Below are 55,177 nucleotides of genomic sequence, written 5' to 3'. Positions count from 1 at the left end.
CCAGCTGAACTGGGTCACCCGGTCCGGGCGGTTCTTCCCGCTGGAGTACACCAAGCTCACGTTGGAAATGACTTCACCCGAATACGTGGATTACTTCCACGGGCTGCCGCAGGACCAGCGCGACGGCCTCATCAAGAGCCAGAAGAACCTCTACAAGGGCATCAACTCCGAGCTCATCGACGCCATCTACGACCTCCTCTACACCAAGAGTCTCTCTGGCCTGGTGGACACCCAGCTCCTCACGCATTCGTCGCTGACGGGCGCCGCATGGGATGGCGCGGCCGGATCCCGCGACGCAGGTACCCACACCGCCGGGTCGTATACCCTGCAGCTTCGGCACGAGGAACAGGGCGCCGACTACACGCTCGACACCGAGGCAGTGGTCCTGGCGACCGGCTACACCTACCAGGAACCTGGCTTCCTGGCTGGGATTCAAGACCGGATCGCCCGCGACTCCGCGGGCCGGTTCGCCGTGTCCCGCAACTACAGCGCCGGCGTCGAACCCGGCGAGGTCTTCGTGCAGAACGCCGAGCTGCACACGCACGGCTTCGTCACCCCGGACCTGGGCATGGCCGCCTACCGCAACTCGTGCATCCTGCGCGAAATCACCGGCCGCGAGGTCTACCCGGTGGAGCGCAGCATCGCGTTCCAGCAGTTCGGCCCGCCCGAAAGTGTGCCACGCTCGGCCCCGGCCCCGGCTGAGCCTTCCTCCATGCGGAAAGCCGGGGTGCCGGCATGAGCTTCACCTTCCGCTGTGTTGACGCCGTGGCCGATGCACCCCTCCTCCACAGCTGGGTGACCCAGCCCTATGCCGCCTTCTGGTGCATGCAGTCCGCCACCGTTGAGGCGGTTGTGGAGGAGTACTCAAAAATCCAGGCAACCGGGCATCACCATGCTGTCTTCGGGCTCGACGGCGGCGTCCCCGCCTTCCTCATGGAGGAGTACCTGCCGTCCGCCTCACCGCTGGCCGCGGCTTACGCGGTGCAGCCCGGTGATATCGGCATGCACCTGCTGGTGGCGCCGCCGTCGGGAGCTCCCACGCCGGGATACACCACCGCGGTGATGGACGCGGTCCTGGAACGCCTGTTCCTGGACCCGGGTATTGACCGTGTGGTGGTGGAGCCGGACGCCAGGAATACCAGGATCCACGTGCTCAATGAGCGGCTGGGCTTCCAGCCGGCAGGGATCATCACCCTGCCGGACAAGGAAGCGCTGCTCAGCTTCTGCACCCGCTCCGACTATCACGCCGCCCGTGAGGCGCTGCACCAACCCGAACCCCAACCCCGGGCCCTGTCCCGCCCCGCCCACCAGGGAGCCACACTGTGACCACCATCGAGACTTTCACCAGCGCTGAGCTGGGCTCGGGCGCCGGCGCCGCCGCCGCTGCACTGCGAGCCAACTCCGCCGGCACTGCCTACACCGCAAGCACCGGGAACGCCGTCCCACACCTCTCGCCGGAGCGCTGGGCTGTGGCCAACCGCCACCTGGTCCGCAAGGCGCTCGCCGAATTCCTGCACGAGCGGATCCTCAAGCCGCAGCGGCTGGGCTCCGGGTCCGGCCCTGACGCGGACCACCCGGCCGATCCTGCGGCCTACGTGGTCCGCAGCGACGACGGCTCAACCGCGTACTCGTTCGCCGCCCGCGTCCTGGAGCTGGAGCACTGGTCGGTGGACGCTTCCTCCATCCGCTGTACGCGGAGCGGCGAGGATGCTGCGCCCGACGCCTTGCTCTTCATCACTGAATTCCGCGACACCCTGGGAATCCGCGAGGAGATGCTCCCGGTGTACCTGGAGGAGATCAGCAGCACCCTGGCCGGTCACTCGTACAAGCAGTGGCTGGGGCAGCCGACCGCCCAGGAACTCGCAGCAGGGGTGACCGGCGGCGCGGATGTTGCCGCCGACTTCCAGGCCATCGAGCGCAGCATGACGGAGGGCCATCCGTGCTTTGTGGCCAACAACGGCCGTTTGGGCTTCGGTATCAGTGATTACCGGGCCTTTGCCCCGGAGACCGGGGCTCCGGTCCGCCTCGAATGGATCGGAGTGCACCGCAGCAAGGCTGTTTTCACCGCCAGCGCCCGGCTCAACTACCGTGCCCACATGGAAGCTGAGCTCGGTGCCGAGGCCATGCTGTCCTTTGATGCCGAATTCAGGGCCCAGGGCGTGGACCCCGCCGAGTACTTCCTGATGCCGGTCCACCCGTGGCAGTGGGAGAACAAGCTGACCGTAACTTTCGCGGCCGAGATCGCGCAGCAGCACATTATCCACCTGGGGACGGGAAAGGACAGCTACCAGGCCCAGCAGTCCATCCGCACGTTCTTCAATACGAGCCACCCGGCCAGGAGCTACGTCAAAACCGCCATGTCCGTCCTGAATATGGGCTTCATGCGGGGGCTTTCGCCGCAGTACATGAAGGCCACGCCCGCCATCAATGACTGGCTGCAGCAACTGATCCTGACGGACAAAGCACTGCAGAAGCGCGGCCTGGCCATGATTAGTGAGACCGCGGCCATCGGCTACCACAACGGCTACTACGAGGCCGCGTCGGCAAAGGGTTCGCCGTACCGGAAGATGCTGTCCGCGCTGTGGCGGGAGAGTCCGCTCACCTTGCTGGGGGACCGCCAGCAGTTGGCCACCATGGCTTCGCTGCTGCACACCGATTCTGCCGGCAAACCGATGGTGTCCGCTCTCATGGAGCGTTCCGGGCTGGAACCTGTGGAGTGGCTGCAACGCTACTTCGAGGCCTACCTCGTCCCGCTGGTGCACTGCCTGTACCAGTACGAACTCGCGTTTATGCCGCACGGCGAGAACGTGATCCTGGTGCTGGAGAACGGCGTGCCAGTCCAGGCCATCATGAAGGACATCGCCGAGGAAATCGTGGTGATGGGGGACAGGCTTGACCTTCCCGGGGACGTTGCACGGATCAAAGCCGACATCCCGGACGGAGAGAAAGTGCTGGCCATCTTCACGGACGTCTTCGACTGCATCTTCCGCTTCCTTGGGGCACTGCTGGTGGAGGACGGGAAGCTCAGCGAGGACGAGTTCTGGGGCACCGCGGCCCGGGCCATCAAGGACTATCAGGCGGAACACCCCGAACTGGCCGACCAGTTCGCCCGCCATGACCTGTTCGCGCCGGACTTCGAACTGTCGTGCCTGAACCGGCTCCAGCTGCGGAACAACCAGCAGATGCTGGACCTCACGGATCCCTCCGGCGGGCTGCAGATGGCCGGCCGGCTCGTCAACCCGCTGGCAAGGTTCGCCTAGCGCGTCGGATTCTGCGCCATCATTCGCCGGCTTCGGCTGGCCGCGCCCGTGGTTCCGGGCCCGGGCCGGGGGATTGCCGGAATGACGGCGCAGAATCCGGCGGCGGGCTCAGTCCTCAGCTGAGCCCGTCCACCTTCCGCTCCAGCGCAGCCCGTTCAACGGCGTTCCCGCACAGCCCCACGGCCTCCAAGAGTGCAGACCGCGCGTCTTCACGCCGGCCCAGCCGGGCGAGCAATTCGCCGCGGACGGAGGGGAGAAGGTGCGAGCCTGCCAGCTCACCGCGTGCCGCGATCGCGTCCACGACCTTCAGGCCCTGCGCCGGACCGGACGCCATCGCCACCGCAACGGCACGGTTGAGCTCCACGATCGGGGAAGGGGCCAGCCGGCCGAGGGCTTCGTAGAGGATGACGATCCGCGACCAGTCCGTCCCGGCCACGGAAGGCGCCACCGCGTGGCACTCGGCGATGGACGCCTGGAGTCCGTAAGCCCCCAGTCCGCGCCCGGACCCCGCCGCGCGGGCGAGGGCCCCACGTCCGCGCCTGATCGCGGACCGATCCCACCGCCGTCGGTCCTGGTCCTCCAGCAGCACCGGCTGGCCGGAAGCATCGAGCCGGGCCGGGAACCTCGCGGCGGTGAGCTCCAGCAGCGCCACCAGCCCGAATACCTCGGGTTCGGGCGAGATCCGGACCAGCACCCGGGCCAGGCGGCGGGCTTCGCCGGCCAGGTCCGTGCGGATCCAGTCATCACCTCCGGACGCGAAAGAGCCCTCCGTGAAGATCAGGTAGATGACCTGAAGCACTGAGCCGAGCCGTGCGGCCAACTCGTCCGGTTCGGGTACGGCGAACGGCACCTTCGCGGCGGCCAGTGTCTTCTTGGCGCGCGTGATGCGTGCCTGGATGGTGGCCACCGGCACCAGGAAAGCCTTGGCGATTTCGTTGCTGGCCAGGCCTGCGACCACCCGCAGCGTCAATGCGATCCTGGCCTCCTTGGACAACACCGGGTGGCAGGAGATGAACATCAGGGACAGGACGTCGTCGTTGATGGCGGCGGGGTCGAACAGTGCGTCCGCTCCGGGTTCCTCTACCGAGAGGTCGCGCGCCAGGAGGGCGTACTTTTCATCCCTGGCGGCACGCCGCCGGAACGCGTCAATCGCGCGCCGGCGGCCCGTGGTGAGCAGCCACCCGGCCGGTTCGGCAGGCACCCCGTTGACGGACCAGGAGACAAGTGCCTCCGCGAGTGCCTCCTGCGCGAGATCCTCGGCCAGCGGGAAGTCGCCCGTGTAGCGCGCCAGGGCGCCGACGATGCGGGCAGACTCCATCCGCCACACAGCCTCGACGGCGCCCCTTGCCGCGTTGGCACCCACAGCCGGTCCGCCGCTGTCGCGTCGTTGCTGCCCGGTCAGAGCTGTCCGGTCTGCTCGCGCCAGGCGCGTTCCTTTTGGATCCATTCGTTGTCCTGCGGGAACTCATCGATGGTGGGCACCCGGCGGATTTCGGTCTTGGTGCCTGCCGTCATGGGTGCCCGCTTGGCCCATTCGACGGCCTCCTCCTTCGAAGCCACGTCCAGCAGGTAGAAGCCGTTGAAGAGCTCCTTCGTTTCCCCATACGGGCCGTCGGTGACCACCGGCGTTTCGCCGGTGAAATCCACCACAACGCCCTCCTGGGCGTCGTCGAGGCCTTCGGCTGCCAGCAGCACGCCTGCGTGGATCAGTTCGTCGTTGAACTTGCCCATGGCGTTCATGGCTTCGGCGAAATCGACGTCTTTGAACTTCGCGAGGGACTCGTCAGTTGCCCGCATGATCAGCATGTACTTGGCCATCACAATCATCTCCTTGGTGGTGGAAGGTCGCCCTTCGACCTTCTCACCCACAGGTCGAACGGCGCGAGGCCTGATCGACAGAAACCGAAAAATTCCTGGCGCAGAATCCGACAGCACCCGCAGGTGGCAAGCCCGGCTAGTCTGGGCGCATGAACACTCCCACCACCGCCCTCATCACCGGTGCCAGCGCGGGGCTGGGCGCCGAGTTCGCCCGCCAACTGGCTGTCCAGGGCCACCACCTGGTGCTGGTCGCCCGGGACCGGGCGCGCCTGGAACAGACGGCCGCGGACCTGGAACAGCGGTACGGAACCACCGCTGAGGTGCTGCCCGCAGACCTGACGGACGACGCCGGAGTGGCCGCCGTCGTCGGACGCCTCACGGACGCCGCGCGGCCGGTGGGCATTCTGGTGAACAATGCCGGCAGGGGCCTGCTGCGCGACTTCGAGCGGAATAACATCGCGGACGAGAAGCAGCACCTCAAACTGCATTGTGAGGCGGCGCTGGAACTCACCCACGCCGTGCTGCCGGGCATGCTCGAGCGGGGGAGCGGGCGGATCATCAACGTGTCGAGTATTGCGGCGTTCCTGCCGCGCGGGACGTACGCGGCGGCGAAGGCGTGGCTGCTCGTTTTCAGCCGCTGGGCCAACCTGGCGTACGCAGCGCGGGGCGTAACTGTCACAGCGGTATGCCCGGGCCTGACACACACCGAGTTCCATGAGCGGATGGGCATGGACAAGGCGGTGGCACCGTCCGGGGCGTGGCTGACTGCGGAGCGTGTGGTGCGTGAAGGCCTGGCGGACAACCTCCGCGGAAAGGCTGTGTCCATCCCGTCGAAGCGTTACAAGGCTGTGGCGGTTGCTGCGCGGCTGCTGCCGGACCGGCTACTCACCGGGCCGGCGCGCAGGCCGAAGTAGCGGAGACCGAACCGCCCGTTGCTCCACCGTTCGCTGCCGGACGGCCACCGCCACCAGGATCCCCACCACCGCACCAACGAAGGTTTCCACGCCGCGTTCCAGGATCAGCACGGTCGGATCGCTCGGCGCCGCGAGCTGAGTCATCAGCAGGATGACCGGCGTGAACGACACCATGGCAAGCCCATAATGGCGGGTCATGAACAGCTCCGTGGTGAACTGGAAAATGATGACCAGGACGCCCAGGACTACCACCTGATGGGCGGCGAACAAGGGTGCCAGGGCCCACGGTTCGGGCACAAGAACGACGGCGGTGACCGCCAACCCGAGGAAGGTCCCCACTATGCGGTGGATCCCCCGCCGCACCCGGCTGGGGAAGTCCGCTCCCGCCAAGGGCACGGCAGCGGCTGCCATGGCCCAGTGCGGGTGGCCGCTGCCGCTGAGCACCCCGATGGAGCCGGCCAGGCCAACGGCTAACGTGTAGCGGGCCGCGTGAACCGCGGCAGCCCGGCCGGTTGCGCCGCGCAGGATCACCACATCGCGGGCGGCCCCGCGCTGCCACGAACGGCCCCGGACCCAGCCGCCGAAGCCCACCGCCATGGAGAAGGCCGCGGCCCCTGCAGCGATGGCAAGGGCAACATACCAGGGGACGGCCAGGGGGACGGATGCGCAGGCGCCCAGGGCAAGGATGCCGAAGAACGGGCCGTTGGGTTTGAGTTTCACCCTGTCCGAATAAACCGAGCCGACGCCTGCGAGTACCGCCTCGATGGCCACCAGCCACCAGGAATGGAGGTGGTTGACGGAGAGGAAGACGCCCACTGCCACCCCGCCGACGAGCACCAGGGCTGCCTGGGACTGGTGGCGGAGCCTCAACTGGTGCGGCTCGGACCGGCCATACATCCCGGTCAGTGCGCCGAACACCGCGTAGATGATCAGGTCGGCCCGGCCCAGGAGCAGGAGGATGAGTGAGGGGATGGCCACGCTGGTGGCCACGCGAAGCGCTGCCAGGTGGTCGTTATTCGCAGGTTCAAGCCGGTGCAGGGCGTGTACCTGCCGCATGACGGACTTCACGCGGGCACACCACCTGTCATTGGCCTCTGCTCCGAGCCGGAGCCTTCCAGACGATTATCTCCCGCTGTCGCCAACTCCCGGGCACGGCTAAGGCCCGCCCTGTGTGCTTCCCCCAAGGAAAGCACACAGCACGGGCCTTTGAGCGCGGGCTACAAGACGGCCGAAACGGGCCGGTCTGTTGTTGCTTAGACTCCGGCCGGCACCTTGGCGGCGGAATCTTTGCCGGCCGAGGCGTCGGTGATGTCCTGGGTCTGGAACGGCATATCGTCCAGGTCGATCAGCGGGTTCTCGTCCTGCGTGGCAACCAGCTCCCGTGCCTCCGCCTGAGTGTCCACGCTGGGCATGGAACCCGGGAGTGGACGCTGGGCGGATTCCTTCAGGAAGTAGATGGCCACGGCCCCGACAGCCGACGTGGCCATCAGGTAGTAGGCAGGCATCATGTCGTCGCCGGTCGCCGTGATGAGCGCCGCAACGATGAAAGGAGTGGTGCCGCCGAAGATGGCAACCGCGAAGTTGTAGGCGATACCCATGGCGCCGTACCTGTTGGCTGTCGGGAACTGCGCGGGCAACGCCGAGGCGAGGTTCGCAACATAGAACGTCACGGGGAAGGCGATCAGGGCAAGGCCCGCCAGCGTGGACCAGACTTCACCGATGCCGATCAGCAGGAAGGCCGGCGTTGCCAGCACCACGGTGCTGATGGCGCCGATCCACAGCACGGGACGGCGGCCGATCCGGTCAGACAGCTTCCCGGTAAGGGGAATGCAGAGGCTCATGATGACCAGCACGGGGATGGTCAGCAGTGTTCCGTGGACAGGATCATAGCCCTTGGACTCAGTAAGATACGTCGGCATGTACGACGTCAGGGCGTAGCCGGCAGTGTTGGCAGCGGCGACAAGGATCATGGCGACGATCAGCGAGCGCCAATAGGCCTTCACGATTCCCACCGGGCTCTTGGCGCTGTCCACGTCAGCTGCGGCATTGGCCTGCCCAATGGTTTCCTGGGCATCGAGAGTGGCTTGGAACTGAGGGGATTCCTCGATCTTGTTCCGGAAGTAGATGGCGATGAGGCCCAGCGGACCTGCAACCAGGAAAGGAATGCGCCAGCCCCACTCCTCCATAGCTGTCTGGCCAAGAGTCAACTGCAGGACAGAAACCAGCGCCGCACCCAACGCAAAGCCAAGGTAGCTGCCCATGTCCAGGAAGCTCGCAAAGAATCCACGGCGCTTGTCCGGCGCGTATTCGCTGACGAAGGTTGTGGCGCCTGCGTATTCGCCACCGGTGGAGAAGCCCTGAACGAGCTTGAGGAGTACCAGCAGCGCCGCGGCCCAGATGCCGATCTGCGCGTATCCGGGCAGCAGTCCGACGGCGAACGTGCTCGCCGCCATAATCATCAGCGTTGCGGCGAGTACTTTCTGCCGCCCGATCTTGTCGCCGAGCCAGCCGAACACGACGCCGCCGAGTGGGCGGGCGATGAAGGTGGCGGCGAACGTTCCCAGCAGGAACAGCGTCTGGACGGATTTGTCGGCCTCAGGGAGGAAAACCGGTCCCATGGTGGTGATCAGGTAGCCGAACACGCCGACGTCGAACCACTCCATGGTGTTACCCACGATGGTTCCGCCGAGTGCTTTTTTCAGCATGGGCTGGTTGACGACATTCACGTCGGACTCCTTGAGCCGGCGGCGTGCAAGGATCTTCGGTTTGCGTGGCCCTGAAGGACCCGCAGGTTGTGCGTTTGTGAGTACTGCATTGTTGGTTCCGCCGGCGCTGTTAAGGCCTGCTGAAGAGTCGGTCGTGCTTCGGTCTGTGGGCATTTGGGCGACTCCTGTGGAGGTCATTTGCTTGCGACTTGTAGCTGCCCCGCTCCGGGCAGGCCTTCAATTTTACGCGAATCTTGAGGCAATTGAGAGTTTCATGCCGTAGGATCGCTTGTTTCGGGGCGTTTTGAGCCGGTGTCAGCAGATTTCTTTTCACCGGTTTCACCGCGGCAGCACTGGGATCCCGGCGTAACCGGGGGATCGTTACCTAATCTTTTTCTTCCGGGCCGCTTTCCCATGGCTAATGGCGCCTGGTTTGGCGCTGAATGTGGCGGCCGCCACGGGTATGCCGGTGGCTGCACGCGGACATCGGGGGAGCTAAGCGGGGGTTCACAACCATGGCGCGAACTGCCTATTGTTGACCCATGGGAACACTGATTTTTGAGTAGGCGGACCCCTGCGGCCTGTTAACATTTGCCCCAACATTTGCCCCAACATTCGCCCTAACATTTGCGTTGACACTGGCCCCGTCCTCGCTGATCTCCTCAGACAAGCAGATCCTCCTCAGAAAGGTTCCAACCAATGACTGAAAAAAATTCCTCCGACCAAACCCAAACCCGCGAGCAAGCTTCGTCTGACAACTCCGAAGCCCAGGGAATCCGGGCCGGGCTGACAGAGGCGCAACGGGCAATGCTCGCCAGCAAGTCCCGGGGCGGCGATTCCGGACTGCAGAGCGTCGGCAAGAACCACAAGCCCACGCACGCCAGCGGCAAACAGGGCCCGGTCGAGAAGAAGGTCCGCTGGTAACACTTCATATCACTGGCACTTCGTTTCACTGTGGAGAGGAAGAAAAATGGCTAAGCAAAATACTGGACCAAGGATTGAACCTGAGGTGGCGGATCACCTCGCGGCAGCCATGGATGAGCAGTCCACGCTTGGACCGGCCACCATCGCCGTAACCACGGCGATGGCGGGCGAACAGCACTGGCCCGATGGGAACGGTAAACGCAGGCATCCCAAGGAACGCGGTTCAGGCCACGGCCAGGTGGGGAACGAGGCCGCCGTCACCGCCGTGCACCGGACCGGCCGCCCGCAGATGCCGCACTCATCCTGACGCGCGTCTGACCTGGCGGCACGCAGATCACGAGCCGACACGCAGACGGCCTGGGGACACCCGAAGACGGGAGTCCCCAGGCCGTTGCCGTGTCCTCAAAGAATTTGCCCATCGCCGGACCACGTGAAGCCGGACAGCCACCCGTGACTACGCCTCGGGCACCACTTCCTCGGCATTCTTGTCCAGCCGCCAGCCCCGCCACACCGGATGCCTGAGCTTCCCACTGCCCGTCCACTCGCCGAACGTCACTTCGCCGACCAGGCGCGGCGTGACCCAGCGGGCGTCCGAGGCATCCTCGCGGGGGACGTCGTCGAACGGTGACGTCTTGCGGGCGAGGTTGTCCACTTTCTGCCGGAGTTCCTCCAGTTCGCGCGCGCTGAACCCGCTGCCCACCCGGCCCACGTACCGCAGCTTGCCGCCGTCGGGGATGCCCACCAGCAGTGAACCCACCGAACTCTGCCGCCCGCCTTTGCCCGGCCGCCAGCCGCCCACCACCACCTCCTGGGTCTGCTCCAGCTTGATCTTGATCCAGGTCCGGGTCCGCTGCCCGCTGACGTACCGGCTGTCGGTCCGCTTCGCCATGACACCCTCAAGCCCCAGTTCCTGCGCGCTTTCCAAAAGGTGCTCGATCCTTTCGTCCAGGACCGGAGACAGCTCCACGGGGCTGTCCGAAGGCCGGTGGAACTGCTCAAGGCGCTGGCGCCGCTTCTCGAACGGAAGACTACGAAGGTCCTCGTCGCCGTGGGCCAGCAGGTCAAAGAGCATCAGCCGGACCGGGATGGCGGCTCGTGCCTTGGCGACGTCGCCGGGGCGGGTCAGTTTCATGCGCCCCTGAAGGACGCCGAAATCGGGCTTTCCGGAAGGCCCGACGGCGAAGATCTCACCATCCGCAACGAACGGCCCGTCCGGCCAGCAGGTCCGGTCCGTCAGTTCGGGATAGGTTGCGGTGACATCGTTCCCGTTCCGGCTGATGATCCGGACCTTCGCGTTATCAGCCACCACCAGGGCGCGGACCCCGTCCCATTTGAGCTCGAACTGCCAGTCGCTGCCCTGCAGATCGGCCGCGGTCCCGGCTGTGGCCATCATCGGGCTGAAATCTGCCGCGCGGAGGGGCGCGGACGATTTCGATTTCGTGCCTGCCGCCTCTTGCTGCTCCTTCTCTACTGGACCGTCATCGGCGGCGTCGTCCGCAGCCTCACCCGTGTCAGAGGAATCCTCGTCGGGAGCCTTCCGGGGATGAAACGTGTGGTGGTCCTTGTCCATCAGGTGGATGAGCCATTGCCCTTCGGCGTCCCTGCCCTGGCCCCGGCCCGTGTGGATCAGGGCGAACTTCTTCGTCCCGCCCAGGCCACCTCCCTCGGAACCCGTCAGCGTCGCGATGACCTCACGCCCGTTGATCCACTTTTCCAGCTCGTAGGTGCCGTGGTCCCAGATGGTTACTTCGCCGGCACCGTACTGGCCTTTGGGAATGGTGCCCTCAAAGGTGGCGTAGTCCAGGGGATGGTCCTCGGTCTGGACCGCCAGGTGGTTCTTACCGCCCGACTCCGGGACGCCCTTCGGCAGGGCCCACGAGACCAGCACCCCCTCGTGCTCCAGCCGAAAGTCAAAGTGGAGCCTGCTGGCGTGGTGCTCCTGAATCACAAAGGTGTCGCCATTCCCTGAAGCACCGGAGAACGGTTCGGGCGTTGCATCAGGGTCCCGCATCGACCGGTACCGCTCCAAGCGTTGGTGCGCGCCGCCGTCGTGCGTTACTTGTTCGGCGCCCCCAAGGTGCCCCGGACCGTGCTCGACGGCGGCGAACGGGTCCCTGCCTTCCTTCACCCGGCGCATCACGGCCTTGTAGTCGAGGTGCTGGAGCTTGGGGGAGCTGACCTCCTGCCAGGTCCGCGGCGCCGCCACCATGGGACTGGGCCGCCCACGCAGGGAGTACGGAACAATGGTTGTTTTGGCCGAGCTGTTCTGGCTCCAGTCCACCAGGACCTTGCCCTTGCGCAGCGACTTCTTCATGTCGCTCACGGCCAGGTCCGGGTGGTCCGCTTCCAGGGCGCGGGCCAGTTCGTGGGCAAACTCGGAAATCTGGTCCGAAGTCTGCGTGCCGTCCAGGCCGGCGTAGAGGTGGATGCCCTTGCTGCCGCTGGTCACCGGGACAGGGTCCAGGCCCACGTCCTGGAGGATGGTGCGGGCCAGGAGGGCCACTTCCACGCACTCTGCCAGGCCTGCGCCGTCGCCCGGATCCAGGTCCAGCACCAGCCGGTCCGGGTTCAGCTGGTTGCCGTGGGAATCCACCTGCCACTGCGGCACATGGATTTCCAGCGAGTTGATCTGGCCGAACCATGTCAGGGTGGCGGGGTCGTTGACCAAGGGATAGAAAATGGTCCGGTCCTTGTGGGTGATGGCGGCGCGGGGGAGCCAGCCCGGCGCCGAGTCCTCGAGGTTCTTCTGGAAGAACACCTCACCGGGCTTGGCCGCGGTGCCCACGCCGTTAACCCAGCGCTTGCGGGTCGCGGGCCGGTTGGCTGCCGCGGGGATCAGGACATGGGCCACCGCGGCGTAGTAGGCCAGGACGTCAGCCTTGGTGGTGCCCGTCTCCGGGTAGATGATTTTGTCCAGGTTGGTGAGGGTCATTTCCCGCCCCGCAACCCGGACACGTTCCTTAGCGCCGGCCATGGGTCTTCACCTCCGGCCTGCGGTGATGTTCACTTGAGGGATGAGAGCCATCTGGAAAGGTGCCATCGCGTTCGGCCTGGTCAACGTGCCCGTGAAGGTCTACAGCGCCACCGAGGACCACGACATCAGTCTCCACCAGGTCCACAACGCCGACGGCGGCCGGATCCGTTACCAGCGCCGGTGCGAGGTCTGCAGCAAGGTCATCGACTACTCGGACATTGAGAAGGCCTATGAGGACGGCGGCCGGACCGTGGTGCTGTCCAAGGAGGAGCTCAAGTCCATCCCGGCGGAGAGCAGCCACGAGATCGAGGTGGTCCAGTTTGTCCCCTCGGAACAGCTTGAACCCATGATGTTCGAAAAGAGCTATTACCTGGAGCCGGATTCCAAGTCGCCCAAGGCCTACGTCCTGCTGCGCCGGGCGCTGGAGGACACGGACCGGGTGGCCATCGTTCAGTTCGCCCTGCGCGAGAAGACGCGTCTGGGGGCACTGCGGATCAAGGACGATGTGCTGGTGCTCCAGTCCCTGCTCTGGCCCGACGAGGTCCGCGAGGCCAGCTTCCCGGCCTTGGACGAGTCCGTCCGGATCTCCGCCCAGGAACGCGAAATGTCCGCGGCCCTGGTGGAGTCCATGGCCGCTGACTTCGAACCGGAGCACTTCACCGATGACTACCAGGTGCAGCTCCGGAAGCTCATCGAAGCCAAGCTGGAGAAGGGCGATTCGCTCGATACCGACGAAACGTTCGGCGCGGAAGCCGGCGAAGGCGGCAAGGGTGAGGTCATCGACCTGATGGAGGCGCTGAAACGAAGCCTGGACCGGAAGCGCGGCGGTGGTTCCGCGGCCGCGTCCGCTGACGAGTCCGAAAGCGACGAGGCGGACGACGGCGGCACTGAAGAGAGTGCCGGCAGCCCGCGGGGGAAGGCTCCCGCCAAACCTGCTGCCCAGACCGCCGGGACCAAGACCGCGGCTAAGACCACTGCATCGAGATCGACGGCCGCGAAGTCCACAGCCAGCAAGACCGCCACTGACAAGTCCACGGCTGCCACCAAGTCCACGGCCGCCTCGAAGTCCACGGCTGCCAAACCCGCGGCCAAAACCTCCACCACGAGGGCGCGCAAGGGGGCGTGAGGTCCTTGGCCGTGCCGCAGGTCCGGTGATGGCCGCCACCTAGGAGTTCCGCAGTGCGGAGATGAGTTCGCTCTTCTTTTTTGCTGAGTACCCGGTGAGGCCAATCTCCTTGGCCTTGGCCTTGAGTTGCGGAACGGTCCAGTCCTCGTAGTCGCCCGCCTTACCGCCCTTGCGGCCAACTGCGGAGCGGCCCTGCTGCGCAGCCGCATTGGCGATGCGTGCCGCCTTCTGCTTGGACGCGCCGTCCTCGCGCAGTTCCTCGTAGAGCTCAGGATCTTTCAGGCTGGGGTTCTTCTTGGCTGGCATGTCATCCTCCTTCAAGGGGTCCGGAATTGCGGCAGGCACAGCCACCGGGCACCGACACGGGTCGCTGGGCCTGCAGGCCTTTGGAGCACTGTCTTTGCTGGTCAGGCTTCCACGCTAATTCCGGGGCTGTCGAAAAACAAGGAAACGCTAAGTCTCCTTGCTTTCATGATTTGCTGCCGCCACAATGGGCGCATCACAGCCCTGTGCTAACAGCGTGCTGTCACTCGAACCTGTCAACGAAGAGAGGGACGCCGAAATGAATGACAAAACGGACGCGGACGAGGCGGACCGGGCGCTGAAGCAAAAGCACCGGGCCATGTGGGCATCGGGGGACTACCCCGCGCTGGCCAGCGAGCTGGTCCAGGACCTCGGGGCCATCCTGGTGGACGTCTGCAAGATCAAGCCCAAACAACGTGTCCTGGACGTGGCCGCAGGGGCGGGGAACGCAGCCATCCCTGCGGCCATGATGGGCGCCGAGGTGATCGCCAGCGATCTCACCCCGGAGATGTTCGACGCCGGCCGGCACCAGGCAGCCGATCGTGGCGTTGAGCTGGAATGGGTGGAAGCAGACGCCGAAGCCTTGCCGTTTGAGGACGACGCATTTGATGTGGTGACGTCCTGCCTCGGCGTGATGTTTGCCCCGCACCATCAAGCCGGGGCAGACCAAATCGTGCGCGTGTGCAAACCCGGCGGAACCATCGGCCTGCTCAGCTGGACGCCCGAGGGATTCATCGGAAAGATGTTCGCCGCCATGAAGCCGTTCGCGCCGCCGCCTCCGGCCGGGGCGCAGCCGCCGCCGCTGTGGGGCAGCGAAGACCACGTTCGCGAGCTCTTCGGCGATCGGATCACGGACATCCGCGCGGAAAAGCGCATGCTGGCTATCCACAGCTTCCACCAGCCGGCGGACTTCCTGCGCTATTTCAAGTCGCACTATGGCCCCACCATCTCGGTCTACAAATTCCTTGGCGAGGACCAGGAGAAAGCCAAAGCCCTGGACACAGCCCTCACTGAGCTTGCCGACTCATTCGGTGACGCTCACGGCGATGCGGCGTGGCAGATGGAATGGGAATATCTGATCTTCACCGCCACGAAGGCCCGGGCATGACAGGCAACCATGTGGCAACGTCCGCCACCACCATTGACGCGCCGGCCAGCCGGGTCTGGGACGTCATCACCGACCCGGCCGCCGTGAAGGAGTTCATGTTCGGGGCCGACCTGGTGACCGACTGGACCGTTGGCGGGCCCATCCTCTGGCGTGGCGAGTGGGAGGGCAAACCGTACGAGGACAAGGGGACCATTCTCGACGTGGAACCGGGCAAAAAGCTGGTTCACACGCACTTCAGCCCCCTGGGTGGCGAAGAGGACAAGCCCGGGAACTACCACACCCTGACCTGGACCCTCGAAGACCGGGCTGGCGCAACCAGGCTCACGCTCTCGCAGGACAACAACCCCAGCGAAGACGCGGCCGAGCACTCCAAGGGCATGTGGGACATGCTCGTGGCGGACGTCAAAAGGATCGCCGAGCGCGCCTGACCCAACTAAGTAGCAGCAGATGTCGTTATGAGCCTCCATAACGACATCTGCTGCTACTTACTTGGGACGGGACGCGTTAAAGCAAGCGGCCGCCGTCGTGCCTTCCCCGCCTTGGGAGAAGTACGACGGCGGCCGCGCTGCTTTGCTGCCTCAGCAGCGGAAGCTGCTACTCGGCGTCGTGATCCGTTTCCAGGATCTGGACCAGCCGCTCCAGGGCATCGTCTGCGCCGGTACCTTCGGCGCGCAGCACCACAACATCGCCATGGGATGCGCCCAGGCTCATGAGGGACAGGATGCTGGCGGCATCCATCGCCTCGTCAACGGGCTCGCCTTCACGGGCAATGGTGATGTCCAGGTCGAACTCGCCGGCGGCTTCGGCAAAGATGGCGGCGGGGCGGGCGTGCAGGCCTACGCGGCTGGCGACGGTTGCGGTGCGTTCTGACATTGTTGCTCCTTTATTTTTCGGCGCTTGGTGCTTGAAACGCCGTGCATGGTTTGGTTTGGGTAGGCTGGTCAGACCGTTGCGGGAACGGACTCCACGGTAGCAGCGGGCTCCGGCTGACGGACCGCCCAGCGCTTGAGGGCGATGACGGCCAAGGCGCTGACCACGGTTCCGGCCAGGATGGCGATAACGAACATCGCCAGGTTGCCGATGGCGAAGAACACGAAGATGCCGCCGTGGGGGGCCTGCGAGGTAACGCCGGTTGCCATGCACAAGGCTCCCGTGAGGGCGCCGCCCACCATGCTGGCGGGGATGACGCGCAGGGGGTCGGCTGCGGCGAACGGGATGGCGCCTTCGGAGATGAAGGACGCTCCCAGCAGCCAGGCCGCCTTGCCGTTTTCGCGCTCAGCCAGGCTGAAGAGCTTCTTGTCCAGGACGGTGGCCAGGGCCATGGCCAACGGCGGAACCATGCCGGCAGCCATGACTGTCGCCATGATCTGCCACGGGGCCTGGTTTGTGGCACTGCCGGCGCTGAGACCGGCAACCGCGAATGCATAGGCGACCTTATTGACAGGACCGCCGAGGTCGAAGCACATCATGAGGCCCAGGATGATGCCAAGGACGACGGCGGAGGCTCCGGTCATGCCCGACAGCCAGTTGTTGAGGAGGGTGGTGAGCCCGGCGATGGGACCGCCGAGGAGCAGGAACATCAGGCCGGACGCAAAGATGGAAGCGAGCAGCGGGATGATCACCACGGGCATCAGGCCGCGGAGCCAGCGTGGAACCTGCCAGGTCCCGATCAGGTGCGCCATGTAGCCCGCGAGCAGGCCGCCGACGATGCCGCCGAGGAACCCTGCACCCATAAAGCCGGAGACGGCACCGGCGACGAAGCCCGGCGCGATGCCCGGCCGGTCGGCGATCGCGTAGGCGATATAACCTGCCAGTGCCGGGACCAGGAAGCCCATGGACAGGGCACCGATCTTGAACAGGACGGCGCCGAGGTAGATCGCCAGTCCGCCTTCGGGGAGGTTGCCGAAGTTGTTCGCCAGCACCACCTTGTCCGCGACGCTGGTGATGTTGTAGCCGCCCAAGAGGAAGCCCAAAGCAATCAGGAGCCCGCCGCCGGCCACAAACGGGATCATGTAGCTGACGCCGGTGAGGAGTGCCCGCTTCAGCTTCTGGCCGATGTGCTCGCCCTTTTCAGCTGCAGCCTGCTCGGCTTGTTCCTCCGCACCGAAGTGGGGTACGCGCCGGGCGTGCGGATCAGTGGCTGCGGCGAGTGCTTCCTGGACCATCTTGGCAGGCTCGTCGATGCCGCGCTTGACGGGGGCGTTGATGACAGGCTTGCCGGCAAACCGTTCCTTGCCGCGGACATCCACGTCCACCGCGAAGATCACGGCGTCGGCGGCCGCGATGACGGCAGGGTCAAGCGGCTTGGCGCCGGAGGAACCCTGGGTCTCCACCTGCAGGTCCACGCCCATTTCCTGGGCCGCGGCCACCAGTGAGTCGGCGGCCATGTAGGTGTGGGCGATGCCGGTGGGGCACGCCGTGACGGCCACCAGGCGCTTCGGACCGGCCGCGGGACCGGTGGCGGAGTCCTTCGAGAGTGTAACGGCGGCCGGGCCTGCGGCAGCAGCACCCGCAGCCGCAGGTACAGCATCGGCAGGTACCGCGGCAGCGTGGGCGGCCGGCTTGTCGGCCAGTGCGCCGTCCACGAGATCCACGATGTCCTCACGGGTGGACGCTGCACGCAGCGCTGCCGTGAAGTCCTTTTTGATCAGCGACCGGGCCAGCTTGGACAGGAGTTTGAGGTGTTCCTGGTCCGCACCGTCCGGGGCGGCGATGAAGAAGATCAGGTCGGCGGGGCCGTCCTTGGCGCCGAAGTCCACCTTGGGGTTGAGGCGGGCCATTGCCAGCGTCGGTTCAACCACGGCGGCTGAGCGGCAGTGGGGAATGGCTATGCCGCCGGGGATGCCGGTGGCGGTCTTCTGCTCACGGGCGAAGGCATCGGCAAAGAGGCCTTCAACTTCTGACGCGCGGCCGGTGGCAGCAACCTTGCTGGCCAGGTGCCGGATCACATCCTCGGGCGAGGTGCCCAGGTTCTGGTCGAGCTCGACCAGTTCGGTGGTGATGAGCTGAGTCACTGTCAATCCTTTCGAAGGGCCGTGATGGTTACGGCATCCGGGGTGGTTTGGTGAACTGCCGGGACAGTGGAACCCGGCAGGGAGGCGGCGGCGGCACCGTGGGCCACCGCCTGACGGAGGCAATCGGCCGGGGCGGCGCCCAGGCCGTGGGCGAGCAGATAGCCAGCCAGCGATGAATCGCCCGCGCCGACCGTGCTGACCGCGGCGACCGGCGGATGCGTGGCGAGCCACGCGCCGTCGGCCGTTACCAGGACAGCTCCCTTGGATCCGAGAGTTGCCAGTACAGCACCCACACCGGAACGCACGACGGCGGCGGCGGCCGCTGCGGCGGCCTCCGGATCCGCTTCAAGTTCCTCTGCGGTTAACGCCGTGGCGTAGCCGGCTGCTGCAGCCAGTTCCGCCAGTTCCTCGGCGTTGGGTTTCAATAGGTCCGGTTTCCCGGACACCGTGCCTGCCGACGCATCAGCGACGGCAGCGGCGAGCGGAGCGCCGGAGGAGTCGACGGCGATCAGCGGTGCACCTGCGGGCGAGCCGCCGTCGGCAGCTGAACGCAATCGGTGAGTCACCGTGGCGTAGAAATCGGCCGGGAACCCAGGCGGCAAGGAGCCTGCCAGGATAACCCAGCTGGCACCGCGGGCCTGTTCCAGGAGCAGGCTGATCAGTGCTTCCTGCTCTTCCGCAGTCAGCACCGGGCCAGGCTCGTTGATCTTCGTGGTCACGCCGCCGGGTTCGGTGAGCGCAACGTTGGTGCGCAGCGGCTCGTCGATGGCGAGGGCAGCGAACGGCACCTTGTCGTGGCGAAGCCCTGCAAGGACGGGATCGCTGTCCGCCCCCGGAAGCACGGCCACTGTCTCAACGCCCGAGGCGCACAGTGCCCGGGACACGTTAACGCCTTTGCCGCCGGATTCCTGGCTGACCGAAACGGCGCGCTGGACCTCGCCACGTTCCAACGGGCCGGGGAGGGCCACCGTGCGGTCAAGGCTGGGGTTGGCCGTGAAGGTGACAATCATGCGACCACCACGTCAACGCCGGCATCGGTCAGGGCGGCTGTGAGTTCCGGGCCGGGCTCGCTGTCTGTAATCAAAGTGTCCAGATCTTTCAGGGAGGCGAACTGGACCAGGGTTTCCGCGTCCAGCTTGGAGGAGTCGGCCAGCACCACAATGCGGCGCGCCGAGTGTACGAAGGCTGCCTTGACGGCGGCTTCTTCAGGATCGGGGGTGCTGAGGCCAAAGCTTGCGTGGATGCCGTTGGTGCCGATGAACGCGATGTCCGGGCGCAGCCGCTGGGCGGAGTCCACGGTGGCCTGTCCCACGGCTGCCTGGGTGAGGCCGCGCACCCGGCCGCCCAGCAGTTGCAGCGCGATCCCGGGTGCGCTGGCCAGCCTGGCGGCGATGGGGACCGCATGGGTGATGACCACGAGTTCGGGCGCGGCCGCTGCGTAAGGCTCGACGGCGGCTCGGCGGGAAAGCAGGTCAGCCAGCGCTTCAGTGGTGGAACCGGCGTCGAGCAGGATGCTCCCGGACTTTGCCTGGGGGATGAGGGCCAGGGCCGCCTGCGCGATGCGCATCTTCTGGTCCGGGCGCTGGATGGTCCGTTCGTTGATGCTTTCCTCGGTGGTGCTGAAGCGGTCGGCGGCCACTGCGCCGCCGTGGACGCGGCGGACGGTGCCGGCGGTTTCGAGGGTGGCCAGGTCGCGGCGGACGGTTTCGGTGGTGATGCGGAAGCGCTCAGCCAGCAGGGTCACGCTGACCCGGCCGTTGCCGGCAACAAGCTCGGCAATCTTCTGCTGGCGCTCTTCGGCGAACACGTACCCTCCATTGCGTAAAGTCTTGGGCTTCATCCGTGACTGGCATCACATGATGTGGCATTACTTGACTTTATCTTTGCTTATGTTGGTTTGTCAATGGAAATCCACACGAAACAAAGACGGCTGGCTGTCCCGGCGTGGGAAGTGGCCCCGGGGAACGAAAAAGCCGGACCGGACCGCGGTGGTCCGGCCCGGCCTGGCGGGTTTCATGACGGCGTTTCCGGTCCGAAAGGCTAGAGTCCGCCGTCGCGGCTTTCGTTGCGGGTTATGCGCTCGCCGGTGTTCGGATCAACCACTGAGCGGGTTTCGCTGACACGGCGGCTACGTCCCGGCGAGGCCAGGATGAGCGAGGCGATCAGTCCGATGACGCCCACGGCCATCAGGATGTACCCAATGAGAACCTGGTCTATGAAGGGGATCAGCCCCGGAGCAACGGCCCAGGCCAGGATGGCGCCGAGGGCAATGAGGAAGATAGCGGAACCGATTCTCATGACTTGCTCCTTGATGTTCGAGTACGTATGGTGCCGAACTGATAAGCATGCTGTGCTCTTACGCTACAGCCCGGCCCTACTCGATTCAATGACCGACAGACTGTGCTCCGGCGGTGCGGTGGTGGTGTCATGGCTGTTCAGCGGCCTGCGGCGTTTCGGCGGGACGGATGGCTAGGCTGGTCCGATGGAGACAGTTGTTTGGTCCAGGCCGGAAGCTGAGCGGGGCGGCACGCCGCTGCTGGTCCTGATGCACGGCTACGGTACGGATGAGTCCCGGATGGTGCGGCTGTTCGACTACCTGCCGTCCGAATTCACGTGTGCGGCACTCCGGGCTCCCATGGAGATCGGTGACCACTATGGCTGGTTCCTTCTGGACTATTTCCTGGCCAACGATTTCGCCGACGTCATCAGCGCCACCAACGCCGTCCACAGCTGGATCAGCTCGGTCAAGGGCCGCCACAGCAGCGTGAGCCTCATGGGCTACTCGCAGGGAATGGCCATGGCCAGTACCCTCCTGCGCCTGCACCCCGACAGCTACAAGGCGACGGTGGGGCTTTCCGGGTTTGTGCTGGACAACGAGCTGCTCGCGCTCACGGACTCCTTTGAGACCCCGCCGCCGTTCTTCTGGGGGCGGGACAAGGCGGACCTGGTGATCAATGAGGAGGCCACGGAGTACACGGCTCAATGGCTGGACAAGAATACCCAGCTGACCGCCCGGACGTATCCCGGCATGGGTCATGCGATGAGTAAGGCCGAAATGGTGGACGTGAGTGCCTTCCTGCGCCACTACGTGCTCGGCTGAGCTGATAATCCAGTTGCAGGCGAAATTTGTAAGCGCTTACACTCAAGGTTGGCCCGAGCTATCCGGCCCCTGAATCAGCTGGAAAAGGACGCCGGACCGATGCACACGTGCAAGGCCCCTCCCCGAGTTGTGCTGTCCCTTCCGTTCTCTCAGGTTGTCAGGCCGCGCCATGGCGCTCATCATGGAAGAAGACGATTCACCAGCAGCCCACCGGCCCGCCGAGGTTCCAGCCTTCGCCATTAGCCGCCCCTGCTGATCCAGCGGCCGCCGTTGCCCGCGTTTCCCCAGTTCTACCTTCGCACTCTGCTGCCCGCGTCTTGGGTCCCGAGGTTGAGGTCCTGCCCGAGAAATTCCCGCCCGCTGAGTTACGCCCCTTTTGAGTTACGCCCCAAGGCTCCCCGCCGTCTGGAAGGACACTGCGCATGACTGACGTTCTGACTACCCAAAAATCCGGTTGGACCACCGCTTCCGCCATCCTGTTCGACCTGGACGGAGTGCTGACCCCCACGGCCACCGTCCACGAACAGGCCTGGAAGGAACTCTTCGAGGGCTACCTCGCGTCCCGGCCAGACGTGCCCGGTTACCGGGAGGAAGACTACTTCGACCACATCGACGGCAAGCCCCGGTTCGACGGCGTCCGCGACTTCCTGGCGTCCCGCGGCATCGTGCTCCCGGAAGGTGAAGAATCTGCCGCCGGTTCAGGCGGCAACGGTGCGGAACCGGTCGGAGGGAACCCAGCCAGCGCTGATCCCGCACAGGCCACCGTGCAGGGACTGGGCAACCGCAAGAACCAGGTATTCAATGACATCGTCAGCGCCGGCGTCGAGCCCTTCGAGGGGTCGGTGCGTTTTCTGGAAGCCGCGGTGGCCCGCGGACTGAAGGTCGCCGTCGTCTCCTCATCCCGGAACGCCCCGGCCGTCCTCAAGGCCGCCGGCCTGAACGGGCACTTCGACATAGTGGTTGACGGAGTCGTGGCCGCGGCCGAGGGCCTCCCGGGCAAACCGAGCCCCGCCACGTACAACTACGCCGCGGAGCTGCTGGGCCTGCCCAGCGAGGAATGCGTGGTGGTTGAGGATGCCGTCTCCGGTGTCCAGGCCGGACACGCGGGGAGTTTCCACTCCGTGATCGGCGTCGACAGGGGCGCCGGCCGGCAGACCCTCCTCGACGCCGGAGCAACCCGCGTGGTCAACGACCTCCAGGAACTCCTCTAGTCAGCCTCCCCGGCTGGGCTAGCGCCCAGCCACGCATCACCCAGACCAGCACCACGCCAAAAGGATCGCAACACCATGGCTCTTATCACCGCGGACCGCGAACGGTTCCCCGACACCCCCTGGCAGCTTGTGGAAACGCACCACCAGCCAGGCAACGCGGGCACCCTGGAGACGCTCTTTGCCCTGGGCAACGGGCACCTGGGTATCCGCGGCGCCCACTGGGCCGCGGCTGATGCGGAACTGCCTGGCAGCTTCATCAACGGCCTGCACGAGATCTGGGACATCAAGCATGCGGAGAACGCATTCGGCTTCGCCCGGACTGGGCAGCGGATCATCTACATCCCGGATGCGAACAACTTCACCGTGATCATCGACGGCGAAACCCTATCGCTCGCAGAATCGGACGTCCTGGATTACCGGCGTTCCGTCGACTTTGCCACCGGCATCTACGAATGCCGCATCACCTGGCGCTGCCGTTCCGGCGCCACCGTGACCACCACGGAACGCCGCGCGGTGGGCTTCGAGTCGCGCGGCAGTCTCGGCATCTCGCTGGAAGTCGCCTCGGACCGTGAGGTTTCCGCCGACGTCACGTCGTCCGTCATCAACCGCCAGGACCAGCCTGTGGAGGACCACTCGGCGCATGACCCGCGCCGGGCCGGCCGGCACGCGGGCAGGGTCCTGCTTCCGGTCCGGATTGACGGCGGCGACGGCTCCCTCCGGCTCTCCTGGCAGGCGGCGGAATCCGGGCAGCGCGTGGGAATGGCCGTGGACCACTGGACATCCACGGGGCAACAGTGCTTTGAAACGGTCGCCGGTGAAGATGACAGCAGCGTCCGCTATGTCCTGGCTGTCCAGGCGGACCAGCCCTTCCGGCTCGAGAAGAGCGTCAGCTACGCCGCAGGCCCGGGCGTCCAGGACTCCGAGCGGGACGCCGCGGAAACCGCCGAAGCCGGGCTCCGGCCTGTGGAGGACATCTTCGGAGAGAGCCGGGAGCACTACCGGCAGTACTGGGCCACGTCCGACATTGTGGTGGGCGGCCAGCCTCAACTCCAGCAGGCCATCCGCTGGAACCTGTTCCAGCTGGCACAGGCTACGGCGCGGGCCGACGTCGCGGGCATCCCTGCGAAGGGCGTGACCGGCTCGGGCTACGAGGGGCATTACTTCTGGGACCAGGAGGTCTACCTCCTGCCCTACCTCACCTACACCAACCCCGACGCCGCCCGTCAGGTTCTGGAATTCCGGCACCAGATGCTTCCGGTCGCCAAAATCCGGGCCAAGGAGCTCAGCGTGGACGGCGCCCTGTTCCCGTGGCGCACCATCAACGGACTCGAAGCCAGCGCCTACTACGCTGCCGGCACGGCGCAGTTCCACATCGCCGCCGCCATCGCTTTTGCCACCAGCCGCTACATGTGGGCCAGCGGCGACGAGGCGTTCCGGGAAGGGATGGGCGCCGAACTGCTGATCGAAACGGCCCGCATGTGGGCCTCGCTGGGCTTCTTCGGCAAGGACGGGCTCTTCCATATTCACGGTGTCACGGGCCCGGACGAATACACGGCGGTTGTCAACGACAACCTGTACACCAACGTCATGGCCCGCTTTAACCTGAGCGCCGCCGCTGCCGTGGAACACCAGGCAATCGACGAGGCCGAGCGCCAACTCTGGGTGCAGGCTGCCAACCGCATGCAACTGCCGTTCGATGAAGACCTGCAGGTCTATTCGCAGGATAACGACTTCATGACCCTGGAGCCCTGGGACTGGACCACGCCCCGGTCAAAGTACCCGCTGCTGCTCCACTTCCACCCGCTGGTGATCTACCGGCACCAGGTGCTGAAGCAGGCAGACACCGTGCTGGCCATGTTCCTGCAGTGGCAGGACTTCACCGCGGTGGAAAAGCGCCGCGCCTTCGACTTCTACGACCCCATCACCACGGGCGATTCCACCCTGTCCGCCTGCGTGCAGGGGATCATGGCCGCCGAAGTGGGGCATCCGGACGCGGCGTTGGAGCACTTCACCAACGCGGCTTTCATCGACCTGGATGACACCCATGGCAACACCATCGACGGCGTGCACATTGCGTCCACCGGAGGGGTGTGGAGTTCGCTGGTGTGCGGCTTCGCCGGGCTGCGGGACCAGGGCCACATGCCCTTCTTCGATCCGCGCCTCCCAGCTGACTGGGACGCACTGACGTTCCACCTGAAAGTCCGCGGGCGCCTGCTGCTGGTGGAGCTCGACGGCGGCGCGCTCACCCTCACCGTCCAAAGCGGCGGGCAGCTGGACGTGGATGTCCGCGGCCAGGTTCTCCGCGTCGGTCCGGAACCGGTCCGCGTGGCACTGGAACCTTTTGAGTCCCCCGAGCCCACGGTTTTCCCCAGCGGACCGCCGACGGCGAGCATTCCCGTGATCCACGCGCTCGGCTGAGGCGCCTGGCAGCAACGCTTCTCCGCCTAAACCCCTGGCCGGAGCGGTACATAGTGTGAAGCACCCTTAGTGTTAAGGCAGTGCCGCAGCTAAGACCGCCGGCGGACAGACGTACTACAGAAGCAGAGGTGACCATGGCCAAGCGCAGCAATCCCGCAGTACGAATCGCGCAGGAAACCGCCCACAACGCGGTGTTCGACGCCGAAGGCAAGCCGAAACCGGGCGTCCACAACATGCTCCTGCGGGCGGTCGAAATCCAACGGCCGTTTGTGCTCGCCTACGTCCGGCGGTTGCAGCGCAAGCACCCCCGCGCCAGCTCAGCCAGGCTCGCGGAAATCCTTGAGCGGGACTACTTGCGGGCTGTGACCGGCGGCGGTGCGATCGTTGGGGCAACTGCCGTTGTGCCCGGCGTCGGAACGGTGGCCTCCCTGGGGCTTTCGGCCGCGGCCACCGTCGGCTTCCTCGAGGCCACGGCCCTCTACGCCACCTCGCTGGCGGAACTCCACGGAATCCGCCTGACCAACCCCGAGAAGGCCAGCACCATGGTGATGGCCATCATGCTGGGCGAAGAAGGAACTGCCCTGCTCGGAACGCTCAGCGGGCAGGCCATGGGGAAGGGAACCAGCGCAACCAAGGCATGGGGAAACGCACTGTCCAAGTCCGTGCCCACGGGTTTCGGCGCCATCCGCAGCAAGATCCAGAAAGCCTTCCTCAAGAACCTGCTCAAGCGCCAGGGGTCGGCGCTCCTTGGCCGGGCGCTGCCGTTCGGCATCGGCGCGGTGGTGGGCGGTGCAGGCAACCTCATGATGGGCCGGGCGGTCGTGTCGAACGCCAAGGAGGCTTTCGGCCCGATGCCGGATACGATTCCGGGAGAGCTCAAAGCCTCAGCCGCCGCGGACAACAAGACCCCGGCCAACAACACCCTGGAGGGCAACAACCTTGGATCTTAACGCTGACCTCGGCGAATCGTTCGGCTCGTGGAACATGGGCGATGACGCCGCGATGTTCCCCCTGGTGACCAGCGCCAACGTGGCCTGCGGCTTCCACGCAGGGGATCCCGTCACCATGCTCGACAGCTGCCGGGCCGCCTTCGAGTTCGATGTGACCGTGGGCGCGCACGTGGGATACCGGGACCTTGCCGGCTTCGGCCGCCGGTCCCTGGACATGTCCTTCGATGAGCTGTTCGGTGATGTGCTGTACCAGCTGGGCGCGCTCGACGGCGTGGCGCACGCGGTGGGTGCTTCAGTGGATTACGTCAAGCCGCACGGCGCCCTCTACAACCGTCTGGTGCACGACGAGGAGCAGGCTTCCGCGGTGGTCGCCGCCGTCCAGGCCTACGATCCCGGCCTGCCCATTCTCGGCCTGCCGGGCTCACAGCTCCTGATCCAGGCCAAGGAAGCCGGGCACCCCGTTTTTGTGGAGGCCTTTGTGGACCGCGCCTACCAGGGGGACGGCACACTGGTGCCGCGCTCGCATGATGGTGCCGTCCTGCACGACATCAACTCGATCGTTGAGCGGGCCGTGCGCCTCGCGACCAAGGGCGAAGTGGTGGCCGTGGACGGAACCGTGGTCCAGGTCAAGCCTGATTCCCTGTGCATCCACGGCGACACCCCCGGCGCCGTGGAGATGGCCGCCGCGGTCCGGGCCGGGCTCGAAGCAGCCGGCGTCGAGTTGGAGTCCTTCGCCTAGGTCAGCCGAAGACCAGGTGCGCCGCGCTGAAGATGGCAAGCCCGGCGAGGGAGCCCACCACGGTGCCGTTGATCCGGATGAACTGCAGGTCCTTGCCCACCTGGAGCTCGATCTTCCGGGAGGTTTCCTCCGCATCCCACCGCGCCACGGTTTCGGTGATGACGCCGGCGATGTCCGAGCGGTACGTCCGCACCAGGTAGCCCGCGGCGTCGCCGATCCAGGCGTTGACCTTGCCGGCCAGTTCGGGGTCAACCACCAGGCGGGTACCGAAGTCGTGTACCGCGGCCTTGAACTTGACGGTCAATTCGCTGTGCGGATCGTCGACGGCGCTGAGCAGCGCAGCCTTGATGGTGCCCCACGTGCGGGACGCCAGCTCCCGGATCTCGGGGTCGCCCAGCACCTGTGCCTTGATGCCCTCGGCGCGGGCGATCATCACGGGATCGTGCTGCAGGTCCTGCGCGAGGGACGTAAGGTATGTGTCGATGGATTGACGGACCTGATGCTGCGGATCGGACTGCACGGCCTTCGTGAACTTGAGGATTTCCAGATAGACCTTGTCTCCCACGAGCCCGTCCACGAACTGCGGGACCCACTGCGGGGACCGGTCCGAGACCAGCCGGCTGACAGTTTCATGGTTGTCCCTGACCCAGTCCACCGTCCGGTCCACCAGCAGGTCCACCAGGGTGTGATGGTGGCCGTCGGCGAAGATCCGCTGCGCGAGGCGTCCCACGGGAGGCCCCCACGGCGGAGTGAGCAGGTGCTTGCGGACCATCGACTCGATCACGGCCTGGACGTCGTCGTCGTTCAATACCTTGAACGCGCCGCGGATGACGGCGGCACCCTCCTTGGCCACGCGCTCGGCGCCGCCGGGGCCGGACAGCCACGCACCGACCTTCCGCGCCACGTCCACCGACGCGAGCTTCTCCTGGACCACCTGCTCGGACAGGAAATTGGTCTCCACAAACTCGCCCAGCGACGCCCCGATCTGGTCCTTGCGGCGCGGGATAATGGCGGTGTGCGGGATCTTGATGCCCATGGGGTACTTGAACAGCGCGGTCACGGCGAACCAGTCGGCCAGCGCGCCCACCATGCCGCCCTCCGCCGCGGCGCGGACATACTGCAGCCACGGATACTCCTTCTGCAGCGCGAACGCAAAGACAAAAATGATGGCCATGGCAACGAGGAGACCCAGCGCCACCAGCTTCATTTTCCGCAGCGCTGCCGCCTTTTCGGCGTCGCCGGCGCTCAGTTGCTGACCGCCGACGGCGGCTCCGTTCTTCGCCTCCAGCGGATCGGTGTCCGGGGGCCGGGGTGGGGACTGCCGGGTAATTGGCTCAGAGTTCACCTGCATGTGCCCAGCCTAGTCCCGTGCGTCCGGGTCCCGTCCGCTAGCGTGTCCTCATGACATTTGACGAGTCTGTTCCGGACCGCCCGCTGGTTTACGCCCACCGGGGCGCCAGTGCTGCATTTGCCGAACACACCCGCGCCGCTTACCTCCAGGCCATTGCCGACGGTGCCGACGGCGTGGAGTGCGACGTGCACCTCACCCGCGACCAGCACGCCGTCCTGCTCCATGACGCCAACCTGGACCGTACGTCGGACGGGACCGGCCCCGTGGCGGACCGCACGCTGGCCGAGTTGCGGCAGCTGGACTTTTCGTCGTGGAAAGGCGTCCGGATCCCGGAAAAATATGGCGCCCGCTCAGAGCAGTTCCTGACGCTGCCGGAACTCCTGGACATCCTCCGCGGCACCGGTCGGCCCATCGGACTGGCGATAGAACTGAAGCACCCCAGCCCCTATCAGCTGAAATTGGAGGACCGCGTGCTTGAGGTGCTTCACGGTGAAGGGTGGAACCCCTCGACCTCCACCCTGGACAACATCAGCGTCTCGTTCATGAGTTTCAGCCCGGACTCGGTGAAGCACCTGCTGAAGAAAGTCCCGGCCGCGCACATCTGCCAACTGGTGGATGACATCGACGTCGACGAAATCCGGGACGAACTGAGCCTGGGGACCCTGGCGGGCACCGCCGTCGCCAACGTGATGAAGGCGGCGCAGCTGGAAGGCGAGAGGATCCTGGACGAGTGCGAGGTGGGACTCGCGGGGCCGGGCATCATGTACATCCGCGAACACGCCCGGACCGTCCAGCGCTGGCTGGAATCCGGCCGCCGCTTCCGCGTCTGGACCGTGGACACCGAACGCGATGTTGCCCTCTGCCAAGGGTTGGGCATTCACGAGATCACTACCAACAAGCCGGCCAGGGTGCTGGCGCAGCTCGAGCCGAGCGGCCAGCAGGCTCCGCTGCCCTCCTGACGCCGCCGTTCCGCCGCCGACCCTGTTTTAGTCGCGGAGGTTCCGCTGTGATTGAGTGGAACCATGCTATTTCGCTGGTCCGGCCGGGCCGTTCAAACCCTCTCTGCAGCAGGCATGAGTGCCCTGCTGCTGACCAGCGCTATGAAACACTTCCGCGAGCCGCGCTTCTTCGCGCAGGTGGTCCCGGACTACCTCTGCCGCGACGCTCCGGACGCTAACCGCGAGGCGCCGGAGGCTGGCGCGGACAGCGCCGGCGGCGTGAGCCCGGAGCACGACGGCGGCGGGCGGCCTTTGGCGGTTATGACCCGGGAGGAATGGATCGCGGTGAGCGGTCTGCTCGAGGCGGGAGCCGCCGTCGTGCTCCTGATACCGGCCACCCGGCGGGTGGCGGCCACCGCGGTGACTGGGATGTTCGCTGTGTTCGTGGCCGGCCACGTGGACGCCCTCCGCCGCTCCTATGGCCCCACGGGCTCGCCGGCGCAGCGCAGGGCGCATACTGTCAGGCTTCCCCTTCAGCTCCCGCTCATCCTGTGGGCCTGGAGCCTGCGGAATGCCCCGGTCCGGCCGCGGCAGTGAAGATTTGCGTGTCGCCTGCCGTCCGGGTGGGCATCTCCATCAGCATCGCCACCGGCCTCTACGGTATTTCCTTCGGCGCCCTGTCCGTCACGTCCGGCCTCGATTTCTGGCAGACCATGGCGCTGAGTCTCCTGCTGTTCAGCGGCGGTTCCCAGTTTGCGTTCATCGGCGTGGTGGCCGGCGGCGGTTCCGGCATAGCGGCGATGAGTGCAGCCACGCTGCTGGGGATGCGAAACGGCATCTACGGGATGCAACTGAATGCCCTCCTGCAACCGAGGGGATGGCGGCGGTATGTTGCCGCGCAGGTCACCATCGACGAGTCGACGGCCACCAGCACAGGGCAGGCCGATCCTGCGGAGCAGAGGCGCGGGTTCTGGACCGCGGGCATTGGCATCTACGTGCTCTGGAACCTCTTTACTGCCGTCGGGGCCCTCGCCGGCAGCGGCCTGGGAGACCCGAAGCAATGGGGTCTTGACGGTGCAGCGGTTGCCGCCTTCCTCGCCCTGTTGTGGCCCCGGCTCAAGGGGTTCGAACCGGCCGCGATCGCGGTGGCGTGTGCGCTGGCCACTGTCCTCGCCGTGCCCTTCGTACCTGCCGGCGTGCCCATCCTGATCGCGGCACTTGTGGCCGCGGTGATCGGCTGGTTCAGCCACGGCCGCAGCGATGAAGGCCTTGAACCGGATGTGGATCCCTACCAGGAGCACCAGGGCCACGGCGGGACCCGGGAGGCGGACTCATGAATCTATGGTTCTGGCTGCTGTTGGCGTGCATCCTCGCCTATGCGTGGAAGGTGATGGGCTACCTGGTCCCTGCGAAGCTCCTGGAAGACCCGCGGATGTCCCGCGTGGCCGGGACCATGACCATCGGCCTTCTTGCCTCCCTGACTATCGTCAATACTGTGGCCTCCGGACAGGCCCTGGCTGCTGACGCGCGGTTGGGTGCCCTGGCCGCCGCCGCCGTTGCGCTGGCGTTCCGGGCCCCGTTCCTGCTGGTGGTTATCATCGGCGCTGCCACCGCCGCCCTTCTCCGGTTAATTGGGTGGAACTGAGCGCAAAACCTAGTGGTGCGTGGCACAACCGCTGTAGCATGATTCTGGCTATGCAGTTGGCCATGGATTTCTCGTGAGAGCGCCGACCATGGACAGACATCTGCACGTAGCCCGCACCAGACCCGGCAAGCCCCGTCACCCCGCGGCCGCTGGATGGCGCGCAGGCCTGCCGGTCAAGCGCTTCTTCACCCGGTTCAGGTCCATCGCGGACTTGCCGCCCGAGGACCTTGACATCCTCTCGGAACGCATAAGACTGGCCATGGATGTCACTCAGGAGCCCGGCATGGCCGCCTTGCATGCTGCGGTCCGGGCCGAGCTCACCAACCGGGAAGCGTCGTCGAACGACTGATGCCCCCGACGAGGTTTAGCCGTGACCTGGCAGTCGCGGCCGGAGAGGAGCGAGGTTAGATGAACGAACAGGCGGAGCACCAGGGACCGGACGCCGAAGGCGCAGCCGATCACCGAGGTTCAGAACCGAAGTCCCGGCCGATCTATGACAAGAGCGCGTCCGAAGCCACCAGGGAGTTGCGGGACACTGCCCGGCGCCGCCGTGTCGCAGAGGAGAAGCTGCAGCAGCACTTACGGGAAGCCAAGGAGCACGTCCCTCATCACCACCCCCGGGAAGCGCCTCATGCGGATCCCGTCCACGACGCCAACTCCGACCAGGACGCCGCCACGCCTGACCCCGACCTGGTGACGGGCACAAGCGTGGGATCATAGGCCGGCTGTAAGCCAAGTAAAAGGCCCGGAGGGGCGACGCCGGCTGAACGTGGTTGATCACGTCTGCTTCAGCAGGCGGCCCTTCCGGGCCCAGACGGTTGGGGGAGCAGGCCAGGTGCAGACCCGCCCGAAGCCTTTACGCGGACTGCTCGTCTCCGGACGATGCTGTGCGGCGGGCGCTTTCTTCGACGGCCAGTTCGTACCATACCTGGGCGCCGAGATCCGGGGCCGGTGTGTCGAGGTTCTGGTACAAGGCGTCCAGCAGGTTTGCGAGCTCTTCCGCGGCCAGCGAAGGAAGGACTTCTTCCGGGCCGCGTGGATCGTTGATGACTTGGGATAGCTTGGAGTGGTTCATCGCAGCCTCAGCAGTTCCGATTGCGTGCCAAGAACGTGGTGCATTTTTGTCTCCTCTGATGGATCAGAGGCTGGCTGCGTAACCCATCTAGAGTCTAGGCCAAGGGCTCGGGACTCACAATGCCGCAAGCCCCGGACACAGGACGGCAGCGTGCCGAAGCCGGCGCAGGTCTCAGTTGCGCAGCCGAACTTGTCAGCCGAACTTGTCAGCTGAACTTGTCAGCCGAACTGTGGACCCTGGAGCTGCGAAGCGGGCAGCGGGACGAAGGCAGGCAGGGGGCGCCCGGTCCGTTCAGTGCGGATGGCGTCCTCGATGAGCGCCACCGGGCGGCGCCACGCATCGGAACCGGGTTCCATGGTGTCCACTACGCCAATCAGCATGGCGAGCAAACGGAACATGTCCGTCAGGGAAATGTCCGGGCGGAGGGTGCCTTGTCCCTGGCCGCGGGCCAGGAGGACGCCGATGGATTCCATCAGGGATCCCGTGATTCCCGTGAGGAGTTCGCGGCGCCCTGCCACGGCACCCAGCAGGTTCGCATCTGCACTCGCCGCGGCCATGATCGCCTCGATGACGCGGAGCAGCCCCGCCGCTGCATCCATGCCCGCCACGGCCTCCACAATGACGGGGTCCACGGTCTCCCGGAGCTGCCGGTTGAGGGCGGCCAGGACCAGCTCCTCCTTATCCGCGAAGTTCCTGAACAGCGTGGCGGGCCCTACCCCGGCCGTCGCAGCGATGGTCTGGAGGGGGACGTCCGGGCCGTGCTCGCGGAAGCACTGGCGCGCAGCCAGGATGATCTTGTCCACGTTCCGGGCAGCGTCTGCGCGTAGTGGCTTGCGGACGACAGCAATGCTCATTCGATCAGGTTAGCAACGCGGCTGGCCACGAACGTGGTTACCGGAGGGTAGCCGGTTATGTGACGTTCACCCGGCATCGCAGCCGATTTCCGGCATCCGGCCACATGGCAGAATTGGCCTATGTTGCTTGCATTTTCAGTTGCCCCGTCCGGTACGCCCACCGGGGGAGCCCGCCCCGACGACGCATCAGTCCACGACGCCGTCGCGGCCGCTGTGAAAATCGTCAGGGAGTCGGGCCTGCCGCATCAGACAGACTCGATGTTCACCACCATCGAGGGCGACTGGGACGATGTGTTCGACGTCGTGAAGCGCGCCACCGAGGCCGTGGGGCAGTTCGGCAGCCGGGTCTCACTGGTCATTAAGGCCGACATCCGCCCGGGATACACGGGCGAGCTTAAGGCCAAGGTGGAGCGCCTCGAGCAGGCCCTTTCGGACGGTTCCCGGACCGTTTCCTAGACCGCTGCCTGGCCGCATGCAAGACTGTGGCCATGTTTGAGCACAAGACCCGGCCGGGCTGGCTGGCGGTGGAAGATTTCCTCACGGCAACTGTGGTGCATCCCGACGACGCATTGCAGCGCGCCGTAAGCTCCGCCGTCGATGCCGGGATGCCGCCCATCGAGGTGACCCCCAATGCCGGAAAGTTCCTCAAACTCCTGGTGCAGATTTCCGGCGCCCGGCGGGTGCTGGAAATCGGGACGCTCGCCGGCTTCAGCAGCATCTGGATGGCCCAGGGACTTCCCGACGGCGGCAAGCTGGTGACGTGCGAATACCTCACCAAGCACGCGGACATCGCCAAAGCCAACGTGGAGGCGGCCGGGCTGGGCAGCAAGGTTGAGGTCCGGGTGGGCGCGGCGCTGGACACATTGGCGGCACTGCAGTCCGAGGGCCAGGAACCCTTCGATCTTGTGTTCATTGATGCGGACAAGGAACACGACGCCGACTACCTCGATTGGGCTGTGCGCCTGGGCCGGCCCGGAACCGTGGTGGTGCTTGACAACGCTGTGTGGGAGGGAGCCATCCTGGATCCGTCCATCGACGACGTCAACGCGCCGGGGATCATCAGCGCACTGGAACTGCTGGGGAATCACCCGCAGCTCGATGCCACCGTGATCCAAACCGTCGGGTCCAAAGGCTGGGATGGGTTCGCGTTGGCAAGAGTCCGCTGAGAAGCTATTCCTAAGTATGCTTAGAATGACTCTCCGGCCGAAGTCCGGTCCGGAACGGACACCCGCCTTGGAGGAATTCGATGAAAGCGTCACCCACCCTCGCCAGCAACCTTCAGATGGTCCTGACCGACCTGGTGGAACTCCATGTACAGGGTAAGCAGGCCCACTGGAACATCGTGGGCACCAACTTCCGCGACCTCCACCTGCAACTCGACGAGATCATCGCCAGTGCCCGCCTCTTCGCTGACCAGACGGCGGAACGGATGCGGGCCTTGCATGCGCTTCCTGACGGCCGAAGCCAGACGATTGCTGCGGACACCCGCCTGGCGGAGTTGCCGGGCGGGCTGATCTCCACAAAGGACGCCGTCAAGCTGGTGACGGCCAGGCTGGAACGGACAGTCAAGACCATGCGGGATGTCCACGATGAGGTGGACGACGAAGACCCCACGAGCGCGGACCTGCTCCACGCGGCCATCGAAAGGCTGGAACAGCTGACTTGGATGGTCAACGCCGAAACCATGACACCCTCGGCGGCCGTCACTGAACCGGCGGAGAAATAGTCCTGGGCGGGGACGCCCGGGGAGTGCCTGAGCAGCACAGCTTTCCTGGACCCGTCCGACTGGTTTCAGCTGAAACCGACCTCGCCCGGTATGGCGCCCTGCTCCACGCGGTATCTGCCGCCGCCGGGGATGTCCCGGCGCTGCTGGCCCTTGCTGTCGACGCCGGAGACAGCTGGCCGAAGCCGGGGCGCGGCCAGACGGGCCTCCTCTGGGAGCTGCTGGCTTCGGTGGCCAGCGCGGATGTCGCCGCGGGCCGGATTTTCGAGCCCCACTTGGATGCGCTGGCCATCCTCGCCCAGGCCGGCCATCTGACCAGCGGGCGCGGGGGCCTGTGGGGAGTTTTCGCCGCCGAAGGACCCGGGACCCGCCTGGAAGCAAAGGCCGACGACGGTGGCATCCTGCTGAGCGGCGCCAAACCGTGGTGCTCACTGGCGCCGCTGCTTGACCGTGCCATTGTCACCGCCCACACCGAAAGCGGGGGACGGGCCGCCTTTGCCGTGGATCTCCGGCACTCCGGCGTGACGTGCGAAGTGCCCGTGTGGGTGGCGCGCGGCCTGCGGGAGATCCCCAGCGGCACGGTCCATTTCAGCCAGGTGCCGGCAGCTCCCGTCGGTGGGGATGGCTGGTACTTCAGCCGCCCCGGTTTTGCGTGGGGCGGCATGGGAGTGGCCGCCTGCTGGCTGGGCGGAGCGGTGGCCGTTGCCAGGGACTACCGGGAATCCTTGCGCGCCGCTGCCGGGAAGGGACGGGAACCTGACCAAATCGCGCTGGCAGCGATGGGGGAGACGGACCGCATCCTTACCTCCACCGTGGAGTACCTGGGGCGCGTGGCTGAGCTGATCGACAGCGGTGCCCTGTCCAACGCAGGCGATGCCCCCGCCGGCGACGGCGGCCTGTCCGCAGCCGGGGACGACACCCCGGCGGCCGGCCGCAGTGCGTGGAGCGAAGCGTTGCGCGTGCGCGGAACGGTAGCCGCCGCCGTCGAGCGTGTGCTTTCCCTGGTCACCACGAACCGGGGGCCCGCGCCGCTGGCGTTCGACGAAACCTATGCCAAGCGCATGGCTGACCTGGCGCTGTATGTGCGCCAACACCATGCCATGCGGGACGACGCCCAGTTGGGGAAGCTGACGCTCACCGGGGAGCACCCGTGGTGACCTTCTCGCACACGGACCCGGGCACGGACGAGAAGGACTGGGCTGCCAGCGGGCTGGCGGCTCTGCCTGAGCTTCCCCTTGGAACGCAGGAATTCAGTGCCATGCGGTTTGTTGTGCTTGCCGCCCACCCCGACGACGAAAGCCTCGGCGCGGGCGGCCTCCTGTCGCTGCTGCACTCCTCAGGCGCCGACGTCGACGTGCTGCTCTGTACCGCCGGCGAGGGCTCGCATCCTGAGTCCGCCACCATGACGCCCGGACAGCTGGCAGCAGTGCGGATTGAGGAGTTTGCCTCAGCGATGGAGGTACTGGGACTGGCCGGGCACTGGCGTTTCCTGGGGCTGCCCGATGGCGGCCTGAACGAACGGAAACAGGAAATCTCCGCGCAGCTGAGGGAAACCATCAACCGGGAGTCCAGCCAGCCCGGGCAGCCCCTGCCTTCACGGCAGCCGCAGCAGCTGGCGATTGTGGCTCCGTACCGTGCGGACGGCCACGCCGACCATGACGCCGTCGGCGATGCGGCGGCGCAAGTCGCCCTCGAAGACGGGCATGCCTTGCTGGAGTATCCCATCTGGTACTGGCTGTGGGCATCCCCGGAAGACCCGGCCTGGCGCTGCTGGGCACGGCTTCCCCTCGACACTGAACAGCAGGCAAGCAAGACGGCCGCCATGGCCGCGCACACCAGCCAGACGCGCCCGCTGTCTGCCCTGGCCGGCGACGAGGCGCTGCTTGGGGAGGGCTTCCTCAAGCATTTCCAGCGCCCTTTCGAAACCTTCGCCTGGAACCGTGCCGTCCCGGCACGCGCGGCCGGCAGGGACTCTGCCCCGGCGTCGGCGCCGCACACGAGCGTGGACGCGCAACGGATTTTCGACGAGGTTCACTCGGAGTCCGGGGACCCGTGGGAGTACACCACCCGCTGGTACGAGCGCCGAAAGCGCAGCCTGACGCTCGCCGCGCTGCCTCGGGAAAGGTACGAGACGGGTCTGGAGATCGGCTGCTCAATCGGGACCCTGACCGCCGAGCTGGCCGGCAGATGCGCCAGCCTCCTGGCCGTTGACGCCAGCAGCACTGCCCTGAAACTTGCCGCGGAGCGCCTTGCGCCCTTTCCCGGCGTCGCCACCCGGCAGCTGACCCTGCCGGAGGAGTGGCCGGAGGGCACCTACGACCTGGTGGTGGTCTCCGAGGTGGGGTATTACCTTGCGCCGTCGGAGCTTGATCAGCTGCTGGAGCGGATCCGGTCGTCCATGACCCCGGGCGGCACGCTGCTGCTGTGCCATTGGCGGCACCCGATTTCAGGCTGGGAGCTCGACGGCGACTCGGTCCACGCCGCGGCCCGGAACCGGCTGCGCTGGCGCACCGCAGGGCTGTACCAGGAACGCGATTTTGTGCTGGAAACGCTGGTGTCCCCCACCGATCCCGGAAATTCGGGGGCCTGACGTGGACCGCATCAGGCAGGTGGCCGTGGTGATTCCGGTCCACAACGAGGAACAGCTCCTTCCGAGGGCCCTCGGTGCCGTGCGCACCGCGGCCGACGCTCTGCAGGCGCACCGGCCGAACACCGCCGTGTCCATCCTCGTGGCGCTGGATAGCTGTACGGATGGTTCCGCGGCCGTCGCATCGCACCTGGCCGCGGTAGACCGCCGCATCAGTTCCTTTCAGGTAACGTTCCGCAGCGTCGGGGGGAGCCGGCGCGCAGGCAACCGCGCTGCGCTGCTGGCAAGCAACGAAAAGGGCCTCCCGTACGCTTCGCCGGAAGTCTGGCTGGCAAATACGGACGCCGATTCATGTGTTCCCGAGAACTGGCTGTTGCGCCAGTTGGAACTGGCCGGCCGCGGCGCGGATGCAGTCCTCGGAACGGTGGAACCTGACCCGGAAGGCATGGAGAGCGAGCTCCTGAGGCGCTGGCACGCCCGGCACCAGCTGGGAGAGGACCATGCCCACGTGCATGGCGCCAACCTGGGGGTACGGGCTTCCGCCTACGTGCTGGCGGGCGGGTTTCCCCGCCTCCGCTCGCACGAGGACCGGGCGTTGGTGGAGCGGCTTCGTAAGAACCGTGCCGCAGTGTGGTCCACGGACACCATCCGGGTCCGGACTTCGGGACGGACCGATGCCCGGGCGCCGCACGGGTTCGGCGCCTATCTGCTGTCACTCACGCGGGAACCCGCGGCGGCGCTGAAGGGCTGACCGGGATCAGGTGCAATAGGTCCACCGGCACACTGCGCGGAAAAATTCGGGGGGCCGACGACGACTGGGGGGACTGGCCTCGGTCTCAGAAGAGGCCACCTCGCCGCCGACCCCGTTTCACCCCGGCCCGATGACCGGCCGGGAAACTCACAGGATCTACAACACAATTTTCTACCATCTTGGAGGTCCTGCCTAGTCCCGGCCTTTCACGCTCCTCCCGGTTCTCCCTGCCTGGACCCGGCCCAGCTCAGCGCCCCGGACCTAGTGATCCTCGGGCCCCCGGTCCTTCCCTGCGGCACGGTCACGCACTTTGTCACGGACCCGCTCGCGATGCCGTTCGCCGGCTTGAGCCTCGGGTCCGTCCTGGCCTCCATCTCCGCCTTCCGCGTCCTGTCCGTTCTCCGCGCTGGATCTCTCGCGCAGTTCGCGGCCGTGCCGGATGTCTTCCTCTTCCTGCTTCTGCAGCTTCTCGCTCTTTTTGGTATCCCGCGGCGGCAGCTGGATGGTCTCCTCAGCCTCAATACCGGCCTGGAGCTGCCGTCCACGTTCCATCTCGGCGTCGAATTCGGCTCCAAAAAGCAGGGACATGTTCAGGATCCACAGCCACAGCAGGGCGACGATCACACCGCCGATTGCGCCGTAGGTTTTGTTGTAGCTGCCGAAGTTGGCCACGTAGAAGCCGAAGGCCAGCGAGGCCAGCAGGAACACCACCAGGGCGATGGCCGAGCCCATGCTCATCCAGCGGAATTTCGGCTGCTTCACGTTCGGGGTGGCGTAGTAGAGGATGGCGATCGCCACGATGATCAGCACCAGCATCACCGGCCACTTGGCGATGTTCCAGACGGTCACGAAGGCACCGCCCAGGCCGATCAGGCTTCCGACGGATTCTGCCACGGGGCCGCTCAGCACGAGCATCGCCGCGATGATGACGACGATCAGCAAATTGACGATGGTCACGCCGAGCATGGTGCCGCGCAGCTTCACAAAGGGGCGGCCTTCGTCGATTTCGTAGACCCGGTTCATGGCCCGGCCGAAGGCTCCGACGTAACCGGAAGCGGACCAGAGAGCGGTGAGGAGGCCGAGGACCAGCGTCAGGCCGGCGGCTGAGGAGCTGGCAAGGTCCTGGACCACCGGGCGGATCGTGTCCAGGGTCTGGCCCGGAGCGAAACCCTGGACGATGTCGAGCAGGGCGGAGGTGGTCTTTTGCGGGTCCCCGAAGATCCCGAGGAGGGACACGAGCGCCAAGAGTGCCGGGAAGATCGAAAGGACTGAGTAGTAGGTCAGTGCCGCTGCCAGGTCCGGGCACTGGTCCTTCGTGAATTCGCGCAGGGTCTTTTTGGCGATGTATTTCCAGGACGGCTTGGTGACGTCGGTGGGGCTGTCCGGTTTCCGGTTGTCATCGGGCGCCGGAGCCTGGCCCGCCTTGGCGGTGCTGGTTTCGGACGAATCGTGAGCGGCCATGAGGTGTCCTCTCGGTTGTTAATGGACAGGCCGGCCCTCCCGGAAAGGGGGACCGGCCTGACTGGTATTGCTGCACACGGGGTATTAGCGCCGGTCACGTGTTTTGGACGTTGTCCTTGGCGTCGGTGGCGCGGTCTTTGACGTCGGCTGCTGCTACCTGGCCTTCGGCTTTGACGTTTTCGGCGGCGTCGGTGGCGGTGGCCTTGACGTTTTCCATGGCTTCGCGGGCTGGTTCCTTGAGGCCTTCGGCCATGTCTTTGGCGGCCTCGGTCAGCTGGGTGGTCATGGGTTCGGCGGCGGTTTTGAGCGCGTCGGCTGCCTCGCGTTCCTTTTCGCTGGCGGGGATCAGGGCCGAGAGCAGCAGCCCGGCGCCGAACGCGATCAGGCCTGCGGCCAGGGGGCTGCCCTGGGTTTTGGCTTTGACCTGGTGCGGGGCGTCGCCGATCGCGGCGCCGGCGTCGTGCAGGGCGTTCCCGGCGCTGTCGGTGCCGTGGTGCACGCCGGTGTGGGCGCGGGTGGTCAGGTCCTCTGCTGTGCCCATGACTTTCTCCTTCACTCCGAACACCGCGTCCTTCACTTTGTCGGTCTGGCGGTGGACGATGTTGGACGGGGTGACTTTGTCGGCCACGGCGTCAACGTTGGTGCCCAGGCGGGCGCGGGTTGCTTCAATGTCTGAACGGATTGCGTCCGGGTTGTCGCTCATCGTTTTACCTCACCGGGTTTCAGGGTTGGGGGGATTTCTGAGAGTGTTTGCGTGGTCTGGGGCAGGCCCCTGACCGCTTTGAGTTCCTTGCGGCCGATGGTGGCCAGCACGGCGGCGATGATGCCCCAGATCAGGGCGACGACGACGGCGGACCAGCCCAGTCCCATCAGCTCGCCCAGGGCGTACCAGAGGGCGATGGAGAGGAACAGCAGGACGAAGTGTCCGGCGACGCCGGCGCCGGCGAGCATGCCGCCGCCCTTGCCTGCCTTGCCGGCTGACTCTTTCAGTTCGGCCTTGGCGAGTTCGACTTCCTGGCGCATCAGGGTGGACAGGTCACGGGTGACCTCACCGAGCAGATCACCCAGCGAGGTGTTATCCGCCTTCACGTGCGCCGCCGACGCGGGAGGCTCCGGAATCTGGCTACTCATCACAGCCTGCCAGTCTGGCCGTCCGCGGAGCGGTCCCGGGTCAGGGGGTCGGTGGCCAGCGGATCATCGGCGAGCTCCCGGTCACCCAGGGGATCGTCCGCCAGCCGGCTGCCCGACCACGGCTCCTCCGCGAGCTGGGGGCTGTCCAGGGGACTGGCGGGACGCGGCAGGTCACCGTAGCTGCTTCCCGGTGCGCCGCCGTCGAACCCCGCCGTCGTAGTGGCCGGACCGGGCAGTCCGACCGGCGGCGGCGGGACTGTGCCGCCAGCTGACGGCGTGTAGCCGCCAGGGCCGGCGCCGTGTGTCCCGGTGGCGTCGTACTGACCGCCGGACCTGCCCGTTGCCGACTCCGGCGCACCGGCCTGCAGGCTGCGGCCCAGCCGTCCGGCGAGGACTCCGGCACCGGCGGCAAGGAGGAGGAACGTTCCGGGGCGCTGCCGCGCGAAGTTCTTGACTTCGTTCAGCAGGGACCCGGGATCCCGGCCGTCCAGCCAAGCGGCAACGGAGGAGGAACGCTCTGCGGCCTGGCGCACAAGATCCGAAGCCACTCCGGGCTGGTCCGAGGCCCGCGCCATGGCGTGCAGTTCGTCGGAAACTGAGCGGAGGCCGTTGGCTACCTTTTGCTGCTGCGCGCCGGCCTGGTCAGTGAGGTCGCTGCGGGCCTGGTAGAACAGATCCTTCGCGTTAGCCTTCGCCTCGGAGGCGACATTGGCCGCTTCCGTCTTGGCGGTTTCAGCCACGCTTTGGGCCGAGTCCGCCGCGGTCCGGGCAACGTCCGCCGCCTCGCCCTTGACAGCGTCGGTGCGTGACCCGCCGGGGCCCCCGTCCTTCTGCGGAGTCGTTGCGGGCGGTGTGGTTGTGGGCGGCGTCGAAAATGCGCCTGTTGTGGCAGTGGCGGGAAACGTGCTGGCGCTGCGTTCTGCGGTCAAGCTGGATTCCTCTGTAGAGCCGGAAAGGCCGGGAGACGCCGTAAACGCCGGGTCCTCGGGCCGTTGGTTCTCTGTCATCTTCGCTCTCTCTTTCCAAAGAAGGCCGGTTGCTGATCAAGAACCAGCCATGCTGGCCGTAAAATAGTAAGCATGGTTACTAATAGAACATAAGTACCCTTGCTGGTTATTTTCAAACGAGTAACAGAATCAGCGGGTCCGAGGCGCCGGCAACTCCGGTGGTGCGGCCCGGTCGAAGCAATTGGAAAGAGGTGGGTAGCTTGGACATCGCACCCTGGATTTGGGTTGTCATTGGCGTTGTTGTCGTGGTCCTTCTCGTCGTGTTCCTGATGACGGGCCGTCGACGTCGGGCAATGGAGCAGAAGCGGGACGAGGCAAACCGCGAAAAAGCCGCTGAAATCCGCCGGAAGGCCGAGGCGGTGGAGCTCGACGCCCGTGAGAAGGAGGCCCGGGCCAGCCGTGCCCGCGCTGACGCGGAACAGGCCCAGGTTGAGGCGGCGCGGCTGAAGCAGGAAGCCGAGCAGAAATCCGGCGATGCACGTTCCCTCCGGGAAGATGTGGCCAGGCATACCGAAAAGGCCAACGCAATTGACCCCGATGTTCACGAGGATGACCATACGGGCCGGGGCCGGGGAATGGGCCGCGATGCGCAGGCGGATGCCCGCAGGGAAGTGCCTGACGAGGCCGGCAGCGGGACTCGACAGGCTGAACCTCACGCCGAAAATTCCGCAGACGGCGCCCGGCGGGTAGAAGGCGACGAACGCGTCCAGGCTGAGGAGCTTCGGCGGCGCCGCGAACGTACCGAGGGCGACGCGCCGCGTTCCGGAATCTAATCTCCTGAATTAGTCAGCAGCATTTTCCGGTCCCCGCAGGGCGGCTGGCGGGTTCGCCGGCCAGTCGCCCGCCGGGAGGCTCGCTGAGGCATTGTTTTATAAGCAGGCTTATGATTTCCTACTTCTAAGTCTTGCCACAGGCTTTCGGACCACCACCCGGAGGACGCTGACAATGCCCGAACTCCTCGTTGCGCTTGCCCGAGATACTGCTCCATACCCCTTATCGCCCCCGGCTCTTTCCCGCGATGAGCCATCTGAGCTGCCCCCGCCTCTTCAGCAGGTGCCGGGGCAGCCCTGGCCGCAGACGCCTGAGGGCGCGCCCGGACCGCCAACTGCCAAAGGGGGAAGGCTCCGGGAAGCGTTTGAGAACGGGCTGGTCCTGGATTATCTGGATCTTGCCGAAGCGCTCGCCGCCCGGTTCGAGGCCCGCGGCAGGGAACGGGCGGACCTCAACCAGGTGGCTTACCTCGGCCTCGTGAAGGCTGCGAAGGGCTTCGACCGGAGCAAAGGTGAAAGTTTTCCCGCGTACGCCGCTCCCACCATCACCGGCGAACTGAAAAGGTACCTGCGGGACCGCAGTTGGATGGTCCGGCCGCCGCGGCACATCCAGGATCTGCGCTCGAGGCTTTTCCGCGCGGAGCCCGAGCTGGCGCAGTCCTTGGGGCGTAATCCCACTGTCTCCGAACTTGCCCGGCATCTGGACGTGGAAGCCGGTGACGTGCGGGAGGCGATCAACGCTTCCAGCAGCCTCCACCCTGACTCGCTCGACGCCGTCCCTCCCCACGGTGGGGCGCTACCCGCGTCAGAGGTGCTTGCGTGCGCCGACATGCCCCTTGACCGGCTGGAGGAGCTCTCCTGCCTCCGCGAGGCCATGCAAGACCTGGACGCTGCAGACCGGGAGCTGTTGTACCGCCGGTACTTCTGCGAGGAGACGCAGGTGGAACTCGGCAAACGGCTCGGCATGACGCAGATGCAGGTTTCGCGGCGCCTGGCGCGCGTCCTGGTGGACCTGCAGCGCCGGCTCCTGGACAGCAGCCAGCCTTTGGACAGCGGTCATGGCGCAGGTGCCAGCTCGGCCGCGGCCCGGAGCACATCGTCCACCGTCACGCCCAGCAGGGCCGGGTCGGGGCTGTCCGCGAACGGGTCACCACGGCGCAGATCCTCCCGCGTCAACGCCACGTGAGGGCCGGGAGGCGGTCCCCAGCGCCGTGGACCCACCGGTCCGAACAGCACGATGGATGGCCGGGCGTACGCGGAGGCGAGATGTGCTGCCCCGGTGTCCGCAGAGATGACCAGCCTCGCGGCCGCGATGCAGGCCGCAAACTCCCGAAGCTGCAGGCTGCCGGCCAGCACGGCGCTGCCGGGCAGTCCGGCCTGCCGGCAGATTTCCTGTGCGCGCTGCCGTTCCTGGGCGCTTCCGGTGAAAACCACCCGGTGGCCGCTTTCCGCCAGCCGCCGGGCCACCCCGGCAAAACGCTCGGCCGGCCAAAGCCTGCTCGCAAATGCGGCGCCCACATGGATCACGGTTGCATCAGGAAGCTGCGCGGCGACAGCGGGAATGCGCAATGCAACATCGTGGGGGTCGGCGTCGATCCGGTGCCACTGCAGAAGGCGCGTCCAGCGCGAACGCTCATTGAGGTCTTCCACCCACTCGGGCCCGTCGGCTCCGCCGCCGCGGTGCGCCATAGTGACCCGGGGCCCGGCTGCCTGGAGCAGGGTTGTGCTTTGCGGACCTTTGCCGTGCAGGTTGACGGCGATGTCCACCGCACCCTGCGGAATGGGAAGGGGCTCGTCCAGTCCGCGGACGGGCAGCAGTTCATAGCCGCCCACCAGCTCAACGGCATCGGCCAGCCATTCAGGGGACGCGTAGAGCAGGCGATGCTGTGGAAACGCTCTTCGCAGGGCATGCAGGGCGGGAACGGCGGCCAGGAGATCGCCGAGGCCCAGCGCGCGGAGCACCAGGAGCTGAGGCCGGGCACCGTCCCGTTCCTCGTTCTGACACGCCATCACGCTGCCTTCCCTTCGAGCGTCACTGACTGCGGCCCCGCCGATCGGGGTACTTCTGAGGATTGTATTCCGGGTAAATGCCAGGCGGCTTGTTTAGGGACCGCCCTGCCGGGGAACTACGTCCGTATGGGAAGCTCCGAAACACCGCAGCTCAGGGCTGTCCTGTTCGACCGGGATGGAACCCTGGTGGTTGATGTGCCCTACAACAGCGACCCCGGCCTGGTCCGGGCCATGCCGGGAGCCAAAGGCGTCCTTGATTCACTCCGGAAGCGGGGCCTCGCGGTAGGAGTGCTCAGCAATCAGTCGGGCGTGGCCCGGGGGATCCTTACCGAGGCGGAAGTGGCCAGCGTCAACGCCAGGGTGGAGGAGCTCCTGGGCCCCTTTGACGTGTGGGAGGTGTGCCCGCACGGGGATACCGACGGCTGCGCGTGCCGGAAACCGGCTCCCGGCATGGTGCACAGCGCCTGCCGGCGCCTGGGCATCCACCCGTTTGAGGCAGCGCTGATTGGCGACATCGGCAGCGACGTCCGGGCGGCCGAGGCCGCAGGAGCGAAGGGAGTCCTGGTGCCCACTCCGGTCACGCGGTCCGAGGAAATCACAGAAGCAAAGCTGGTGGCCCGGGACTTGGCCGGGGCAGTTGACCTGTTGCTGGGGGATGCCTGATGGGCCGCGTGCTGGTGGCCCGTATGGACAGCCTGGGCGATGTCCTGCTGGCCGGTCCGGCTGTGCGTGCTGTGGCCAACGGCCGGCAGCCGGACGGGAGCCAGCCCAATTACGTGGTGATGCTCTGCGGCCGGGAGGGTGAAGCGGCCGCGTCGATGCTGCCCGGTGTGGTGGAGGTCTACAGCTGGGACAGTCCCTGGATCATGAACCCCGCGCCGCAGATGACGGGACCGCATGCCAACCGGCTGATCGACTACGTGCGGAACTCCAGGATCACGGAAGCCGTCATCCTAACCTCCTTTCATCAGTCCCCGCTGCCCCTGGCACTGCTGCTGCGGCTGGCTGGCGTGCAACGGATCAGCGGCGCCTCAACCGACTATGCGGGCTCCCTGCTGGACGTTCGGCTCAGGCCGGGGGAGGACATTCCGGAGGACCAGCCCGAGGCGGAACGGGCGCTGGGTATTGCCCGGGCAGCAGGGTTCACGCTGCCCCGCGGAGACGACGGAAAACTCCGGGTGCATTCTGTTCCGGAAGTAAAGGAACTGGTGGGGGAAGGACCGTACATCGTGGTCCACCCCGGAGCAGCCGTACCCGCCAGGGCGTGGCCGCCGCTCCATCACGCCGCCGCCGTCGAACTCCTGGCGGGAGCGGGACATCACGTGGTGGTGACCGGCGGCCCGGCCGAGACGTCCCTGACCGCCACTGTGGCAGGACCGTCGGCAAAAGACCTTGGCGGTCGCACGGACCTTCGCACCCTGGCCGGGGTCCTGGCCGGGGCGGACGCGGTGGTGACCGGCAACACGGGACCGGCCCACCTGGCCGCAGCCGTGGGAACGCCGGTGGTTTGCCTGTTCTCCCCGGTGGTCCCTGCCGTGCGCTGGGCACCGTACGGCGTCCCCCTGGAACTGCTGGGCGACCAGAATGCGGCCTGCCGCCTGACGCGGGCGAGGACCTGTCCCGTCCCCGGGCACCCCTGCCTGGATTCGGTGTCGCCGGAAGATGTGATGCAGGCCGTGGAACGCCTGATCGGTGGCGTGGCCTCGCTCAGCACACACGCAAGCACCCGGCTCAGCACGCGCAGAAAGGACCGCCCTTCATGAGAATCCTGTTATGGCATGTCCACGGATCGTGGACCGACGCCTTCGTCCGCGGCAGCCACGAATACCTCCTGCCCGTACTTCCGGAGGGCGGCCCTTGGGGCCTGGGCCGCGCGGGCCGCGACTGGCCGGACTCCGTCCGGGAGGTGACGCTGGCGGATCTCGACGGCGACGCGATCGACGCCGTAGTGCTTCAGCGGCCGGAGGAAATCGACGAGGTGGCCGCCCGTCTTGGCCGGCGTCCGGGCGTTGACCTGCCGGCGGTGTTCGTGGAACACAACACGCCCAAGGCGAATTTCCCCTTCAGCCGCCATCCGTTGGCCGATCAGGACACCATTCCGGTGGTGCACGTGACGCACTTCAACAAACTCGCCTGGGACACCGGGTGGGCCCCGGCGCTGGTGGTGGAACACGGCATCCCGGACCCCGGCCAGCTTTACACCGGCGAACTGCCGGAACTGGCCGTGGTGGTCAACGAGCCCGTGCGCCGCGGCCGGGTGACCGGGACAGACCTGTTGCCTGCGTTCGCTGCCGTAGCGCCGGTCCATGTGTTCGGGATGAAGACTGAAGGCCTGGCGGCCGCCGCCGGGTTCGAAAACTCCCCGCTCCATCTCCGCGGTGACCTCAAGCCCAGGGAACTCCACCGCGAACTGGCCCGCTGCCGGGTTTACGTCCACCCCATGCGCTGGACATCCCTGGGCCTGTCCCTCCTGGAGGCGATGCACCTGGGCATGCCGGTCCTCGCCCTGGCCACCACCGAAGCACCCCGAGCGGTCCCGCCCGAGGCAGGCGCAGTGTCCGCCGATGTCGGGGAGCTCCTCCACGCTGCCGAACGCCTCCTCGCCAACCCGGAAGAAGCCCGACGGCGGGGCGTCGCCGCCCGGGAGGCGGCCCTGGCACGCTACAACCTGGGCAGGTTCCTGGCTGACTGGGACGCCGTGCTTGCGGAGCTGCGGCCCCGGCGCGCGGGCGGCAGGCGCCCGGCTGGCAGCGACTCTGACAGCGGCTCTGGCAGTAACGCCGGAACCAACCCGCGCAGCAACGCCGGAGGCGCGCCCGGAGGCAACTCCAGTCCCGATGGGTCGAACGCGTCCACCAGACTCCAGGAAGAGCAGATCCTTGTTCCGGCGCGAGAGAGGAAGTCCCTATGAGAATCTCCATGGTTTCAGAACATGCGAGCCCGCTGGCGGCCCTGGGCGGAGTGGACGCCGGCGGGCAGAACGTCCATGTGGCGGCATTGTCCGAGGCCCTGGCCGCAAGGGGCCACAGCGTCACCGTCTACACCAGGCGGGACGGACCGCAACTGTCCCGCCGGGTGGCAGTGGGCCCCGGGCTCGAGGTTGTCCACGTGGACGCCGGACCTGCCCGCCGGGTTCCCAAGGATGACCTGCTCCCGTTTATGGGGGCACTGGCCGACGGCATCGCCAGGGACTGGGGCCAGCAGCCGCCGGACGTGGTCCACGGCCACTTCTGGATGTCGGGGCTGGCGGCCCTTGACGCAGCCGGGCGGGATGCGGGTTTCCGGGTCCCGGTGGTCCAGACGTTCCATGCGCTGGGCACCGTCAAACGCCGGCACCAGGGCGCCGAGGACACCAGCCCGCGCGAGCGCCGCTGGCTGGAGCCGGGCGTGGGCCGCTCCGCCGATCGGATCATTGCCACCTGCCCCGATGAGGTTTTCGAGCTAAAGGCCATGGGCATCGACACCGCCAAGGTGTCCCTCGCGCCGTGCGGCGTGGATTTGGGGCTCTTCACGGCCATCGGTCCGGCAGCCCCGCGGACGCGCCGTCACCGCATCCTCTCCGTGGGGCGCCTGGTGCCGCGCAAGGGCGTTGACCTGGTGATCCGTGCGCTTCCGCACCTGGCCGCGGCGGGGTGCGACGACGTCGAACTCCTCATCGTGGGTGGCGGCGCCGACCTGGGTCAGCTTGACTCCGATCCGGAGATACGGCGGCTGATGGCGATGGCGGCGCAACTTGGTGTCCGGGAGCAGGTGACGCTGCTCGGGCACGTTCCCCGGTCCGAAATGCCCGCGCTTTTCCGCAGCGCGGATGCCGTGGTGTGCGCGCCCTGGTATGAGCCGTTCGGGATCGTCCCGTTGGAGGCAATGGCGTGCGGTGTCCCGGTGGTGGCTGCCGCCGTGGGCGGTCTTCGCGACACGGTAGTGGACGGCAGCACCGGCATCCACGTGCCGCCGCGGGATCCGGAAGCGATTGCCGCAGCGCTGGCCCGGCTGCTCGGCGACCCCGCACTGCGGGACGAACTTGGCGCCGCCGGGCAACGGCGCGTCCGCTCCCGCTACTCATGGGAGCGGGTGGCCGCCGAAACCGAGAAGGCCTACCAGCTGGCAGTGGCCGGCATGCCCGCCCGCCGGGGCCGGATGGAAGGAGTTGCGCTGTGACGGCCGAATGGTCCCTCCGGGAGCAGGACCTTGAGGTCCTGACCGAAGACGCGGCCTTTTCCCCGACGCTGCCCGGGCTGGCTGCCGACAACAACGCCGCCGCAATGGACGCCGTGCAAGTCCACCTGGACAACGTCCTGCCGGCACTGGAATCGCTCCGCAGCCAGTCCGGCCGCCTCGCTGCCTGGGGTGTTGAACTGGCGAACCGGCTGCTCAGCGGCCAGCGGCTCCTCGCCGCCGGGAACGGCGGCTCCGCGGCAGAGGCGCAACACCTCACCGCGGAACTGGTGGGCAGGTTCGACGGTGAGCGCGTTCCGTTTTCCGCCATCTCGTTGCACGCGGAGACTTCGGCGGTGACCGCCATCGCCAACGACTACGGCTACGAGGAGGTGTTCGCCCGCCAGGTCCGCGCCCATGGCCGCATCGGCGATGTGCTGGTCCTTTTGTCCACCAGCGGCAACAGCCCCAACCTGCTGCGCGCGGTGGAAGCGGCCAAGCGCGTGGGCATCACCACCTGGGCGCTCACGGGCGCCGGACCTAATCCGCTCGCCGCTGCCTGTGATGAGGCGGTCCTGATCGACGCCATCAACGCCAATGCCCAGGAAGGCCACCTGATCGCCTTGCATGCGCTCTGCCGGGCTTTCGAGCTGGAGGTCGGCCGCCGGACCTCGCGGACGGGCCTGCCATGAGGATCGTCGTGGTGGGGGACGTGATCCTGGACGTAGACCTGGGCGGTGAAGCCACCCGGCTCAGCCCGGATGCGCCCGTCCCCGTCGTGGATGTTTCGAGCACCAGGCGGCGCGCCGGCGGCGCCGGGCTGGTCGCCCGGATGCTGGCGGAGGACGGCTGGCCCGTCAGCCTGGTGACGGTGCTCGCGGACGACGACGCCGGGCGGCACGTGGAGGCTGCGCTCGCCGGAGTAAAGGTCGTGGCCGGTCCAAGCGGCTCCCCGACGCCCGTCAAGACCCGCGTCCGGGCAGGAACCCACGCCGTGGTTCGATTTGATGAGCACTGCGGCCTGCCGCAGGCCCCGGACGTCACACCTGCAATGCTCCGGGCCGTGGCCAAGGCCGGCGCCATCATCGTGGCCGACTACGGGCGCGGCCTGGCCGCCAACCCGCAGCTCAGGGAACTGCTGGAACGGTTGGCCGACGAGGTGCCCATAGTCTGGGACCCGCACCCATCCGGCGCCCGTCCTGTCCCCGGAGTTTCAGTGGTGACACCGAACCTCGCGGAGGCCCTTCAGGCGGCGGGCACCCGGACAGGCGGTCCCTTTGGGTCGCCCGCCGAGGACGGTGCAGGCGGGGTGGCCGGCATCCTGCTGGACGAGTGGCGCAGCCGCGCGGTCCTGGTCACCACCGGGGAACGGGGCGCCACGCTGCTGCTCGAACACGATCGCACGCCGCGCCCCATCCTCGCGCCCCGGGTAGAGGCGGCCGACCCTTGCGGGGCGGGAGACAGGCTGGCCGCGAGCGTTGCCGTCCACCTGCTCGAAGGCCGGGACCTTGAGGACGCTGCAGTCCTGGCCGTCCACGAGGCCGCCGATTTCCTGGCGGCCGGCGGCGTGGCGTCGCTGCCGGACCGGCAAGCTACGGGCAAATTCAGGCGCCGGCCCGCGGAGCCCCTGCTCCTGGTCCGCCGGGTCCGGGACAACGGCGGCAAGGTGGTGGCCACAGGCGGGTGCTTCGACCTGCTGCACGCCGGCCATGTCAGGTCGCTTGTAGCTGCGCGGGAGCTGGGCGACTGCCTGGTTGTGTGCCTGAACTCGGATGCTTCCGTGCGCAGGTTGAAGGGCGAGCAGCGTCCCATCATGATCGAGCAGGACCGGGCAGAGCTGCTGCTCGCCCTGGAATGCGTGGACGCGGTGATGATTTTTGACGAGGACACTCCCGAAGCCGCCCTGGAACGGCTGCGTCCCGACATCTGGGTCAAGGGCGGCGACTACAAAGGTGAACGGCTGCCCGAGACCGACCTGGTGGAGAGCTGGGGCGGGCGCTGCGTGACCGTCCCCTACCACCCGGCCCGCTCCTCGACCCTGCTGGCCGAGGCCCTCGCGAAAGTCAGCTGACGGCACGCCCAACTCCTTTACCCACCATTCTCCAGAACCAATCCCAGTGGAAGGAACACCATGAACACTGAGTCATCCTGGCCCGGCCGGGTCCTCATCACGGGAGGCGCCTCCGGACTCGGCGCCGCCGTCGTCGATGCCGTGCTCAACGCAGGCGGGACACCCGTGGTGCTGGACCGCGACATCAGCAGCGTGTCCGGCGTCAAAGCCTTCGAAGTGGACGTTGCGGACCGCGCCGCGGTGGAGCGGACCGTCCGGGAGGCGGCAGAGTCGCTCGGCGGGCTCGACGCTGTGGTTACGGCGGCAGGAATCGACCGCTGCGGGAAACTGGCAGACATTGCAGCGGAGGAGTGGGAGAAGGTGATCGGCGTCAACCTGATGGGCACCGTATCGGTGGTCCGGGCCGCCCTGCCGTATCTCAAAACCTCGCACGGCCGCGTGGTGACGGTGGCCTCCACCCTGGGCAAGCGGGCAGTGGCCGACGCCACGGCCTACTGCGCATCAAAGTTCGGCGTCGTCGGCTTCACCCACGCCCTGGCGGCGGAGACCGGCGGGGAGATCGGCGTGACCGCCATGATCCCGGGTGGCATGAACACCCACTTCTTCGATGATCGGACGGAGCAGTACAAGCCGCAGGACGATTCCCGCCTGAACAGCCCCGGCAACGTGGCCCAGGCCATCCTGTTCGTCCTGTCCCAGCCGCCGGGCTGCGAGGTGCGCGAGATGCTGATATGCCATCCTGAGGAAGGTTCCTGGCCGTGAGGCGCCCGTGCAACGGGACGCCCCCGTGCAATGAGTCCGGTGAGCCTCTGTTTCTCAGTAACCCGCTGCACGGAAGTTCCCCGCTGCACGGATATTGCGCGCTGCACGGAACCTACAGTGCCAGCAGGCTCCGGACATCCGCGTACACGCCGTCGGGCCGGATGCCGGCCACCAGCGAATCGTCATGCGGGCACCGCGGGGCCGTCCAGCCAACCTGCGTGACATCCGCCCCGCACACCGGGCAGTTCGTCACCCAGGAGAGGTGGACCCGGTGCCGGCCGCGGCCCAGCGGGCCCGCAGTCAGGGCGTTCCCGGCCCAATAGATGCCGACGGTCGGGGCGCCGAGCGCCTGTGCCAAATGCCGCGGACCGCTGTCATTGGCCAGGACAGCATCCGCACGGGCCAGCAGGGCTGCCAGGTCGCCGAGCCCCAGCATCCCGGCCACCGAGCACACCTGGCCAGCTCCGGCGGAACGCCCGACGGCGGCACTCACCACGGCGTCCGCCAGCTCCGTTTCGCTGTGGTCACCGACCACCAAAACCCGGGCGCCGTCGTCGGCCGCTGCCCTGGCGACGGCCCCGAAACTCTCCACCGGCCAGTGCCGCCGGGGGTCTGTGGCGCCGGGGTGCAGCACCAGCAGCGGCTGGCCGTCCGGCGGCAGCGCCGCACCCAGGACGGCCGGAAGCCGGGCCACGAACTCCGCCCGCGGGTTGACCCGGGCCTCCAGCAGGACGGGCGGGGCGCCGGCCAGTCCGGCAACTTCGAGGGCGCGTATGGGTTCGTGCTGGTAGTAGGTGTACGGCAGGGTGCGTTCCAGCGGGGTGGCGTCCGGCGTGCCGGATCCCGCCGTATGACGCGCCTGGACCTGCAGCAGAAAAGGGTTGGAGAACCGCCCGCCGCCATGGAGCTGCACGGCGAGGTCGAACTGCCGTTCCCGGGCGGCGCCGAAGAAGGCTGCCACGGCGGCCGGATCCTCCGGGCCGGGACGCACGCCTTCGGCAGCGGGCAGGACCATCACATCGTCCACGGCGCTGTGGGTGGCGGCGACGAGTCCTTCATGGATAGGCGTGCCCAGCAGCGTGACCGTACTGCCGGGATAGGCCGCTTTTAGCGCGGACACGGCCGGGAGGGCGAACATCAGGTCGCCGAGTCCGCCGCCGCGCAGCAGCGCGATCCGCGAAACCCCGGAAAACCTGCCCAGCACCGGTCCGACGCCCCCAGCGGTTTGTTCCATGCAGTGCCCCTCCCATGCTGCTTTCTTACACACCGCGAGCCTTGCACGCCCGTGCTCCTGCCTGTGGTGCCACCCTACGGAGGCGGGGGCGCAGTTGGCTATACGTGGATTCTGTCCCGGCGTCCGGCGTGTAAACAGCTGTTCCGGGGGTACGGGACCGCAAGGAGAAAGCACGTACGGAGGAGATCCATGCATACCACTGCCGCGTCCACATCCGCCGCCGACCTGCACCTTGACGGCTCCGGGCTGACCATCAGCGATCCCCGCACGGGGGAGTACCTGTGGTCCGTGCCCGAGGCCGAACCGGGCGCGGTGGAGGACGCCGTCGAGATGGCCCGGAGTGCGGCCAGGGGGTGGGCCGCCGTTCCGCCGGCCGAGCGGGGTGCCGCTCTCCGCAGCGCGGCCCGGGCCCTGGACACGGCGGCGGAGGAGCTCGCGGCCCTCAACAGCAGCGAAACCGGACGGCCCTTCAAGGAGGCCCTCGCCGGAATCGCTGCCGGGGTCTCCACCCTTGAGCAGTACGCCGAGATTGGTCCCCTGCACCGCGGACACAGCCTGCTCGGCAACAGGTTTGCTTCTGACTACACGGTTGCCGAACCCCGCGGCGTGGCCGTGCTCCTCACCCCGTGGAACGACCCGGTTGCCGTGGCCTGCGGACTCATCGGCGCCGCCTTGGTCACCGGCAACACCGTGCTGCACAAGCCGAGCGAACGCTGTCCCCGCCTCGGCGAGGCCCTGGGGGAGGTGCTGGCGACGGCGTTTCCGCCGGGCGTCCTGCTCACAGTGTCCGGCGGAGCCCGAGTGGGCGCCCTGCTGACCCGGGCCGCCGTCGACGTCATTGCCCACGTGGGGTCCAGCGCGTCCGGGGCCCGGATTGCCGGCGCGGGGGCACAAACCGGAGCCCATGTGATCCGTGAGAACGGCGGGAACGATCCCCTTGTGGTCGACCGGGACGTGGACCCTGTCTGGGCTGCCGAGCAGGCTGCCATCGGTGCCTTCAGTAACAGCGGACAGATCTGCACCGCAGTGGAACGGATCTACGTCCACGAAGCGATCGCGGCCCGGTTCTGTACAGCCCTGGAAGCGGAAGCGGCGTTGCGCAACAACAACGGCAGCGTGGCTCCGCTGGTGGACACCACGCTCCGTGACATCGTCCATGCCCAGGTATTGGAGGCCCTCGAGCAGGGTGCACATGCGGTGGAAGGCGGCGATCTTCCCGACGGGCCTGGCGCTTTCTACCCGGCAACGGTGCTGCTCGGCTGCACCGACAGTATGCAGGTGATGACTGAGGAGACTTTCGGCCCGGTGGCTGCGGTGCGGGTTGTCCCGACGTTCGACGACGGGCTGCAGCTTGCGGGCAGCGGCCGCTACGGTCTGGCCGCCACGGTCCTGACGGGCAGCATCGCCCATGTCCAGAAAGCCGTCGCGGCGCTTCCGGTGGGCACCGTGAAAATCAACGAGGTGTTCGGCGGTGCGCCGGGCGGCTCAGCCCAGCCCCGCGGTGCCAGCGGCGAGGGCTTCGGCTACGGCCCGGAACTGCTGGACGAATTCACCCGGGTGAAAGTGGTGCACGTGGCGGCTCCGCCACCGTTTGCACTTCAACTGCCCGACGAGCCGCTGCCCGAACCGGTGCCGGCCGAACAGGTGATGGCTGAACAGGTGCCCGAGCAGCAGGCGCTGGAGGAGCAGGCACTGGACGAGGGGCGTGGCGGGCAGCAGCAGCCTGGCCGCCAGGAGCGAGCCGTGGGGGAAGAGCCTGGCCGCCCGGACCAGAGCGGGAGCCCGCGATGACTCCGGGGCCAGCAGCCGGGGCGGGTGATCTTTCCAGTGAGCGTGCCCTGTCCGGCGGGCTGCCCCGCCGCCTTGCTGCCGAGCGGCCCGCGATCCTGGTGATCGGGGATGTGATGCTGGACGGCTGGTGGAGCGGCACCATCGAACGGCTCTGCCGGGAGGCGCCTGCGCCGGTGGTGGACGTCGCCGCCCGCGAGTTCGCGCCGGGTGGCGCGGCGAACACCGCCATGAACCTGGCAGCCCTCGGAGCCCGCGTGTCCGTGGCCGGCGTCATCGGGACGGACGACGCCGGGGCCGCGCTTCGCCGGAAGCTCGAGTCAGCCGGCATCGACGTGAGGCACCTGCATTCCCATCCGGACATGGTCACCACCACCAAGATCAGGATCAGCAGCGGCGGCCAGGTGATGTTGCGGATCGATGACTACGCCAAGGCCGTCCCGGCCGACGCGCTGGCCGCGCTGGCCTCCTCGGTGCGCACCGCCGTCGAACATCAGGACGCCGTGCTGGTCTGCGACTACGGGACCGGCGTCCTGGCCGAGCCCGTCCGGGATGCCCTCGAGGAAGCGCTGACGGCCGGGGTGCTCGCGGGGGAGGCGCTGGCGGGGACTGCGGAGGAGGGGACCGCCGTCGGAACGGAAAGCGGCCGCCCCCTGACCGTGGTGGATGCGCACGATCCTCGTCCTTGGGCGGGGCTGAGGCCGGACCTGGTCACCCCCAACGCCCAGGAAGCCGCCAGGCTGCTGGACCTGCGCCTGCCGGACGGGCCCGGCAGGGTGGAAGCCGTGACCCGGCACCGTGACGCGCTGCTCGCGGCAACGGGGGCCCGGTCGGTGGTGGTGACATTGGACAAGGACGGGACCGTGCTCTTTGCGGCCGGCGGCGGCACGCACCGCACGTGGGCCCGGCCGGCAGCCGAGAAACAGGCATCCGGCGCCGGCGATACCTTCGTGGCCGCCCTGACCCTGGCCCGGTCAGCAGGCCTTCCCCTGACCACCAGCCTCGACCTTGCCCAGACTGCCGCGGATGTGGTGGTCCACCAGCCCGGAACGTCCGTTTGCAGCACGGGCCAACTCGGCCGGCACCTGGAGAGCTTCGCCGACACGGCCCTCAGCGCCGGCGAACTTGCTCAGCAGGTGGCCGCGCACCGCGCCCAGGGCCAGCGGATCGTGCTGACCAACGGCTGCTTTGACGTGCTGCACAGCGGCCACACCCGTTACCTGAACCAGGCCAAACAGCTCGGCGACGTGCTGGTGGTGGCGCTCAACAGCGACGAATCCGTCCGCAGGCTCAAGGGCCC

At 67.0% G+C, this 55,177-nt stretch carries 56 protein-coding genes and 1 pseudogene (2 of these 57 cut by a window edge); 37 read left to right on the top strand and 20 right to left on the bottom strand.

What is annotated here, in order from left to right; genetic code table 11:
* From IAQ70_RS12460 to IAQ70_RS12450, 3 genes are all read left to right on the top strand, one after another.
* A protein-coding gene (locus IAQ70_RS12460) for a lysine N(6)-hydroxylase/L-ornithine N(5)-oxygenase family protein (protein WP_190989616.1) crosses the window boundary here: on the top strand, positions 1 to 739 show its 3' portion. 689 nt of this gene lie to the left of the window's left edge; 739 of the gene's 1,428 nt are visible here — the last part of the coding sequence; the start codon falls outside the window, past its left edge; it ends in the stop codon at positions 737 to 739.
* Positions 736 to 1,326 carry a GNAT family N-acetyltransferase gene (locus IAQ70_RS12455; protein ID WP_190989615.1) on the top strand — a complete coding sequence of 197 codons (591 nt, stop codon included), beginning with the start codon at positions 736 to 738 and terminating at the stop codon, positions 1,324 to 1,326. Before IAQ70_RS12460 ends, IAQ70_RS12455 begins: the two co-directional genes overlap by 4 nt.
* A gap of 62 nt (positions 1,327 to 1,388) precedes the next feature.
* Entirely contained in the window at positions 1,389 to 3,260 is a 1,872-nt protein-coding gene (locus tag IAQ70_RS12450; protein WP_190989659.1) for an IucA/IucC family protein, read from the top strand.
* Between the two features lie 115 nt (positions 3,261 to 3,375).
* Here IAQ70_RS12450 and IAQ70_RS12445 read toward each other — a convergent pair whose 3' ends face one another.
* A complete protein-coding gene (locus IAQ70_RS12445; RefSeq protein ID WP_317983650.1) occupies positions 3,376 to 4,623 on the bottom strand; it encodes an RNA polymerase sigma factor in 1,248 nt (415 codons plus the stop codon).
* A 35-nt stretch (positions 4,624 to 4,658) separates the two neighbouring features.
* Positions 4,659 to 5,078: a YciI family protein gene (locus tag IAQ70_RS12440; protein ID WP_190989657.1), complete on the bottom strand. Its 420-nt coding sequence runs from the start codon at positions 5,076 to 5,078 to the stop codon at positions 4,659 to 4,661.
* A gap of 149 nt (positions 5,079 to 5,227) precedes the next feature.
* Here IAQ70_RS12440 and IAQ70_RS12435 point away from each other — a divergent pair, with 149 nt between their 5' ends.
* Entirely contained in the window at positions 5,228 to 5,992 is a 765-nt protein-coding gene (locus IAQ70_RS12435; protein WP_190989614.1) for an SDR family NAD(P)-dependent oxidoreductase, read from the top strand.
* On the opposite strand, the gene IAQ70_RS12430 is transcribed toward IAQ70_RS12435, so the two are convergent.
* Together IAQ70_RS12430 and IAQ70_RS12425 are read right to left on the bottom strand one after the other, a co-directional pair.
* On the bottom strand, positions 5,960 to 7,048 hold the full coding sequence (locus IAQ70_RS12430) for an FUSC family protein (RefSeq protein WP_223859978.1): 1,089 nt from the start codon (positions 7,046 to 7,048) through the stop codon (positions 5,960 to 5,962). The two genes, IAQ70_RS12435 and IAQ70_RS12430, sit on opposite strands and share 33 nt — an antisense overlap.
* A gap of 197 nt (positions 7,049 to 7,245) precedes the next feature.
* On the bottom strand, positions 7,246 to 8,871 hold the full coding sequence (locus IAQ70_RS12425) for an MFS transporter (RefSeq protein ID WP_190989612.1): 1,626 nt from the start codon (positions 8,869 to 8,871) through the stop codon (positions 7,246 to 7,248).
* 525 nt (positions 8,872 to 9,396) lie between these two features.
* Between IAQ70_RS12425 and IAQ70_RS12420 the strand changes: the two genes are divergently transcribed.
* Together IAQ70_RS12420 and IAQ70_RS12415 are read left to right on the top strand one after the other, a co-directional pair.
* Positions 9,397 to 9,621 (top strand): hypothetical protein, encoded by a 225-nt coding sequence (locus tag IAQ70_RS12420; RefSeq protein ID WP_190989611.1) that lies wholly within the window; start codon positions 9,397 to 9,399, stop codon positions 9,619 to 9,621.
* 46 nt (positions 9,622 to 9,667) lie between these two features.
* A complete protein-coding gene (locus IAQ70_RS12415; RefSeq protein ID WP_190989610.1) occupies positions 9,668 to 9,928 on the top strand; it encodes a hypothetical protein in 261 nt (86 codons plus the stop codon).
* Positions 9,929 to 10,075: 147 nt separating this feature from the next.
* Here IAQ70_RS12415 and IAQ70_RS12410 read toward each other — a convergent pair whose 3' ends face one another.
* Complete coding sequence (locus IAQ70_RS12410) at positions 10,076 to 12,595, bottom strand: ATP-dependent DNA ligase (protein ID WP_190989609.1); 2,520 nt, start codon at positions 12,593 to 12,595, stop codon at positions 10,076 to 10,078.
* A gap of 40 nt (positions 12,596 to 12,635) precedes the next feature.
* Here IAQ70_RS12410 and ku point away from each other — a divergent pair, with 40 nt between their 5' ends.
* Positions 12,636 to 13,721 carry a non-homologous end joining protein Ku gene (gene ku / locus IAQ70_RS12405; RefSeq protein WP_190989608.1) on the top strand — a complete coding sequence of 362 codons (1,086 nt, stop codon included), beginning with the start codon at positions 12,636 to 12,638 and terminating at the stop codon, positions 13,719 to 13,721.
* A gap of 39 nt (positions 13,722 to 13,760) precedes the next feature.
* Here the strand turns inward: ku and IAQ70_RS12400 are convergent, their stop codons facing one another.
* On the bottom strand, positions 13,761 to 14,027 hold the full coding sequence (locus tag IAQ70_RS12400; protein ID WP_190989607.1) for a DUF7218 family protein: 267 nt from the start codon (positions 14,025 to 14,027) through the stop codon (positions 13,761 to 13,763).
* A gap of 256 nt (positions 14,028 to 14,283) precedes the next feature.
* Between IAQ70_RS12400 and IAQ70_RS12395 the strand changes: the two genes are divergently transcribed.
* Both IAQ70_RS12395 and IAQ70_RS12390 read left to right on the top strand, forming a co-directional pair.
* The gene (locus tag IAQ70_RS12395) at positions 14,284 to 15,132 is read left to right on the top strand and encodes a class I SAM-dependent methyltransferase (protein WP_190989606.1); all 849 of its coding nucleotides are present in this window, start codon (positions 14,284 to 14,286) and stop codon (positions 15,130 to 15,132) included.
* Positions 15,129 to 15,560: an SRPBCC family protein gene (locus tag IAQ70_RS12390; protein WP_190989605.1), complete on the top strand. Its 432-nt coding sequence runs from the start codon at positions 15,129 to 15,131 to the stop codon at positions 15,558 to 15,560. The genes IAQ70_RS12395 and IAQ70_RS12390 overlap by 4 nt, the downstream gene beginning before the upstream one ends.
* 166 nt (positions 15,561 to 15,726) lie before the next feature.
* On the opposite strand, the gene IAQ70_RS12385 is transcribed toward IAQ70_RS12390, so the two are convergent.
* The 5 genes from IAQ70_RS12385 to IAQ70_RS12365 form a co-directional block, all read right to left on the bottom strand.
* A complete protein-coding gene (locus IAQ70_RS12385) occupies positions 15,727 to 16,005 on the bottom strand; it encodes an HPr family phosphocarrier protein (protein ID WP_164202827.1) in 279 nt (92 codons plus the stop codon).
* Positions 16,006 to 16,073: 68 nt separating this feature from the next.
* Entirely contained in the window at positions 16,074 to 18,146 is a 2,073-nt protein-coding gene (locus IAQ70_RS12380; protein ID WP_190989604.1) for a PTS fructose transporter subunit IIABC, read from the bottom strand.
* 2 nt (positions 18,147 to 18,148) lie between these two features.
* Positions 18,149 to 19,156, bottom strand: coding sequence for a 1-phosphofructokinase family hexose kinase (locus IAQ70_RS12375; RefSeq protein WP_190989603.1), 1,008 nt, complete (start codon positions 19,154 to 19,156; stop codon positions 18,149 to 18,151).
* Positions 19,153 to 19,953 (bottom strand): DeoR/GlpR family DNA-binding transcription regulator, encoded by an 801-nt coding sequence (locus IAQ70_RS12370; protein WP_190989602.1) that lies wholly within the window; start codon positions 19,951 to 19,953, stop codon positions 19,153 to 19,155. The genes IAQ70_RS12375 and IAQ70_RS12370 overlap by 4 nt, the downstream gene beginning before the upstream one ends.
* Positions 19,954 to 20,186: 233 nt before the next feature.
* Positions 20,187 to 20,444, bottom strand: coding sequence for a DUF6458 family protein (locus IAQ70_RS12365; protein WP_190989601.1), 258 nt, complete (start codon positions 20,442 to 20,444; stop codon positions 20,187 to 20,189).
* A 184-nt stretch (positions 20,445 to 20,628) separates the two neighbouring features.
* On the opposite strand from IAQ70_RS12365, the gene IAQ70_RS12360 reads away from it, so the two are divergent.
* The 5 genes from IAQ70_RS12360 to IAQ70_RS12340 all read left to right on the top strand — a co-directional run bounded on the left by IAQ70_RS12360 (position 20,629) and on the right by IAQ70_RS12340 (position 26,564).
* Positions 20,629 to 21,246, top strand: a complete 618-nt coding sequence (locus IAQ70_RS12360) for an alpha/beta hydrolase (protein ID WP_190989600.1) — start codon at positions 20,629 to 20,631, stop codon at positions 21,244 to 21,246.
* Positions 21,247 to 21,668: 422 nt separating this feature from the next.
* Positions 21,669 to 22,457, top strand: coding sequence for an HAD family hydrolase (locus IAQ70_RS12355; RefSeq protein ID WP_190989599.1), 789 nt, complete (start codon positions 21,669 to 21,671; stop codon positions 22,455 to 22,457).
* 75 nt (positions 22,458 to 22,532) lie between these two features.
* Complete coding sequence (locus IAQ70_RS12350) at positions 22,533 to 24,875, top strand: glycoside hydrolase family 65 protein (protein WP_190989598.1); 2,343 nt, start codon at positions 22,533 to 22,535, stop codon at positions 24,873 to 24,875.
* A gap of 134 nt (positions 24,876 to 25,009) precedes the next feature.
* Entirely contained in the window at positions 25,010 to 25,825 is an 816-nt protein-coding gene (locus IAQ70_RS12345; RefSeq protein ID WP_190989597.1) for a hypothetical protein, read from the top strand.
* Complete coding sequence (locus IAQ70_RS12340) at positions 25,815 to 26,564, top strand: LamB/YcsF family protein (protein ID WP_190989596.1); 750 nt, start codon at positions 25,815 to 25,817, stop codon at positions 26,562 to 26,564. The genes IAQ70_RS12345 and IAQ70_RS12340 overlap by 11 nt, the downstream gene beginning before the upstream one ends.
* A gap of 1 nt (position 26,565) precedes the next feature.
* Here the strand turns inward: IAQ70_RS12340 and IAQ70_RS12335 are convergent, their stop codons facing one another.
* Entirely contained in the window at positions 26,566 to 27,915 is a 1,350-nt protein-coding gene (locus tag IAQ70_RS12335) for a DUF445 domain-containing protein (protein WP_190989595.1), read from the bottom strand.
* A 50-nt stretch (positions 27,916 to 27,965) separates the two neighbouring features.
* Between IAQ70_RS12335 and IAQ70_RS12330 the strand changes: the two genes are divergently transcribed.
* The 6 genes from IAQ70_RS12330 (at position 27,966) to IAQ70_RS12305 (ending at position 31,218) form a co-directional block, all read left to right on the top strand.
* A complete protein-coding gene (locus tag IAQ70_RS12330) occupies positions 27,966 to 28,874 on the top strand; it encodes a glycerophosphodiester phosphodiesterase (protein WP_190989594.1) in 909 nt (302 codons plus the stop codon).
* Between the two features lie 63 nt (positions 28,875 to 28,937).
* Positions 28,938 to 29,450 carry a DoxX family protein gene (locus IAQ70_RS12325; RefSeq protein WP_190989593.1) on the top strand — a complete coding sequence of 171 codons (513 nt, stop codon included), beginning with the start codon at positions 28,938 to 28,940 and terminating at the stop codon, positions 29,448 to 29,450.
* On the top strand, positions 29,447 to 30,190 hold the full coding sequence (locus tag IAQ70_RS12320) for an AzlC family ABC transporter permease (RefSeq protein ID WP_190989592.1): 744 nt from the start codon (positions 29,447 to 29,449) through the stop codon (positions 30,188 to 30,190). Before IAQ70_RS12325 ends, IAQ70_RS12320 begins: the two co-directional genes overlap by 4 nt.
* On the top strand, positions 30,187 to 30,498 hold the full coding sequence (locus IAQ70_RS12315) for an AzlD domain-containing protein (protein ID WP_190989591.1): 312 nt from the start codon (positions 30,187 to 30,189) through the stop codon (positions 30,496 to 30,498). The genes IAQ70_RS12320 and IAQ70_RS12315 overlap by 4 nt, the downstream gene beginning before the upstream one ends.
* Positions 30,499 to 30,586: 88 nt before the next feature.
* The gene (locus IAQ70_RS12310) at positions 30,587 to 30,847 is read left to right on the top strand and encodes a hypothetical protein (protein WP_190989590.1); all 261 of its coding nucleotides are present in this window, start codon (positions 30,587 to 30,589) and stop codon (positions 30,845 to 30,847) included.
* Positions 30,848 to 30,906: 59 nt separating this feature from the next.
* Positions 30,907 to 31,218 carry a hypothetical protein gene (locus tag IAQ70_RS12305; protein ID WP_190989661.1) on the top strand — a complete coding sequence of 104 codons (312 nt, stop codon included), beginning with the start codon at positions 30,907 to 30,909 and terminating at the stop codon, positions 31,216 to 31,218.
* Between the two features lie 136 nt (positions 31,219 to 31,354).
* On the opposite strand, the gene IAQ70_RS12300 is transcribed toward IAQ70_RS12305, so the two are convergent.
* Both IAQ70_RS12300 and IAQ70_RS12295 read right to left on the bottom strand, forming a co-directional pair.
* A complete protein-coding gene (locus IAQ70_RS12300) occupies positions 31,355 to 31,573 on the bottom strand; it encodes a hypothetical protein (protein ID WP_190989589.1) in 219 nt (72 codons plus the stop codon).
* A 218-nt stretch (positions 31,574 to 31,791) separates the two neighbouring features.
* Positions 31,792 to 32,427: a TetR/AcrR family transcriptional regulator gene (locus IAQ70_RS12295; protein WP_190989588.1), complete on the bottom strand. Its 636-nt coding sequence runs from the start codon at positions 32,425 to 32,427 to the stop codon at positions 31,792 to 31,794.
* Between the two features lie 120 nt (positions 32,428 to 32,547).
* On the opposite strand from IAQ70_RS12295, the gene IAQ70_RS12290 reads away from it, so the two are divergent.
* The 6 genes from IAQ70_RS12290 to IAQ70_RS12265 all read left to right on the top strand — a co-directional run bounded on the left by IAQ70_RS12290 (position 32,548) and on the right by IAQ70_RS12265 (position 37,488).
* On the top strand, positions 32,548 to 32,883 hold the full coding sequence (locus tag IAQ70_RS12290; RefSeq protein WP_190989587.1) for a thiamine-binding protein: 336 nt from the start codon (positions 32,548 to 32,550) through the stop codon (positions 32,881 to 32,883).
* Between the two features lie 32 nt (positions 32,884 to 32,915).
* Positions 32,916 to 33,593: an O-methyltransferase gene (locus IAQ70_RS12285; RefSeq protein WP_190989586.1), complete on the top strand. Its 678-nt coding sequence runs from the start codon at positions 32,916 to 32,918 to the stop codon at positions 33,591 to 33,593.
* Positions 33,594 to 33,673: 80 nt separating this feature from the next.
* The gene (locus tag IAQ70_RS12280; RefSeq protein ID WP_190989585.1) at positions 33,674 to 34,153 is read left to right on the top strand and encodes a Dps family protein; all 480 of its coding nucleotides are present in this window, start codon (positions 33,674 to 33,676) and stop codon (positions 34,151 to 34,153) included.
* A 23-nt stretch (positions 34,154 to 34,176) separates the two neighbouring features.
* Entirely contained in the window at positions 34,177 to 35,307 is a 1,131-nt protein-coding gene (locus tag IAQ70_RS12275; RefSeq protein WP_407682583.1) for a hypothetical protein, read from the top strand.
* Positions 35,301 to 36,740, top strand: a complete 1,440-nt coding sequence (locus IAQ70_RS12270) for a PIG-L family deacetylase (protein WP_190989584.1) — start codon at positions 35,301 to 35,303, stop codon at positions 36,738 to 36,740. The genes IAQ70_RS12275 and IAQ70_RS12270 overlap by 7 nt, the downstream gene beginning before the upstream one ends.
* Position 36,741: 1 nt before the next feature.
* Positions 36,742 to 37,488: a glycosyltransferase gene (locus tag IAQ70_RS12265; protein ID WP_317983648.1), complete on the top strand. Its 747-nt coding sequence runs from the start codon at positions 36,742 to 36,744 to the stop codon at positions 37,486 to 37,488.
* 261 nt (positions 37,489 to 37,749) lie between these two features.
* Here IAQ70_RS12265 and IAQ70_RS12260 read toward each other — a convergent pair whose 3' ends face one another.
* From IAQ70_RS12260 to IAQ70_RS12245, 4 genes are all read right to left on the bottom strand, one after another.
* Positions 37,750 to 38,949 carry a YihY/virulence factor BrkB family protein gene (locus tag IAQ70_RS12260; protein ID WP_190989583.1) on the bottom strand — a complete coding sequence of 400 codons (1,200 nt, stop codon included), beginning with the start codon at positions 38,947 to 38,949 and terminating at the stop codon, positions 37,750 to 37,752.
* Between the two features lie 94 nt (positions 38,950 to 39,043).
* On the bottom strand, positions 39,044 to 39,652 hold the full coding sequence (locus IAQ70_RS12255) for a DUF3618 domain-containing protein (protein WP_190989582.1): 609 nt from the start codon (positions 39,650 to 39,652) through the stop codon (positions 39,044 to 39,046).
* Positions 39,649 to 40,080, bottom strand: coding sequence for a phage holin family protein (locus IAQ70_RS12250; protein WP_190989581.1), 432 nt, complete (start codon positions 40,078 to 40,080; stop codon positions 39,649 to 39,651). The genes IAQ70_RS12255 and IAQ70_RS12250 overlap by 4 nt, the downstream gene beginning before the upstream one ends.
* Complete coding sequence (locus IAQ70_RS12245; RefSeq protein WP_190989580.1) at positions 40,080 to 41,087, bottom strand: hypothetical protein; 1,008 nt, start codon at positions 41,085 to 41,087, stop codon at positions 40,080 to 40,082. The genes IAQ70_RS12250 and IAQ70_RS12245 overlap by 1 nt, the downstream gene beginning before the upstream one ends.
* A 200-nt stretch (positions 41,088 to 41,287) precedes the next feature.
* Between IAQ70_RS12245 and IAQ70_RS12240 the strand changes: the two genes are divergently transcribed.
* Positions 41,288 to 41,860 carry a hypothetical protein gene (locus IAQ70_RS12240; RefSeq protein ID WP_190989579.1) on the top strand — a complete coding sequence of 191 codons (573 nt, stop codon included), beginning with the start codon at positions 41,288 to 41,290 and terminating at the stop codon, positions 41,858 to 41,860.
* Between the two features lie 172 nt (positions 41,861 to 42,032).
* Positions 42,033 to 42,944, top strand: a pseudogene (locus IAQ70_RS12235) (sigma-70 family RNA polymerase sigma factor); the annotation flags it as partial.
* On the opposite strand, the gene IAQ70_RS12230 reads toward IAQ70_RS12235, so the two are convergent.
* Complete coding sequence (locus tag IAQ70_RS12230; protein WP_407682582.1) at positions 42,914 to 43,867, bottom strand: glycosyltransferase family 9 protein; 954 nt, start codon at positions 43,865 to 43,867, stop codon at positions 42,914 to 42,916. The pseudogene IAQ70_RS12235 and the gene IAQ70_RS12230 sit on opposite strands and share 31 nt — an antisense overlap.
* Before the next feature lie 126 nt (positions 43,868 to 43,993).
* Here IAQ70_RS12230 and IAQ70_RS12225 point away from each other — a divergent pair, with 126 nt between their 5' ends.
* From IAQ70_RS12225 to IAQ70_RS12195, 7 genes are read left to right on the top strand one after another with little or no spacing between them, the layout of a single operon-like run.
* Positions 43,994 to 44,530, top strand: a complete 537-nt coding sequence (locus tag IAQ70_RS12225; protein ID WP_190989577.1) for a D-glycero-alpha-D-manno-heptose-1,7-bisphosphate 7-phosphatase — start codon at positions 43,994 to 43,996, stop codon at positions 44,528 to 44,530.
* Positions 44,530 to 45,630 carry a glycosyltransferase family 9 protein gene (locus IAQ70_RS12220; RefSeq protein WP_190989576.1) on the top strand — a complete coding sequence of 367 codons (1,101 nt, stop codon included), beginning with the start codon at positions 44,530 to 44,532 and terminating at the stop codon, positions 45,628 to 45,630. Before IAQ70_RS12225 ends, IAQ70_RS12220 begins: the two co-directional genes overlap by 1 nt.
* Positions 45,627 to 46,778 (top strand): glycosyltransferase, encoded by a 1,152-nt coding sequence (locus IAQ70_RS12215; RefSeq protein WP_190989575.1) that lies wholly within the window; start codon positions 45,627 to 45,629, stop codon positions 46,776 to 46,778. The genes IAQ70_RS12220 and IAQ70_RS12215 overlap by 4 nt, the downstream gene beginning before the upstream one ends.
* Positions 46,775 to 48,025 (top strand): glycosyltransferase, encoded by a 1,251-nt coding sequence (locus tag IAQ70_RS12210; RefSeq protein ID WP_190989574.1) that lies wholly within the window; start codon positions 46,775 to 46,777, stop codon positions 48,023 to 48,025. The genes IAQ70_RS12215 and IAQ70_RS12210 overlap by 4 nt, the downstream gene beginning before the upstream one ends.
* Positions 48,022 to 48,714, top strand: a complete 693-nt coding sequence (locus IAQ70_RS12205) for a D-sedoheptulose-7-phosphate isomerase (RefSeq protein WP_190989573.1) — start codon at positions 48,022 to 48,024, stop codon at positions 48,712 to 48,714. Before IAQ70_RS12210 ends, IAQ70_RS12205 begins: the two co-directional genes overlap by 4 nt.
* Positions 48,711 to 50,093: a D-glycero-beta-D-manno-heptose 1-phosphate adenylyltransferase gene (gene rfaE2 / locus IAQ70_RS12200; RefSeq protein WP_190989572.1), complete on the top strand. Its 1,383-nt coding sequence runs from the start codon at positions 48,711 to 48,713 to the stop codon at positions 50,091 to 50,093. Before IAQ70_RS12205 ends, rfaE2 (IAQ70_RS12200) begins: the two co-directional genes overlap by 4 nt.
* 60 nt (positions 50,094 to 50,153) lie before the next feature.
* Complete coding sequence (locus IAQ70_RS12195) at positions 50,154 to 50,855, top strand: SDR family oxidoreductase (protein WP_190989571.1); 702 nt, start codon at positions 50,154 to 50,156, stop codon at positions 50,853 to 50,855.
* A gap of 112 nt (positions 50,856 to 50,967) precedes the next feature.
* On the opposite strand, the gene IAQ70_RS12190 is transcribed toward IAQ70_RS12195, so the two are convergent.
* A complete protein-coding gene (locus IAQ70_RS12190; protein WP_190989570.1) occupies positions 50,968 to 52,089 on the bottom strand; it encodes a glycosyltransferase family 9 protein in 1,122 nt (373 codons plus the stop codon).
* Positions 52,090 to 52,278: 189 nt separating this feature from the next.
* Here IAQ70_RS12190 and IAQ70_RS12185 point away from each other — a divergent pair, with 189 nt between their 5' ends.
* Entirely contained in the window at positions 52,279 to 53,880 is a 1,602-nt protein-coding gene (locus IAQ70_RS12185; RefSeq protein ID WP_223859974.1) for an aldehyde dehydrogenase family protein, read from the top strand.
* Positions 53,877 to 55,177, top strand: the 5' portion of a protein-coding gene (gene rfaE2, locus IAQ70_RS12180; protein ID WP_190989569.1) for a D-glycero-beta-D-manno-heptose 1-phosphate adenylyltransferase. 307 nt of this gene lie beyond the right edge of the window; 1,301 of the gene's 1,608 nt are visible here — the first part of the coding sequence; the start codon lies at positions 53,877 to 53,879; the stop codon falls past the right edge of the window. Before IAQ70_RS12185 ends, rfaE2 (IAQ70_RS12180) begins: the two co-directional genes overlap by 4 nt.

This window comes from Pseudarthrobacter sulfonivorans (assembly GCF_014712225.1).
Classification (GTDB): Bacteria; Actinomycetota; Actinomycetes; order Actinomycetales; family Micrococcaceae; genus Arthrobacter; species Arthrobacter sulfonivorans.
The sequence above is the reverse complement of the archived record's forward strand: the minus strand, read 5'-3'. Positions and strand labels throughout refer to the sequence as shown.

Coding starts and splice junctions, on each gene's coding strand:
- IAQ70_RS12410 (WP_190989609.1), bottom strand. CDS start 12,595: ATGGCCGGCGCTAAGGAACGTGTCCGGGTTGCGGGGCGGGAAATGACC.
- IAQ70_RS12260 (WP_190989583.1), bottom strand. CDS start 38,949: ATGGCCGCTCACGATTCGTCCGAAACCAGCACCGCCAAGGCGGGCCAG.
- IAQ70_RS12430 (WP_223859978.1), bottom strand. CDS start 7,048: ATGCGGCAGGTACACGCCCTGCACCGGCTTGAACCTGCGAATAACGAC.
- IAQ70_RS12335 (WP_190989595.1), bottom strand. CDS start 27,915: ATGCAGGTGAACTCTGAGCCAATTACCCGGCAGTCCCCACCCCGGCCC.
- IAQ70_RS12365 (WP_190989601.1), bottom strand. CDS start 20,444: ATGAGAATCGGTTCCGCTATCTTCCTCATTGCCCTCGGCGCCATCCTG.
- IAQ70_RS12420 (WP_190989611.1), top strand. CDS start 9,397: ATGACTGAAAAAAATTCCTCCGACCAAACCCAAACCCGCGAGCAAGCT.
- IAQ70_RS12385 (WP_164202827.1), bottom strand. CDS start 16,005: ATGTCAGAACGCACCGCAACCGTCGCCAGCCGCGTAGGCCTGCACGCC.
- IAQ70_RS12295 (WP_190989588.1), bottom strand. CDS start 32,427: ATGAGCATTGCTGTCGTCCGCAAGCCACTACGCGCAGACGCTGCCCGG.
- IAQ70_RS12400 (WP_190989607.1), bottom strand. CDS start 14,027: ATGCCAGCCAAGAAGAACCCCAGCCTGAAAGATCCTGAGCTCTACGAG.
- IAQ70_RS12195 (WP_190989571.1), top strand. CDS start 50,154: ATGAACACTGAGTCATCCTGGCCCGGCCGGGTCCTCATCACGGGAGGC.
- IAQ70_RS12455 (WP_190989615.1), top strand. CDS start 736: ATGAGCTTCACCTTCCGCTGTGTTGACGCCGTGGCCGATGCACCCCTC.
- ku (WP_190989608.1), top strand. CDS start 12,636: ATGAGAGCCATCTGGAAAGGTGCCATCGCGTTCGGCCTGGTCAACGTG.
- rfaE2 (WP_190989572.1), top strand. CDS start 48,711: ATGAGGATCGTCGTGGTGGGGGACGTGATCCTGGACGTAGACCTGGGC.
- IAQ70_RS12305 (WP_190989661.1), top strand. CDS start 30,907: ATGAACGAACAGGCGGAGCACCAGGGACCGGACGCCGAAGGCGCAGCC.
- IAQ70_RS12285 (WP_190989586.1), top strand. CDS start 32,916: ATGTTTGAGCACAAGACCCGGCCGGGCTGGCTGGCGGTGGAAGATTTC.
- IAQ70_RS12415 (WP_190989610.1), top strand. CDS start 9,668: ATGGCTAAGCAAAATACTGGACCAAGGATTGAACCTGAGGTGGCGGAT.
- IAQ70_RS12390 (WP_190989605.1), top strand. CDS start 15,129: ATGACAGGCAACCATGTGGCAACGTCCGCCACCACCATTGACGCGCCG.
- IAQ70_RS12250 (WP_190989581.1), bottom strand. CDS start 40,080: ATGAGTAGCCAGATTCCGGAGCCTCCCGCGTCGGCGGCGCACGTGAAG.
- IAQ70_RS12215 (WP_190989575.1), top strand. CDS start 45,627: ATGAGAATCCTGTTATGGCATGTCCACGGATCGTGGACCGACGCCTTC.
- IAQ70_RS12245 (WP_190989580.1), bottom strand. CDS start 41,087: ATGACAGAGAACCAACGGCCCGAGGACCCGGCGTTTACGGCGTCTCCC.
- IAQ70_RS12330 (WP_190989594.1), top strand. CDS start 27,966: ATGACATTTGACGAGTCTGTTCCGGACCGCCCGCTGGTTTACGCCCAC.
- IAQ70_RS12345 (WP_190989597.1), top strand. CDS start 25,010: ATGGCCAAGCGCAGCAATCCCGCAGTACGAATCGCGCAGGAAACCGCC.
- IAQ70_RS12190 (WP_190989570.1), bottom strand. CDS start 52,089: ATGGAACAAACCGCTGGGGGCGTCGGACCGGTGCTGGGCAGGTTTTCC.
- IAQ70_RS12280 (WP_190989585.1), top strand. CDS start 33,674: ATGAAAGCGTCACCCACCCTCGCCAGCAACCTTCAGATGGTCCTGACC.
- IAQ70_RS12425 (WP_190989612.1), bottom strand. CDS start 8,871: ATGCCCACAGACCGAAGCACGACCGACTCTTCAGCAGGCCTTAACAGC.
- IAQ70_RS12355 (WP_190989599.1), top strand. CDS start 21,669: ATGACTGACGTTCTGACTACCCAAAAATCCGGTTGGACCACCGCTTCC.
- IAQ70_RS12435 (WP_190989614.1), top strand. CDS start 5,228: ATGAACACTCCCACCACCGCCCTCATCACCGGTGCCAGCGCGGGGCTG.
- IAQ70_RS12300 (WP_190989589.1), bottom strand. CDS start 31,573: ATGAACCACTCCAAGCTATCCCAAGTCATCAACGATCCACGCGGCCCG.
- IAQ70_RS12310 (WP_190989590.1), top strand. CDS start 30,587: ATGGACAGACATCTGCACGTAGCCCGCACCAGACCCGGCAAGCCCCGT.
- IAQ70_RS12350 (WP_190989598.1), top strand. CDS start 22,533: ATGGCTCTTATCACCGCGGACCGCGAACGGTTCCCCGACACCCCCTGG.
- IAQ70_RS12375 (WP_190989603.1), bottom strand. CDS start 19,156: ATGATTGTCACCTTCACGGCCAACCCCAGCCTTGACCGCACGGTGGCC.
- IAQ70_RS12210 (WP_190989574.1), top strand. CDS start 46,775: ATGAGAATCTCCATGGTTTCAGAACATGCGAGCCCGCTGGCGGCCCTG.
- IAQ70_RS12225 (WP_190989577.1), top strand. CDS start 43,994: ATGGGAAGCTCCGAAACACCGCAGCTCAGGGCTGTCCTGTTCGACCGG.
- IAQ70_RS12325 (WP_190989593.1), top strand. CDS start 28,938: ATGCTATTTCGCTGGTCCGGCCGGGCCGTTCAAACCCTCTCTGCAGCA.
- IAQ70_RS12440 (WP_190989657.1), bottom strand. CDS start 5,078: ATGGCCAAGTACATGCTGATCATGCGGGCAACTGACGAGTCCCTCGCG.
- IAQ70_RS12395 (WP_190989606.1), top strand. CDS start 14,284: ATGAATGACAAAACGGACGCGGACGAGGCGGACCGGGCGCTGAAGCAA.
- IAQ70_RS12290 (WP_190989587.1), top strand. CDS start 32,548: ATGTTGCTTGCATTTTCAGTTGCCCCGTCCGGTACGCCCACCGGGGGA.
- IAQ70_RS12315 (WP_190989591.1), top strand. CDS start 30,187: ATGAATCTATGGTTCTGGCTGCTGTTGGCGTGCATCCTCGCCTATGCG.
- IAQ70_RS12185 (WP_223859974.1), top strand. CDS start 52,279: ATGCATACCACTGCCGCGTCCACATCCGCCGCCGACCTGCACCTTGAC.
- IAQ70_RS12220 (WP_190989576.1), top strand. CDS start 44,530: ATGGGCCGCGTGCTGGTGGCCCGTATGGACAGCCTGGGCGATGTCCTG.
- IAQ70_RS12255 (WP_190989582.1), bottom strand. CDS start 39,652: ATGAGCGACAACCCGGACGCAATCCGTTCAGACATTGAAGCAACCCGC.
- IAQ70_RS12230 (WP_407682582.1), bottom strand. CDS start 43,867: ATGGCGTGTCAGAACGAGGAACGGGACGGTGCCCGGCCTCAGCTCCTG.
- IAQ70_RS12360 (WP_190989600.1), top strand. CDS start 20,629: ATGGAGACAGTTGTTTGGTCCAGGCCGGAAGCTGAGCGGGGCGGCACG.